The 55344-nt window shown below is 38.3% G+C and carries 54 protein-coding genes and 1 pseudogene; 31 read left to right on the forward strand and 24 right to left on the reverse strand.

What is annotated here, in order from left to right:
- Window positions 1–36 precede the first annotated feature (36 nt).
- A complete protein-coding gene (gene tcdA, locus DS885_RS16310) occupies window positions 37–819 on the reverse strand; it encodes a tRNA cyclic N6-threonylcarbamoyladenosine(37) synthase TcdA (RefSeq protein ID WP_113820461.1) in 783 nt (260 codons plus the stop codon).
- 269 nt (window positions 820–1088) lie between these two features.
- On the opposite strand from tcdA, the gene DS885_RS16315 reads away from it, so the two are divergent.
- The 4 genes from DS885_RS16315 to DS885_RS16330 all read left to right on the forward strand — a co-directional run bounded on the left by DS885_RS16315 (window position 1089) and on the right by DS885_RS16330 (window position 4765).
- The gene (locus DS885_RS16315; protein ID WP_113820462.1) at window positions 1089–1763 is read left to right on the forward strand and encodes a spondin domain-containing protein; all 675 of its coding nucleotides are present in this window, start codon (window positions 1089–1091) and stop codon (window positions 1761–1763) included.
- Window positions 1764–1771: 8 nt separating this feature from the next.
- Window positions 1772–2485, forward strand: coding sequence for a spondin domain-containing protein (locus tag DS885_RS16320; RefSeq protein WP_113820463.1), 714 nt, complete (start codon window positions 1772–1774; stop codon window positions 2483–2485).
- A 67-nt stretch (window positions 2486–2552) separates the two neighbouring features.
- A complete protein-coding gene (locus tag DS885_RS16325) occupies window positions 2553–3290 on the forward strand; it encodes a response regulator transcription factor (RefSeq protein WP_113820464.1) in 738 nt (245 codons plus the stop codon).
- Complete coding sequence (locus DS885_RS16330; RefSeq protein WP_113820465.1) at window positions 3290–4765, forward strand: sensor histidine kinase; 1476 nt, start codon at window positions 3290–3292, stop codon at window positions 4763–4765. The genes DS885_RS16325 and DS885_RS16330 overlap by 1 nt, the downstream gene beginning before the upstream one ends.
- Window positions 4766–4845: 80 nt before the next feature.
- Here the strand turns inward: DS885_RS16330 and DS885_RS17950 are convergent, their stop codons facing one another.
- From DS885_RS17950 to ilvC, 3 genes and pseudogenes are all read right to left on the reverse strand, one after another.
- A complete protein-coding gene (locus DS885_RS17950) occupies window positions 4846–5280 on the reverse strand; it encodes a methyl-accepting chemotaxis protein (RefSeq protein WP_413694355.1) in 435 nt (144 codons plus the stop codon).
- Between the two features lie 108 nt (window positions 5281–5388).
- Window positions 5389–6168: pseudogene (locus tag DS885_RS17955) on the reverse strand (PAS domain-containing protein); the annotation flags it as partial.
- A 661-nt stretch (window positions 6169–6829) separates the two neighbouring features.
- Window positions 6830–8314 (reverse strand): ketol-acid reductoisomerase, encoded by a 1485-nt coding sequence (ilvC, locus tag DS885_RS16340; protein ID WP_113820467.1) that lies wholly within the window; start codon window positions 8312–8314, stop codon window positions 6830–6832.
- Window positions 8315–8616: 302 nt separating this feature from the next.
- On the opposite strand from ilvC, the gene DS885_RS16345 reads away from it, so the two are divergent.
- The 4 genes from DS885_RS16345 (at window position 8617) to DS885_RS16360 (ending at window position 11124) form a co-directional block, all read left to right on the forward strand.
- Window positions 8617–9498: a sulfurtransferase gene (locus DS885_RS16345; RefSeq protein WP_113820468.1), complete on the forward strand. Its 882-nt coding sequence runs from the start codon at window positions 8617–8619 to the stop codon at window positions 9496–9498.
- A complete protein-coding gene (gene ilvY / locus DS885_RS16350; RefSeq protein ID WP_113820469.1) occupies window positions 9488–10369 on the forward strand; it encodes an HTH-type transcriptional activator IlvY in 882 nt (293 codons plus the stop codon). The genes DS885_RS16345 and ilvY overlap by 11 nt, the downstream gene beginning before the upstream one ends.
- Window positions 10370–10462: 93 nt before the next feature.
- Window positions 10463–10726, forward strand: a complete 264-nt coding sequence (gene ubiK, locus DS885_RS16355; protein ID WP_113820470.1) for a ubiquinone biosynthesis accessory factor UbiK — start codon at window positions 10463–10465, stop codon at window positions 10724–10726.
- A gap of 8 nt (window positions 10727–10734) precedes the next feature.
- Window positions 10735–11124: a DUF2750 domain-containing protein gene (locus tag DS885_RS16360; RefSeq protein ID WP_113820471.1), complete on the forward strand. Its 390-nt coding sequence runs from the start codon at window positions 10735–10737 to the stop codon at window positions 11122–11124.
- 239 nt (window positions 11125–11363) lie between these two features.
- Here DS885_RS16360 and rraB read toward each other — a convergent pair whose 3' ends face one another.
- From rraB to hemL, 4 genes are all read right to left on the reverse strand, one after another.
- Window positions 11364–11729, reverse strand: coding sequence for a ribonuclease E inhibitor RraB (gene rraB / locus DS885_RS16365; protein ID WP_113820472.1), 366 nt, complete (start codon window positions 11727–11729; stop codon window positions 11364–11366).
- 75 nt (window positions 11730–11804) lie between these two features.
- Window positions 11805–12548 carry a 1-acylglycerol-3-phosphate O-acyltransferase gene (locus tag DS885_RS16370; RefSeq protein ID WP_113820473.1) on the reverse strand — a complete coding sequence of 248 codons (744 nt, stop codon included), beginning with the start codon at window positions 12546–12548 and terminating at the stop codon, window positions 11805–11807.
- A 3-nt stretch (window positions 12549–12551) separates the two neighbouring features.
- The gene (parC, locus tag DS885_RS16375; RefSeq protein WP_113820474.1) at window positions 12552–14831 is read right to left on the reverse strand and encodes a DNA topoisomerase IV subunit A; all 2280 of its coding nucleotides are present in this window, start codon (window positions 14829–14831) and stop codon (window positions 12552–12554) included.
- Window positions 14832–15051: 220 nt separating this feature from the next.
- A complete protein-coding gene (gene hemL / locus DS885_RS16380) occupies window positions 15052–16329 on the reverse strand; it encodes a glutamate-1-semialdehyde 2,1-aminomutase (protein WP_113820475.1) in 1278 nt (425 codons plus the stop codon).
- A gap of 210 nt (window positions 16330–16539) precedes the next feature.
- Here hemL and clcA point away from each other — a divergent pair, with 210 nt between their 5' ends.
- The 6 genes from clcA to DS885_RS16410 all read left to right on the forward strand — a co-directional run bounded on the left by clcA (window position 16540) and on the right by DS885_RS16410 (window position 22534).
- Window positions 16540–17964 (forward strand): H(+)/Cl(-) exchange transporter ClcA, encoded by a 1425-nt coding sequence (gene clcA, locus DS885_RS16385; protein ID WP_113820476.1) that lies wholly within the window; start codon window positions 16540–16542, stop codon window positions 17962–17964.
- Between the two features lie 10 nt (window positions 17965–17974).
- The gene (locus DS885_RS16390; protein WP_113820477.1) at window positions 17975–18685 is read left to right on the forward strand and encodes a DUF6776 family protein; all 711 of its coding nucleotides are present in this window, start codon (window positions 17975–17977) and stop codon (window positions 18683–18685) included.
- A gap of 90 nt (window positions 18686–18775) precedes the next feature.
- Window positions 18776–19126, forward strand: a complete 351-nt coding sequence (gene erpA / locus DS885_RS16395) for an iron-sulfur cluster insertion protein ErpA (RefSeq protein ID WP_113820478.1) — start codon at window positions 18776–18778, stop codon at window positions 19124–19126.
- 277 nt (window positions 19127–19403) lie between these two features.
- Complete coding sequence (locus tag DS885_RS16400; protein WP_113820479.1) at window positions 19404–20030, forward strand: trimeric intracellular cation channel family protein; 627 nt, start codon at window positions 19404–19406, stop codon at window positions 20028–20030.
- Between the two features lie 129 nt (window positions 20031–20159).
- Window positions 20160–21494, forward strand: a complete 1335-nt coding sequence (argA, locus tag DS885_RS16405) for an amino-acid N-acetyltransferase (protein ID WP_113820480.1) — start codon at window positions 20160–20162, stop codon at window positions 21492–21494.
- Window positions 21495–21571: 77 nt separating this feature from the next.
- On the forward strand, window positions 21572–22534 hold the full coding sequence (locus tag DS885_RS16410) for a TAXI family TRAP transporter solute-binding subunit (RefSeq protein WP_258546940.1): 963 nt from the start codon (window positions 21572–21574) through the stop codon (window positions 22532–22534).
- Between the two features lie 119 nt (window positions 22535–22653).
- On the opposite strand, the gene fur is transcribed toward DS885_RS16410, so the two are convergent.
- The 4 genes from fur to DS885_RS16430 form a co-directional block, all read right to left on the reverse strand.
- Window positions 22654–23079, reverse strand: coding sequence for a ferric iron uptake transcriptional regulator (gene fur, locus DS885_RS16415; RefSeq protein WP_113820482.1), 426 nt, complete (start codon window positions 23077–23079; stop codon window positions 22654–22656).
- A 29-nt stretch (window positions 23080–23108) separates the two neighbouring features.
- A complete protein-coding gene (gene fldA, locus DS885_RS16420) occupies window positions 23109–23636 on the reverse strand; it encodes a flavodoxin FldA (RefSeq protein ID WP_113820483.1) in 528 nt (175 codons plus the stop codon).
- A gap of 10 nt (window positions 23637–23646) precedes the next feature.
- Window positions 23647–23925 carry a LexA regulated protein gene (ybfE, locus tag DS885_RS16425; protein WP_113820484.1) on the reverse strand — a complete coding sequence of 93 codons (279 nt, stop codon included), beginning with the start codon at window positions 23923–23925 and terminating at the stop codon, window positions 23647–23649.
- Window positions 23926–24543: 618 nt separating this feature from the next.
- Entirely contained in the window at window positions 24544–25329 is a 786-nt protein-coding gene (locus DS885_RS16430) for an alpha/beta fold hydrolase (protein ID WP_113820485.1), read from the reverse strand.
- A 139-nt stretch (window positions 25330–25468) separates the two neighbouring features.
- Between DS885_RS16430 and DS885_RS16435 the strand changes: the two genes are divergently transcribed.
- The 8 genes from DS885_RS16435 to hemH all read left to right on the forward strand — a co-directional run bounded on the left by DS885_RS16435 (window position 25469) and on the right by hemH (window position 34858).
- Window positions 25469–26080 (forward strand): replication initiation regulator SeqA, encoded by a 612-nt coding sequence (locus DS885_RS16435; RefSeq protein ID WP_113820486.1) that lies wholly within the window; start codon window positions 25469–25471, stop codon window positions 26078–26080.
- A 29-nt stretch (window positions 26081–26109) separates the two neighbouring features.
- Window positions 26110–27762, forward strand: coding sequence for a phosphoglucomutase (alpha-D-glucose-1,6-bisphosphate-dependent) (gene pgm / locus DS885_RS16440; RefSeq protein WP_113820487.1), 1653 nt, complete (start codon window positions 26110–26112; stop codon window positions 27760–27762).
- 287 nt (window positions 27763–28049) lie between these two features.
- A complete protein-coding gene (locus DS885_RS16445; RefSeq protein ID WP_113820511.1) occupies window positions 28050–30527 on the forward strand; it encodes a glycogen/starch/alpha-glucan phosphorylase in 2478 nt (825 codons plus the stop codon).
- A gap of 105 nt (window positions 30528–30632) precedes the next feature.
- Entirely contained in the window at window positions 30633–30950 is a 318-nt protein-coding gene (locus tag DS885_RS16450) for a DUF406 family protein (protein WP_113820488.1), read from the forward strand.
- Between the two features lie 196 nt (window positions 30951–31146).
- A complete protein-coding gene (locus DS885_RS16455) occupies window positions 31147–32481 on the forward strand; it encodes a DEAD/DEAH box helicase (RefSeq protein ID WP_113820489.1) in 1335 nt (444 codons plus the stop codon).
- A gap of 103 nt (window positions 32482–32584) precedes the next feature.
- Window positions 32585–32842, forward strand: coding sequence for a DUF3081 family protein (locus DS885_RS16460; protein WP_113820490.1), 258 nt, complete (start codon window positions 32585–32587; stop codon window positions 32840–32842).
- A gap of 33 nt (window positions 32843–32875) precedes the next feature.
- Window positions 32876–33649, forward strand: a complete 774-nt coding sequence (gene ubiG, locus DS885_RS16465) for a bifunctional 2-polyprenyl-6-hydroxyphenol methylase/3-demethylubiquinol 3-O-methyltransferase UbiG (protein ID WP_113820491.1) — start codon at window positions 32876–32878, stop codon at window positions 33647–33649.
- A gap of 189 nt (window positions 33650–33838) precedes the next feature.
- Window positions 33839–34858: a ferrochelatase gene (gene hemH, locus DS885_RS16470; protein ID WP_113820492.1), complete on the forward strand. Its 1020-nt coding sequence runs from the start codon at window positions 33839–33841 to the stop codon at window positions 34856–34858.
- 65 nt (window positions 34859–34923) lie between these two features.
- Here the strand turns inward: hemH and DS885_RS16475 are convergent, their stop codons facing one another.
- The 10 genes from DS885_RS16475 to DS885_RS16520 all read right to left on the reverse strand — a co-directional run bounded on the left by DS885_RS16475 (window position 34924) and on the right by DS885_RS16520 (window position 44639).
- Entirely contained in the window at window positions 34924–35415 is a 492-nt protein-coding gene (locus DS885_RS16475; protein ID WP_113820512.1) for a CreA family protein, read from the reverse strand.
- A 36-nt stretch (window positions 35416–35451) separates the two neighbouring features.
- On the reverse strand, window positions 35452–36228 hold the full coding sequence (locus DS885_RS16480) for a Zn-ribbon-containing protein (RefSeq protein WP_113820493.1): 777 nt from the start codon (window positions 36226–36228) through the stop codon (window positions 35452–35454).
- 2 nt (window positions 36229–36230) lie between these two features.
- Window positions 36231–36569, reverse strand: a complete 339-nt coding sequence (locus DS885_RS16485) for a hypothetical protein (RefSeq protein ID WP_113820494.1) — start codon at window positions 36567–36569, stop codon at window positions 36231–36233.
- A 10-nt stretch (window positions 36570–36579) separates the two neighbouring features.
- On the reverse strand, window positions 36580–36900 hold the full coding sequence (locus tag DS885_RS16490; protein WP_258546941.1) for a DUF3301 domain-containing protein: 321 nt from the start codon (window positions 36898–36900) through the stop codon (window positions 36580–36582).
- Window positions 36901–36911: 11 nt separating this feature from the next.
- Window positions 36912–37958 (reverse strand): DUF3549 family protein, encoded by a 1047-nt coding sequence (locus DS885_RS16495; RefSeq protein ID WP_113820495.1) that lies wholly within the window; start codon window positions 37956–37958, stop codon window positions 36912–36914.
- Window positions 37959–38062: 104 nt separating this feature from the next.
- Window positions 38063–38380: a DUF6693 family protein gene (locus tag DS885_RS16500; RefSeq protein WP_113820496.1), complete on the reverse strand. Its 318-nt coding sequence runs from the start codon at window positions 38378–38380 to the stop codon at window positions 38063–38065.
- A 165-nt stretch (window positions 38381–38545) separates the two neighbouring features.
- Window positions 38546–40699, reverse strand: coding sequence for a catalase/peroxidase HPI (katG, locus tag DS885_RS16505; RefSeq protein WP_113820497.1), 2154 nt, complete (start codon window positions 40697–40699; stop codon window positions 38546–38548).
- Between the two features lie 461 nt (window positions 40700–41160).
- Window positions 41161–42042 (reverse strand): NAD(P)-dependent oxidoreductase, encoded by an 882-nt coding sequence (locus tag DS885_RS16510; RefSeq protein WP_113820498.1) that lies wholly within the window; start codon window positions 42040–42042, stop codon window positions 41161–41163.
- 611 nt (window positions 42043–42653) lie between these two features.
- Window positions 42654–43295: a PEP-CTERM sorting domain-containing protein gene (locus DS885_RS16515; RefSeq protein WP_113820499.1), complete on the reverse strand. Its 642-nt coding sequence runs from the start codon at window positions 43293–43295 to the stop codon at window positions 42654–42656.
- 174 nt (window positions 43296–43469) lie between these two features.
- Window positions 43470–44639, reverse strand: a complete 1170-nt coding sequence (locus DS885_RS16520) for a glycoside hydrolase family 88 protein (protein WP_181817782.1) — start codon at window positions 44637–44639, stop codon at window positions 43470–43472.
- 313 nt (window positions 44640–44952) lie between these two features.
- Between DS885_RS16520 and truC the strand changes: the two genes are divergently transcribed.
- The gene (gene truC, locus DS885_RS16525; RefSeq protein WP_113820514.1) at window positions 44953–45726 is read left to right on the forward strand and encodes a tRNA pseudouridine(65) synthase TruC; all 774 of its coding nucleotides are present in this window, start codon (window positions 44953–44955) and stop codon (window positions 45724–45726) included.
- A gap of 1 nt (window position 45727) precedes the next feature.
- The gene (locus DS885_RS16530; RefSeq protein WP_113820501.1) at window positions 45728–46459 is read left to right on the forward strand and encodes a hypothetical protein; all 732 of its coding nucleotides are present in this window, start codon (window positions 45728–45730) and stop codon (window positions 46457–46459) included.
- A gap of 75 nt (window positions 46460–46534) precedes the next feature.
- On the opposite strand, the gene DS885_RS16535 is transcribed toward DS885_RS16530, so the two are convergent.
- On the reverse strand, window positions 46535–47020 hold the full coding sequence (locus tag DS885_RS16535) for a YcxB family protein (RefSeq protein ID WP_113820502.1): 486 nt from the start codon (window positions 47018–47020) through the stop codon (window positions 46535–46537).
- Window positions 47021–47209: 189 nt separating this feature from the next.
- Between DS885_RS16535 and DS885_RS16540 the strand changes: the two genes are divergently transcribed.
- The 7 genes from DS885_RS16540 (at window position 47210) to DS885_RS16570 (ending at window position 54196) form a co-directional block, all read left to right on the forward strand.
- Entirely contained in the window at window positions 47210–48385 is a 1176-nt protein-coding gene (locus DS885_RS16540; RefSeq protein ID WP_113820503.1) for a cystathionine beta-lyase, read from the forward strand.
- A 100-nt stretch (window positions 48386–48485) separates the two neighbouring features.
- Window positions 48486–49364, forward strand: a complete 879-nt coding sequence (locus DS885_RS16545) for a CPBP family intramembrane glutamic endopeptidase (protein ID WP_113820504.1) — start codon at window positions 48486–48488, stop codon at window positions 49362–49364.
- Between the two features lie 103 nt (window positions 49365–49467).
- Window positions 49468–50502 (forward strand): glycosyl hydrolase family 8, encoded by a 1035-nt coding sequence (locus DS885_RS16550; RefSeq protein WP_113820505.1) that lies wholly within the window; start codon window positions 49468–49470, stop codon window positions 50500–50502.
- A 15-nt stretch (window positions 50503–50517) separates the two neighbouring features.
- Window positions 50518–50949 (forward strand): thioredoxin TrxC, encoded by a 432-nt coding sequence (gene trxC, locus DS885_RS16555; RefSeq protein WP_113820506.1) that lies wholly within the window; start codon window positions 50518–50520, stop codon window positions 50947–50949.
- A 461-nt stretch (window positions 50950–51410) separates the two neighbouring features.
- Window positions 51411–53012 (forward strand): FG-GAP repeat domain-containing protein, encoded by a 1602-nt coding sequence (locus DS885_RS16560; RefSeq protein ID WP_113820507.1) that lies wholly within the window; start codon window positions 51411–51413, stop codon window positions 53010–53012.
- Between the two features lie 59 nt (window positions 53013–53071).
- A complete protein-coding gene (locus DS885_RS16565) occupies window positions 53072–53764 on the forward strand; it encodes a DUF6796 family protein (protein ID WP_113820508.1) in 693 nt (230 codons plus the stop codon).
- Window positions 53765–53767: 3 nt separating this feature from the next.
- Window positions 53768–54196 (forward strand): hypothetical protein, encoded by a 429-nt coding sequence (locus DS885_RS16570; RefSeq protein WP_147232368.1) that lies wholly within the window; start codon window positions 53768–53770, stop codon window positions 54194–54196.
- A 63-nt stretch (window positions 54197–54259) separates the two neighbouring features.
- Here the strand turns inward: DS885_RS16570 and DS885_RS16575 are convergent, their stop codons facing one another.
- Window positions 54260–54724, reverse strand: coding sequence for a hypothetical protein (locus DS885_RS16575; RefSeq protein ID WP_113820510.1), 465 nt, complete (start codon window positions 54722–54724; stop codon window positions 54260–54262).
- Window positions 54725–55344 lie beyond the last annotated feature (620 nt).

Here is a 55344-nt window from a genome sequence, read left to right on the forward strand (position 1 = left end):
TAATACAATTGGTATTAACTGTGAAAATTAAAAGCGCTAGGCTTTCTCAGCAATTTTCTTCAGCATAAATGATGTACCAACAAAAGCAAAGCTAGCAGTAACCATGGTTGATGCACCAAAACCACTGGCACAATCCATCTTCATATTACCGTCTGATTCAGCTTTCTCTTTACACACTTCCCCGTTTAAATCTGGGTAACTTAACTGCTCAGTAGAAAACACGCAGTTAATTCTGAATTTACGTTTAGGGTTTGTTGTAAAGTTAAAGTGGCGGCGTAATTCTGAACGCACTTTAGCAGCTAAAGGGTCTTGAATCGTACGTGCTAAGTCAGTGACTTGAATTTGTGTTGGGTCTAACTGTCCACCTGCGCCACCACAGGTTAATAATGGGTATTTATTACGCTTACAATGCGCCACTAACGCGACTTTTGCATGGATACTATCAATGGCATCAAAGATGTAATCCATATTGCTATTTAAATAATCAAAGCAGTTTTGTTTATCAATAAAATCATCAATACAGTTAACGATAATATCTGGGTTGATCTGTTTACAGCGAGCAGCCATCACATCAATTTTTTGTTGGCCAACGGTGTCCGCTAACGCATGGACTTGACGGTTAGTATTAGTCACACATAAATCGTCCATATCGATTAAGGTAATTTGACCAATACCTGAGCGTGCTAATGATTCTACTACCCACGATCCGACACCACCAATCCCAACCACACAGACATGGCTGTCTTTAAATTTGTTTAATGCACGTGTGCCATATAAGCGTTTAATGCCACCAAAGCGGTTTTCATATTGTTCGTTCATGGGTAACTCATGTTGATTTTGGAAGCAGGATTATACTGCCTGTTATTGAATATGCAAAAAACAGTATTGATTTTCCAGCTAAGAAAGGAAGCATTTCACCTACTTATTATAAATAACTACCTGTTTATCAATTAGTTTGATCAAAGTATAAGAATGCGAATATTTCACAACAAAATAGTGAATATTGCGTGATAAGTTCGTGATATCTACTCGCCATACTCTCTTCATCAACTAAGCACACTTAACTTAAGATAAAAGGGAGTTTCAACATGACAAACAAGCATTTTATTACGGCTGGACTTTTGGGGCTATTTTCGGCAACCACTCAAGCACAAGATTTAACGGTTACTGTCACTAACTTAACGCATAATATCTATTTCACTCCAATTGTTGCGGGCGCACATGATTCAGCGACTGAAATCTTTGAAACCACCACAGCGGCAACAGCCGAGTTAGAGGAGTTAGCAGAAGGTGGTGATATCTCTGGTGTAAGTAGTATCTTAGGTAATGCGGGTGCAGATGTTATTGAAAATCCTGCTGATGGTTTATTAGCATCAGGTGAATCCACTAGTTTTGTATTAAGTAATTCAAGTGGTAACGATTACCTATCTGTTGCCGCTATGATGCTTCCAACCAATGATGCCTTTATTGGTTTAGATAGCTGGGAGATCCCAAGTGAAGCCGGTACTTACACTGTTTTCTTGAATGCTTATGATGCAGGAACAGAAGCCAATGATGAATTAGCGGCAAGTATCCCAGCCTTTCCTGGTGGTGATGCAGGTTCAGGCGGTTCAGGTGTGACAACAGAAATCAGCAATGCAACTGTGCATATTCACCCTGGTGTTGTGGGGGATGATGATGCGGAAGGTGGCATTAGTGATTTAGACAATAGTTCACATCGTTGGTTAAACCCTGTTGCTAAATTGACTGTCGTTGTTGAATAGGAGGCTTTATGAGTAAATTTGCTAAAGTCACTATAGCAACCCTTGGCGGGTTAGCGTTAGCAGCATGTAATGATGACTCTGATACAGTGACTATAATTGAAACACCCGTAGAGTATGAAGTGGTATTAAAGAACCTAACCAATGGTCAGCCTATTTCACCACCATCATTACTCTTACACAATACTGGCGCGCTGTTTACCGTTGGTGAATCTGCTTCTGAGGCACTAGAGCTATTAGCAGAATCAGGGGATGCGAGTGAAATATTAAGTGACACTAGCTTTATTCTCAGTTCAGCGAGTGCTAGTGGCGGTATTACCTATGGTACATCTACCTCAATTACAGTGAGTTACACCGATAATGTAAAATATTTATCATTTGTTAGCATGTTAGGAAATAGTAATGATGCTTTCACCGGTCTTAACCAAGTGGACTTAACAGATTTAGCGCTGAATGATTCAGTCACCTACCAAACAGTGGCTTATGATGCAGGTACTGAAGCAAATACAGAAACGGCTGATACTGTACCAGGTCCAGCTTCTAACGCAGCCTCTTCGGATGGGACTGCTGGCGAAGCCTTTAATGCTGAACGAGATGATATAGATATAGTGACAATGCACCCAGGGATTGTGAGTAGTGATGATGGTTTAACTACATCGGCGTTAACTTACCAACAGAAATTCGATAACCCTGTTATGTCAGTTACCATCACTCGTACCAGGTAAACTAGTGTGACTTATTGATTGTTAACCGCTTTAACCTTCAATAAGTCTCTTTCTTAGAGAGTTGAAAATGGCAGATAGTATTTTAATCGTAGAAGATGACCAAGACATTGCAGAGTTAATTAAGGTGAATATGGAGGATCTTGGTTTAGCAGTAACACATTGTGATAATGGCGAAGATGCGATTAAACAAGCTTTAGAAAATGATTACTCATTATTAATGTTAGACCTGAATTTACCTGGCTGTAGTGGTTTAGATGTTTGTCGTAAAGTCAGAGAGAGTAAACCTGCTCAAGCAATCTTAATGCTTACCGCAAGAACCTCAGAATTAGATCGTGTCCTAGGCTTAGAGTTAGGGGCCGATGATTATATGGCGAAACCCTTCAGCGTAAGAGAGTTACAAGCACGTGTACATGCCTTACTACGCCGTGTTCATCTTTTACAAAATAACCAAACTCAAGAGCCGGTAGCCGATAACAGCGTTATTTGTCATGGCCAATTAATGATTAACCAGCGCACCCATGAAGTGGTGTTGCGTGAACAGAGTTTAGAGTTAACCTCCACTGAATTTGACCTATTGAGCTTTATGGCTCAACACCCTGGGCAAGTATTCTCACGTACACAACTATTGGATAAAGTGTGGGGTTATCAGCATAGTGGTTATGAGCACACTGTAAATTCACATATTAATCGTCTTCGTAACAAGTTAGTGGCTGGTCAACCTAATTCAAATAACAAAGTATTCCCACATATCATCCAAACCGTTTTTGGTGTGGGTTATAAGTTTAGTCCGGAAGGTGTCGCTTAATGAAGGTGTCCCTTTATCAACGCATGACTCTAGCTTTAGTACTGCTGTTTATTGCCATCACCTGTGTAGTTTCTTGGTGGACTAAGACTTTAGAAAAAAGCTCTCATCACGAAGCGGAGCAGCGTCTTCATCTAGAACTTGCTGAACATTTAGGTCACGATAACCCATTATTAAAAGAGGGGGTTTATGACAAAGGTGCGCTTAAAAACCTGTTTCATAGCTTAATGATTTTAGGGCCTAGTTTTGAATTTTATTTTATTTCTCCAAGTGGCCAATTAGTTAGCTACTCTGCTGAAAAGAGTGCAATAAAGCGCCAACAGATTAATGTGGCACCCTTAGTGGATTTTATCAATCGTAAAAAATCATTGCCTATTTATGGTGATGATCCTCGTGATAGTAATCAGCAGAAAATATTCTCTGCGGCACCTATTTATAACGATGAAAACCTACAAGGGTATTTATATGTGATCATTGGAGGTCAAGCCTATGACTCCGCTTTTGCTGATGTAGAGTCTGATTTACTGCGCTCGCAATCGGTTATTTTTATATTAGCTGTGGTGGTCGCTTTCTTTTTAGTATCGATCATCTTATTACGTATTTTAACTAATCCTTTAAAACAGTTGACCAATAATATCCGTGCTTTTAAAAAAGCCGGATTTGAAAAGAACAAAGTAGAGTTGCAACAGTGGCCTGCTGCAAAACATAACGAGATCCATGAACTCGGTGATGCTTTTAATGAGATGGCTGAACAAATTAATTATCAATTTGTACAACTGCAATCCATTGATAAAACCAGAAGAGAGATGTTAACGGATCTTTCTCACGACTTACGTACACCCTTGGCGGCTTTACAAGGTTACTTAGAAACCATTAAGTTACGTGGTGATGCTTTAGATAAAGAGCAACATCTGCGCTTTATTGACATAGCGTTTAAAAATGCCAATCAATTAAAAAAGCTGGTGGATCAAATTTTTGAATTAGCACATCTAGATGGTGGGCAGGTTACCTTACAATTGGAAACCTTCCCGTTACCTGAGTTGTTGCATGACATTGTGGCTAAGTTTCAACATCGTTTGCAAGATAAACAATTGAAGCTAAACATTGCCCCTGAGCATTGTGATTATATGGTGTACACGGATATTGGTAAATTGGAGCGAGTGTTAAGTAACTTGATTGATAATGCCATTCGTCATAGTCATCAGGGCGGTTGTATCAGTATTGCAGTGAACGAAGAGGATAACAACAAGTTACATCTTACGCTCAGCGATAATGGAACTGGGATTCATGAGCATGAATTAGCTTATATCTTTGATGCACGTTACCGTGCAAGTAATGCCATCTTCGATAAAAAAGAACATGGTGGTTTAGGGTTAGCAATCACCCAAAAGTTATTACGTTTATTACACTCTGAGATTCGTGTAGAAAGCCAAATCGGCAAAGGTACTTCTTTTCATTTTTGCCTAAACAGAAGCTAACTCCCCCTTTAAGCATGCCACTTTCCTACCAGTGCTTACGTTTATATTTGCCGTAAGCACTGTTTTTTTATTGATGATTTTTACTTAACACGAACATTTTCATTGAAGTGCTCAATGGCTTCAACCACTCGTGTTGCACCATTTTGTATATCTTCCATAGTGATACCAGCTTCTGTTGAAAACTCTAAAGCATTGCTTACTTCTCTTTTACATTGGTCTATTAAACTCACAGCCTCTGCCATTTGTTGCACGTTATCGTTGACCACTTTACTGATCTCTTCAGTGGTGGTGTTGGTGCGTGAGGCTAGGCTTCTTACTTCATCTGCAACCACTGCAAAACCACGGCCTTGTTCACCAGCTCGAGCCGCTTCAATCGCAGCATTAAGTGCTAATAAATTAGTTTGTTCTGCAATGCCTTTTACACTGCCTGCTAGGTTACTAATATGTTCTGAATGCACATTTAAAAACTTAATGTTTTCACTGACTTTTTCCATTTGCTCCGTTAACTGCTGCATACCATTGATGGTATCTTGAATAATGCCTTTACACTTCTCCGATTGATCCTGTGTTTCACCTGAGACTTGGTGAGCTATTTGTGAGGCTTCAATGGCGGCTTGTTCCTGCTCTATTTGTGAGGTAATTAAGGTCGCAAATTTAATGATTTTATAGAGTTCACCACGGTCATTATGAATTGGATTATAGGACGCTTCTAACCAGATTTCTCGACCACCACTATCAATGCGTTTAAAGCGGTTAGAGACCGCTTCACCACTGCCTAGTTTTTCCCAGAATAGACGGTACTCATCAGTGCTTGTTTCTGCAGGGTCACAGAACATACGGTGATGCTGCCCTTGAATCTCATCTAGGCGATAACCCATGCCTTGTAAAAAGTTACTGTTGGCTGTGATCACTTCGCCGGTAGGTGTAAACTCAATAGTAGACATAGAGCGATTTATAGCCGCTAATGTGTCTTGTTGTTGACGTGAGTGTTCGATAGTACGTGTTAATTCAGTACAGAAAACCACAAATGAAGCTAAATTATTTTGCTCATCTACAATCGGTTCAATTATGGATCTAAGCCAAGTCAATTCCCCATTGCTTTTATCTGCTTGCACGGCGCCGTGCCAACTATTACCTGAGAGTAATGCTGCTTTTAAAGCCTTAAAATGGGCTGTATCTCGGTAGTGTTCTGGTACCATTTCTGTGAAATGTTTGCCTTCAATGTCATTGATCTTGAAACCTAACTCCGTTTCTGTCATATCGTTGATAGCTGTTATCTTCCCGCTTTTATCCAACTCAAAATGAATCATATCTTCTTTAAGGCTTTGGCCAACCTGTTTAAGAATAAATAGTTCGTCCTGAAGTTTTTTATTTTCTTCCTTTAATGCTTTGCTCTTAAACATGTACTTGCTCTCTAAAAAGTTGTTTATAAAAAATACATTATGGATAAGAGTGTAGTTAATTTAAGTAAAAAGTGGTAATTAAATGATGATTAATTAGTGTTTTAGAGGGGGAATAAATGAATTTATTTAAAAGATAGCTTCCATCTCTTTTGTGTTTTCATCGCGTACGTAATTTCTTTACTTTATAACAGACACAAAAAAGCCAAGCTAAATGTTTGGCTTAAAATCTTTAAGTTTATCTAAAAATATTAGTTAGATGCTTCAACGATAGTTTTCATCTCTTTCGTGTTTTCATCACGTACGTAATTTCTTTACTTTTATAACAGATATAAAAAAGCCAAGCTAAATGCTTGGCTTATAATATCTTAAAGCTAATTAACTAAAAATTAGTTAGATGCTTCAACGGTAGTTTTCATATCTTTCGTGTTTTCATCACGTACGTAATTTCTTTACTTTATAACAGATATAAAAAAAGCCAAGCTAAATGCTTGGCTTATAATATCTTAAAGCTAATTAACTAAAAATTAGTTAGATGCTTCAACGATAGCTTCCATCTCTTTTGTATTTTCATCGCGTACGTAATTTCTTTACTTTATAACAGATATAAAAAAGCCAAGCTAAATGCTTGGCTTATAATATCTTAAAGCTAATTAACTAAAAATTAGTTAGATGCTTCAACGATTGTTTTCATATCTTTCATGTAACCGCGTAGTTTCTTACCTACGATTTCTACTGGGTGGTTACGAATCTCTTCGTTGATTTCGATTAAGCGAGCGTTATCAACAGAGTTAGATTTAACTGTTAATGCTTTACCTAGGAACTCAGGGTTCATTGCTTTAACGAAGTCTGCAAGTAGTGGTTTTGCAGCGTGGTCAAATAGGTAACAACCGTACTCAGCTGTATCAGAGATAACAACGTTCATTTCGTAAAGTTTCTTACGAGCGATGGTGTTAGCGATTAGTGGCGTTTCATGAAGAGACTCGTAGTATGCAGACTCTTCGATGATACCTGATGCAGTCATTGCTTCAAATGCAAGTTCAACACCTGCTTTGATCATTGCTACTAGGAAGATACCGTGGTCGTAGAACTCTTGCTCATCGATTTCCATGTCACCAGCTGGTTGTTTTTCAAAACCAGTTTCAGCTGTTGCTGCACGCCATTTAAGTAGGTTAACGTCATCGTTAGCCCAGTCAGCCATCATAGTTGCAGAGAATTCACCTTCAATGATGTCATCCATGTGCTTGTTGAATAGCGGACGTAGGATATCTTTAAGTTCTAAAGACATATCGAATGCTTTGATTTTAGCAGGGTTAGATAGACGATCCATCATGTTAGTGATACCGCCGTATTTAAGACCTTCAGTTACAGTTTCCCAACCGTATTGAATTAGTTTTGAAGCGTATGCTGGCTCAAGGCCGTCAGCAACCATTTTTTCAAAACCTAAGATTGCGCCAGTTTGTAACATACCACATAAGATAGTTTGCTCACCCATTAGGTCAGATTTAACTTCAGCAACAAAAGAAGACATAAGAACACCAGCACGGTCACCACCAGTAGCAGATGCGTATGCTTTAGCCCATGCTAAACCGTGGTTTTGTGGGTCATTTGCAGGGTGAACAGCGATTAGTGTTGGTACACCGAAACCACGTTTGTATTCTTCACGTACTTCAGAACCAGGACATTTAGGTGCACACATGATAACAGTGATATCTTCACGTACTTGCATACCTTCTTCAACGATGTTGAAACCGTGAGAGTAAGCTAGTGTAGAACCTTCTTTCATTAATGGCATTACTGCACCAACAACCGCTGTGTGTTGTTTGTCAGGAGTTAGGTTACATAGTAAGTCAGCTTGTGGAATTAGCTCTTCGTAAGTACCAACTGTGAAACCATTTTCAGTTGCATTTTTCCAAGATTGACGTTTTTCAGCGATTGCTTCAGCACGTAATGTGTAAGAAACGTCAAGACCTGAGTCACGCATGTTAAGACCTTGGTTAAGACCTTGCGCACCACAACCGATGATAACTACTTTTTTGCCTTTTAATGCTTCACAACCGTCAGCAAATTCGCTGCGATCCATAAAACGACATTGACCTAGTTGATGTAACTTCTCACGTAGAGGAAGAGTATTAAAGTAGTTAGCCATGTTAGCTGCACTCCGAAATAAATTAATAGGGGAAATGACATTTTAATAAGGGGTCATTTGAATTCGGGAGTCACTATAACGCATATCGAGTATTGCGCAAAATGATATATTAGCAATGTTACGTTGCGTTAAATGAAATGATACAATGGCAGTATTGCATTTAGTGAAGTGAATCTTACTTTTATCATACAAATGTGAGCATCACGATATCATGAAGGTTATTTTGCGATTATGATGTATTTTTTAATGGTCCACTTACTATTGTCTTTATTTGTTAACTTATTGTATAAAAAGGAGTTTATATGCCTTCACTGGTGTTGCCAGGAGAGTTAGTCTCTAGCCAATGGTTAGCAGAACATAGAGACCACCCCGATTTAATCTTGCTAGATGCCAGTTGGCACATGCCATTAACGCAACGTAACGGTTATCAAGAATGGTTAAATGAACGTATCGATAACGCGCAATTTTTTGATTTTGATCGTGAAGTTTGTGATCAAGAGTCAGCTTTTCCACATATGATGCCTACCCCACAACATTTTGAATTATCTGCTCAGCTACTAGGTATCAACAATAATAGCGTGATTGTGGTTTATGATAGTTTAGGGATTTTCTCTAGTCCGCGTGTTTGGTGGATGTTTAAAACCATGGGCTTCAACCATGTGGCAGTATTAGATGGTGGTTTACCTGCATGGAAAGAGGCGGGGTTACCTTTGAATATTCAACCACCACAAAAAGTAGCTCATCAAGGAGATTTTAAAGCGGTTTATCATGCCGACTTAATCAGTGATACCGAGCAAGTTGTTGATGCTATAAAAGATAAACAAGTAGCAATCATTGATGCGAGAGCAAGAAATCGCTTTTTAGGGGAAGTACCTGAGGCACGTAAAGGGTTGCGATCTGGTCATATGCCAACGGCAATTAATTTACCGATCAGCGAAGTGTTACATAACCAAACCATGAAAAATGCCTATCAACTAGCACAAATATTTGAAGCATTAATGCCACAAAAACAGCGCATGGTATTTAGTTGTGGTTCAGGTGTAACTGCCTGCATTCTTGCCTTAGCGGCTAAGTTAGCGGGGTACGATGCATTAAGTGTTTATGATGGATCCTGGAGCGAGTGGGGCGCGAATCAAACCCTGCCTGTAGTACAATCAAAACAAAGTACTAGTCATGGACACTAAATCACTACAAATTTTTGTGCATTTAAGTCAAAGCCTGCATTTCTCTAAAACCGCATTGGCGATGCACGTTAGCCCCTCTACGTTAAGTCGTTTAATTCAGCGTTTAGAGGATGAGTTAGGGGCGAGTTTATTAATTCGTGATAATCGCTCTGTTGTATTAACCGATGCGGGTGTGGCGTTTAAGCAATTTGCACTACAGCAAATTGAGCAATGGGAATTATTAAAGCACTCTATTTTAAAAGACACCAATGAATTAGAAGGTGAGATTAATCTATATTGCTCAGTAACTGCTGCTTACAGTCATTTACCACCAATATTAGAACGTTTTAGACGTAACCATCCACATGTCGATATTAAGCTGACTACCGGTGACAGCGCGGTGGCTATTGAACAAGTGATGCAACATCAGGTGGACTTTGCAATCACCGCTTACCCTGATAATTTTCCTAACCGAATGCATTTTATTCCTTTGGCTGAAATTCCTTTGTCATTAATTGCCCCAACAATTCCTTGTGCAGTGACTAAATTAATTACTCATTCACCGATTGATTGGAAACATATCCCTTTTATCTTGCCTGAGCACGGTGCTATCAGACGCCGTTTTGATACCTGGTTTCGCTCTAATAAAGTAGGTAAACCACATATTTATGCCAAAGTGGCCGGGCATGAAGCGTTAATTAGCATGGTTGCACTTGGTTGCGGGGTTGGTGTTGCACCGGATGTGGTAGTGGAAAATAGTCCCGTGCGAGACCGTGTACAAAGTTTGTCTTATGACGGAGAGTTAGCTTCTTTTAATCTAGGTGTATGTTGTTATAAAAATCGATTAAATGAACCTTTAATCGAAGCCTTTTTAAATTGCGTAGAAGCTTAATCATTTCCTAACTAAAACCAAGTTTGTTTATATTCCCATAGAATTTATTCGGGGTGAGGTTTACAATGCGTTAATAATTGAAGGAGCTTTTTTATGTTAAATCCACAGAAGTTAGAAGAAATCGCAAAGCAAGTAAGTGACGCAATGCCTGAAGGTGTAAAAAGCTTTGGTAATGAAATTGATCGTAAAATCAAACAAGTGTTACAAGCACAGTTAGGCAAACTAGATATGGTAAGCCGTGAAGAGTTTGATGTACAAACACAAGTATTACTTCGCACTCGTGAAAAACTTAATGCAATGGAAGCAAAATTTGCTGAGTTAGAAAAGAAATTAGATGCATCGAGCGAAGACAAGTAGAGAGTAGAATGAAAGAACAATATTTAAAGAATGCTGAGCTATTTGTTGAGCAAGTTGCCGAGCAAGGTGAGTTATTTGGTTTATTTGATGAAAACCAAGGTTGGGCAAACTGCCATGCACATGATAATAAAGACGCGACTGCCGTTTATCTTTTTTGGTCTGATGCAAAACAAGCGGCTAAATTACAAAATGAAGAGTGGGCTGACTACCAAGTACAAAGCATCGCATTGGACGTTTTTTTTGAATCTTGGTTAGATGGCATGCAAAAACAACAAGTGTTTGCAGGCGTTAACTGGGACCAAGAGTTGTGTGGTTTAGAAATTGAAGCAATGGTACTTAAAAATGCGTTAGTGGAAAACTTTCAACAAAAAGAGGTTGAAACTGCTGAAGCAGAATAACTCTATTTAGTATTATATATAAAAAAACCAAGCTATTAGCTTGGTTTTTTTATATCAGCGATAGTAATAATCGATATTATACCAATTGTATTAAATAACTGATCTAAATTTTGCGCCGGAAAAATGGCTTAGTTTGAGGCGTAAGTTGATGTAAATGGTTGTTCCCTATACGAAACTTACAACGAAAAAATAAGTTGTTTTAACAAGTAAAATAGATCAGTTACTTACTATGATTGGTATTACTCTTCTGGGTAAGTGCCCCAGCCGTCGTAATCGATACCAAAAGATTGTGCTAATGTCAGTAGTCTTTCCACATCTTCATAAATCGCTTCTTCATCAAGATTCATTTCAACTACCACGTCAAAACTTAAAATGATTGAACCATCTTCTAACTCTAATTCTTCTGGGTCGGTTACTTCATAACCCTTTTTAAAACACGCAACAGCGGCTTTCTCTAGGACATCAAAGTTGTCGCAAGAAAGGTGGTGTTCGATCATATAAATTGCATCTGGGTTACTACCATCTTCCAACACGGCTTCTACAATATCGGCAGTCTCTTCAGCAAACTCGGCTAATAGCTCTTCAAATGTAAGTTCTTCTGACATGTTTATCTCTTCTATATCAAGGTTTACGGTTGTGGCGTAGACCTGTTGCCAGCCACTCGTATCTGTACGTTTTAGTTAATCGCAACAACCTGGGTTGTTATCTGGGCGGTTAACTTCTTTATTAAGTTGTTTGTATTTCGCTAGCATTATCTCATGAGAGTCATTCATTAAACGGCGAATTTCACGTTTTTTGTATTGAGTAATATCAATCGGCTCTAACATCTCAACAATTACTTCACCGTTGTCCCAACGATTTAGTTTAACTTGATCATGTGTGTTTGAAATAACGGTAGGTACTACGTTAACACCCGCTTGCAGTGCCGTATGGAAAGCCCCCATTTTAAATGGCATTAAACCACGGCCTCGGCTACGGGTTCCCTCTGGGAAAATCCATACCGCTAGGTCTTTTGCACGCATCTGATTAACCACGTCAGTAATGGTGTTTTTTGATTTATCTTTATTATCTCGGTCAATTAAGATGTTACCGGTTAACCAGTAGATAATGCCAAAGAAAGGCACTAACACTAAGCTCTTTTTGCCAATAGTAACTGAGCCAGGTTGAACAGCACCCGTAGTGGTTACCATATCGTAGTTATTTTGGTGATTTGCAATATACACCACTGAGCCATTATTTTTAGCACTTTCAGGTATTCTAATGGTGACTTTTAAGCCCACTAAACGTGACATTTTGCTAAATAGCATAGCAAAGTGGTAAGTATTTTTAGGGTTACGTGGACTCAAAATGCAGTAAAACAGTGAGTACACGCTCATTAAAATAACGACAGCAATAATTAAAATTGCTCTGATAATAAATAACATAGTTTATGAATTCTCTTCTTGTTCAGGTTCAGAGGTGATGATTTCAATATTATCAACGCGCTGCAATCCACGTGGTAATTTATTACCGCGACGACCACGCTCACCTTGATAATGGGCTAAATCATTTGGTTTAAGGGTGAGCTTGCGTTTCCCTGCATGAAGGGTGACTGCACTCTCTGGTGATATAATTTTCAGCATAGTAACAAACTCTTCTCGTTTAGTCGCTTTTGCTGTCATGATGTTAATCATCTTGTTACCTTTACCTTTACTTAAACTTGGCAGGCTAGCAACAGGGAAGATCAACATACGGCCTTCATTACTAATAGTTAAACACAAATCATCTTTATTATTAGACAGTTTCTGTGGTGCGATAAGCTGTGCGTTAGTGGTTAAGTTGATTAACGCTTTACCATTTTTGTTACGGCTATTAATGTCGCTTAGATTAGCAATAAAACCATAACCGTGGTCACTGCTGATAATATAACGATCTGTTTCATCACCCATTAATACACAGGCAAAAGGCACGTTTTCATTTTGATTAAAGCGACCAGTAAGTGGTTCACCTTGAGTACGTGCTGAAGGTAATGAATGCGCATCAAGCGAATATACTCGCCCAGAGGTATCAATGAATAAACAGCTTTGATTACTCTTACCTTGGCAGCTGGTTAAATACTCGTCACCCGCTTTAAAGCTTAATGCTTGTGGGTCAACATCATGACCTTTTGCACTTCGCACCCAACCTTGGGTTGATAATACGACAGTTACTGATTCACTTGGCATTAATTCTTTTTCAGTTAAAGCTTTAGCTTCTTCTCTTTCCACCATAGGCGAGCGACGATCATCGCCATACTTTTCAGCGTCAGCTTTGATCTCTTTTTTCACTAAGGTATTAAGACGACGGTCTGAACCAAGTAATAACTCTAATTTCTTCTGCTCTTCCGATAGTTCAGCCATTTCACCACGGATTTGAATCTCTTCAAGCTTAGCTAATTGACGTAATTTGATTTCTAAAATAGCGTGTGCTTGTGTTTCAGATAAGTCATAGCGTGATATCAATTCTGCTTTTGCATCATCGTAAGTACGGATGATTTCAATCACTTCATCAATATTTAAGTAAGCAACTAATAAGCCTTCTAAAATATGTACACGGGCTAATATTTTATCTAAGCGGTATTGTAAGCGGCGACGTACAGTATTACGACGATACACTAGCCATTCACTCAAAATAGTTACTAGCCCTTTTACACTAGGACGTTGGTTGAGCCCTAGCATGTTTAAGTTAACTTTATGGCTAACTTCTAAATCAGTAGAAGCAAATAGATGATTCATTAAGGCTTCGATATCAATACGATTTGAGCGAGGAATGATAACTAAGCGAGTTGGGTTTTCATGGTCAGATTCATCACGTAAATCTGCCACCATCGGCAGTTTTTTATCCTGCATCTGTTTCGCGATATCTTTTAATATTTTACCGCCAGACACTCGATGAGGTAATGCTGTTACCACTATCTCGCCATTTTCTACGGCAAATACGGCGCGGCTTTTAAAGCTACCACGACCGGTTTTGTAGATATTGATAATCTCTTTACGTGGAGTAATGATCTCGGCCTCAGTAGGGTAATCTGGGCCTTGCACAAATTCCATCAAGTCTTCAAGTTGTGCTTTTGGATTGTCGATTAAGTGTAAACAAGCAGCAGCCACTTCACGGGCATTATGTGGCGGAATATCCGTAGCCATACCAACGGCAATACCTGAGATCCCATTTAATAGGATATGCGGTAAACGAGCAGGTAATAATTCAGGCTCTTTTAAGGTACCATCGAAGTTAGGTTTCCAATCTGTGGTGCCTTGTCCAATCTCTGATAGTAGTAGCTCAGAAAATGCAGATAAACGTGACTCTGTATAACGCATCGCGGCAAATGATTTTGGATCGTCGGGAGCACCCCAGTTGCCTTGACCATCAATCAATGGGTAACGGTATGAGAAAGGTTGAGCCATTAATACCATGGCTTCATAACAGGCACTGTCACCATGTGGGTGGTATTTACCTAATACGTCACCTACGGTACGTGCTGATTTTTTATATTTGGCTAAAGCAGATAACCCCAATTCAGACATCGCATACACGATACGTCGTTGAACAGGTTTTAAACCGTCACTGATATGCGGTAAGGCACGATCCATGATCACATACATGGAGTAGTTAAGGTAGGCATCTTCAGTAAATTTAGCGAGCGATAGTTGCTCAATGCCTTCTAAACTCATGTCTATGACTTCACTCATATTTTACAACCCTGTAATTAAAAATAACTAGTTAAAGGTAGAGTATACAGTAGTTGTATTGCAAGACAGAAATAGAAATGAATTTGTGTGGATGAAATATGGTGTTTTTTGCTTAAAAACAACGGTGAAGGTAAGAAAGAGGTGACTTTTTAGTGGTTAAAAGCAGATTAATCACTGTACTTGTATGAGTGAATAATCTGCTTTGGTATTTCTTTAAAATTTATAGTTGTGCAAAAGCTTTTTTAGCAGCGGCAATGGTATTGCTAATATCTTGGTCTGTATGTGCTAACGATAAGAAGCCCGCTTCAAAAGCTGAAGGTGCTAGGTAAACACCTTCTTCTAACATTAGGTGGAAGAATTTTTTAAATCGTTCTACATCACAAGCACACACTTGTTGGAAGTTAGTCACTTCAGCTTCTTCAGTAAAGAAGAAACCAAACATACCACCCGTGTAGTTAATGCTTAATGGAATACCTTCCTCTTTAGCAGCTTGTTTAAGGCCTTCGGCTAGTTGTTTCGTTTTGATTGCTAGTTGTTTATATTCAGGTGAATCAAGTGCGGTTAGTGACGCTAAGCCAGCATGCATGGCAATCGGGTTACCCGACAAAGTACCCGCTTGATAAACAGGGCCAGTTGGTGCGATAAATTGCATCACTTTATGACTACCGCCAAAAGCACCCACAGGCATACCGCCACCAATCACTTTACCAAGTGTGGTTAGGTCTGGTTTGATACTGTAATGGGCTTGTGCGCCACCTAATGCAACACGAAAACCTGTCATTACTTCATCAAAGATTAACAGTGCTTGGTATTGGTCACAAATGTCACGTAAGCCTTCCAGGAAACCTTCCACTGGCGGAATACAGTTCATGTTACCTGCTACTGGTTCAACGATGATACAAGCAATCTGCTCTGGGTATTCTTCAAATAAAGCTCTAACCGAAGCAAGGTCATTAAAGTTCGCGGTTAATGTGTGTTTTGCAAAATCAGCTGGGATTCCTGGCGAGCTTGGTTGGCCTAAAGTTAGTGCGCCTGAGCCTGCTTTTACTAACAAAGAATCAGCGTGACCATGGTAACAACCTTCAAACTTTAAGATTTTATCGCGATTAGTGTAACCACGGGCAAGACGAATTGCACTCATGGTTGCTTCTGTACCTGAGCTCACCATACGCACTTGTTGCATAGAAGGGACTAGTTGCTGCACTTTTTCAGCCATGGTGATTTCAATTTCAGTGGGTGCGCCGAAACTTAACCCATTTTCTGCTGCCTCAATCACAGCTTGTTTAATCGCAGGGTGGTTATGCCCTAAGATCATTGGGCCCCATGAGCCAACATAGTCAATATATTGTTTATCATCAACATCATAGATATAAGCATCTTGTGCTTTTTGTATAAATAATGGGCCGCCACCAACGCCATTAAATGCGCGAACCGGCGAGTTTACGCCACCGGGAATAATAGATTGTGCTCGATTAAATAACTCTGATGATTTGCTCATAATTTCCTATTAATGATTTTTAAAATGATTAAAACAGCAATATACCCATGAAAAAACAAGATGCAACTGAGAAAGTAGTTAGATCAGTGCTTTTTAACAGGGTTTCTTTGTAAAATCTTTGCTAACATGGCAGGAATAAGTCTACGAGTGACTATTCTTTTTATAATACTGGTTTTTTACCGCTTTTTTGCTTTAGGTTGTATCGCAATTATGAAAATAGCAGTGCCCATTGTGTTTGTTAATGGAATTAAAAGTTTCATTGATCGTTTCTTTACCCGTAAAAGTAGTGCGTTATTAATTTGGTTATCTGTTTTTATCGGGTTACTTGCTGGTAGTGTCTCTGCTTTATTTGACCATGGTATTATTTTAGTCTCTGAAATGCGCTTAGATTTTATTCACCGTTATGGTGAAGGTGATATTCCCCTTTGGTTAATTGCTATTCCTGTTTCCTCGATCATGGCCGCCACGGCTTTCTACATTACTCATCGTTTTGCCCCTGAAGCGGGCGGTAGTGGTATTCCAGAAATTGAAGGTGCCATGGAAGGAATGCGTCCAGTACGTTGGAGACGCGTTATCCCAGTCAAATTTATGGGTGGTTTGTTAGCCTTAGGCAGTGGTATGGCGCTGGGGCGAGAAGGACCGTCGGTGCAACTGGGCGCCAATGTCGGGCGTATGATTTCAGATATATTTAAAGTGAATAAAGTGGATGCACAAGCGTTACTAGCGGCAGGTGCTGCGGGTGGTTTAGCGGCTGCTTTTAATGCACCACTGGCTGGTATTATGTTTGTTATCGAAGAGATGCGTTCGCAGTTTAATTATAGTTTAACCTCTACTAAAAGTGTCTTCTTAAGTGCGGTGATGGCGACCATAGTGATGCGTCTATTTACAGATCAAGACGCGGTGGTAACCGTTACTCAATACTCTCATCCCGATTTACATACACTGGGTTTTTACCTTATTTTAGGTTTCTGCTTTGGTGTTATTGGCATCTATTTTAATAAAATGATTCTAGCTACGCAGGATATTTATCTTTCTATCCATAAAGGTCGTCGCTGGTATTTTGTTGGCATTGGTGCATTCCTTGGCGCTATCTTTGGGGCGTTATCGATTGTTGCGCCAGATGTTGCCTTTAGTGGTATTGAGTTGATACCACATGTTGAAGGTGGGCACTTCTTAGCCGGTGGATTATTACTTCTATTCTTAGTACGTACTTTTACCACTTTAATCAGTTTTGGTTCAGGCGCACCGGGTGGTGTATTTGCTCCAACACTGGCTTTAGGCACATTATTTGGTATGTTGTTTGGGGTTATTGCTCAAGCTTTATTCCCTGATTTAATCACTGAGCCTGGTGCATTTGCGATTGCTGGTATGGGCGGGCTATTTGCTGCAACAGTACGTGCTCCTATTACGGGAATATTATTGGTTATTGAGATGACCAGTAACTATGAAATGATTCTGCCATTAATTGTGACCTGTTTAGGGGCTACCATGGTGGCTCAAACATTAGGTGGACGACCTATCTATACGCAATTATTAGAAAGAACCTTAAAACTAGCTATGCGTGCTAAACGTCAAGAAGCAACAGATAAAGCGATGGGACGTGTTTCTGGTAAATACGCCAAGCAGGATAAGTAAGAAGAAAGTGATGAAGCAATTTAAAATAAGCTTTTTAAAATGGTTGGTGATCAGCCTGATCTGTATCTATTTTGGCTTTATGGTCGGTAAGTTTAAGCAGGATATTCTACAACATAAGGTGCAATCATTAGCCTTAGATGTAGAAAGCCTGACCTTAGAGAATACTCAACTCACTGAGCGTCTTAACCTAATACAAGCAGATTATAACTCTGAAAAACAAGTGCATAGCGTATTAGAAAAAGAAAACCTTACGTTGAATAATGCCTTAGATGCAAGCAACAACAAGCTGTATTTTTATGAGCAAGTGGTGGCGCCTGAACTGTCAAAAGCAGGGCTTAATATCTACTCCTTTGATGTTACTGCTGGTGAAGAGCAGGGGACCTGGTTATTTGAAGTGGTATTAATGCAAGGCCAAAAAGGGCGACATGAATTAAATGGCAAAGTTGAAATCACCTTTGCTAGTGCCGATGGCGATCAGAAAATCAGCTTAAAAGATCTTAATACCAATTTTGATTCTGCTTTTAAGTTTAAATACTTCCAGCACCTCAAAGGCAGTTTTACCTTGCCTGAACAAGCAACAGTTGAGCAAATTTTTGTGGTCGCTGAAGCTAAAGCGTCAAAATGGAGTCGTTCACAACGTATTGAAAAAGTATACGATTGGAAGAACTTTATTGAAGATGGGGCGACTTCTTTAGAAGAATTAGCGACTCAATCGGAATAACTAGCATAGATAAACTACTGCTAATACTTGAACAAACTAGTCAAGCATTAGATAATAGCCTTGGGCACATTAATAGGATTACAAAGTTAAATGACAAGTGAAGTAGAAATGGCATTACCGATTTATTTCAGTGATAGCGCAGCAAATCGAGTAAAAACATTGATTGCAGAAGATAATAATCCTGATCTTAAGTTACGAGTGTATGTAACTGGTGGTGGCTGTTCTGGTTTTTCATATGGCTTTACTTTCGATGAAAAAATTAATGACGATGACACCTTAATTGAAAACTGTGGAGTGACTTTAGCGGTTGATCCAATGAGTTTACAATACTTAGTAGGCGGTACCGTTGACTTTGTAGATGGGTTAGAAGGCTCTCGTTTCCTAGTAAATAATCCTAATGCAACATCAACCTGTGGGTGTGGTTCATCATTCTCTATTTAAAATAATGGCTATTATTAGCGATTATTAAATTGGTACTTATTTTATCTCCCCCCTATAAAGTAAGTACCAATTCCCCACTCAACCAGCTTTATTATAACCTCTTAATGCTAATCAGTATTTATCAATCAAATGCCATTGTTTCTGTCTTCTGCTGGGGCTATTTTTATGAGCCAAACAGCGTAATATAATCACCACAAGTTATTTAGTGTGATTGGTATTCTATTTGTTATAACATGCGTGAAAATTAACTTATATTTACCTAGGAATTAACAATCATATGTTAGAAAACTTCATCTATATTTCAGATTTAATCGGGGTTATAACCTGTGCTATTTCTGGTGTATTAGTGGCGACCAGATTACGAATGGACCCTTTTGGTATTACCGTATTAGCCGGGGTTACTGGTATTGGTGGTGGTACGCTACGTGATATGATGATGGGCGCAACACCAGTATTTTGGATTGTTGATAACACTTATATTTACGTGATTCTCCTAAGTGCTTTAGTGAGTGTGTTATGGTTGCATCGAATCCATCGTTTTCCAGCGTATCTGTTACCTATTTTTGATGCCTTTGGTCTCGCTATATTCACCATTGTTGGTGCGCAAAAAGCCTTGATGTTAGGTTTTAGTGGGCCGGTTGCTATCGTCATGGGCTGTATTACAGGTGTTGTAGGGGGCATGATTCGAGATATTTTAAGTGGACAAATCCCCTTTGTATTGCAAAAGGAGATTTACGCAACCGCCTCTATTTTAGGGGCGACGTTATATGTGTTATGTGACTATATTGCACTAGGGCCTATTTTCTCCATGGCGATTGCTATGCTAGGTACTTTATCCTTAAGACTGTGTGCTATTTATTACCATTTATCATTGCCTGTGTTCAGTAATGATAGGGAAGCATAAAAGGCATTATTGGTATTTTCTCGTTTATTTAACATTCTTTAAACAATTGTTTTGCAAACATAAACTTCTAATTGATAAACTCTATCGTCTAGTATGAATTGTCAATTGTTGTGATTAATAGGTAGGGAAATGGAAGCAGTAACAAATTCAACACAACTGATTAATTGGTTTCGTAATTCAGCGCCATATATTAATGCGCATCGTCATAAAACCTTTGTGTTAATGATTGGTGGTGAAGCATTAGAAACAGATAACTTTCAATATATTATCAATGATATTGCACTACTTAATAGCTTAGGCGTTAAGTTGGTGTTAGTGCACGGTGTCCGTCCGCAAATTCAAAAACAGCTAGAGATGAATGGTCACAGCAGTGAGTTCTATCAAGATGTTCGAATCACCGATGATCGCAGCTTAGAATTAATCAAACAAGCAATCGGGCGAGTACAGATAGAGTTACAGGCTGGTTTATCAATGGGGCTGGTGAACTCTCCTATGCAAGGTGCCGCGATTCGCACTGTGATCAGCAATGTTGTCACAGCACAACCTATTGGTGTTAAAGATGGCATCGACTTGTGTCATGCAGGCAAGGTTAGACGTATTGATGTTGAAGGCTTACGTACTCAGCTATCTTCTGGTGCAATTCCGATTATTTCTCCTATTGGTTATTCGGTAACTGGCGAGGTATTTAACCTGTTAGCGGAGGAGGTTGCGACACAAGTTGCCATTGATTTAAAAGCCGACAAACTCATTGGCTTCTGCTCTAACCAAGGTGTGTTAGATGAACAGGGCAATGTTATTTCAGAGCTATTGCCTGAACAAGCACAAGAACATATTGATAGAAACGAACTATTATCAGGACAAGCATCGGGGACTTTACGTTTTTTACGTGCCGCTGTTGCTGCTTGCCAAGCAGATGTAACACGTTGTCATCTTCTCAGCTACCATCAAGATGGGGCTTTATTAAAAGAACTATTTACTCGTGATGGTACCGGCTCGCAAATAGTGAAAGAGAGTTATGAGCAAATTCGTCCAGCGACCATTGATGATATTGGTGGTTTGTTGCAATTAATTGAACCTCTTGAAAAGCAGGGGATATTGGTTAAACGCTCTCGTGAACTATTGGAAAATGAGATTGAATCTTTCTTTATCGTAGAGCGAGACGGCATGGTGATCGGCTGTGCTGCTTTATATCCATTCCCAGATGATAAAACCGGGGAGTTAGCTTGTTTAGTGAGCCACCCTAAATACCGTAGAGCGGCGCGTGCCGATAACTTAGTCGCGCATGTAGAACGAAGAGGTCGACAGTTAGGCTTAGAATCTATTTTTGTTTTAACCACACAAAGTATTCATTGGTTTAGAGAGCGTGGTTTTGTGTTTGCTGAGATAAGTCATTTACCGAACGCTAAAAAAGAGATGTATAACCTGAAGCGTAACTCTAAGGTGCTTGTTAAAAAAATAATATGATTAAAACCAGTGCCACACTAAAAGGGGTTTTATTTAATAAGCTGAATAAACATAACGGCTTATTGAAAGGTTCCTCCTTGTTAATTCATACTCTAGCGGTAGGCTTGATACTTATCGCCTCATCCTCTGTTGCGCTTGCTAAAGATAAATATGTATCAATAGGCACGGGTGGCATTAGTGGTGTGTATTATCCAACCGGTGGGGCTATCTGCTTTTTACTGAATCAAGTCAGAGGTATTGATAATATCCATTGCGATATTAAAAGCACACCGGGCTCTATTTATAATTTAGAAGCGTTAAAGAATAAAAAAATTGATGTTGTAGTGGTGCAGTCTGATTGGCAATTTCATGTCTATAATGGCAGCTCTTTATTTAAAGATGAGGGGAAGTTTACTGAGCTTCGCTCTCTCTTCTCAGTGCATTCCGAACCTTTTACGGTATTAGCCAGAGAAGATGCGGATATTCATAACTTTGAAGACTTAAAGGGAAAGCGCGTTAATATTGGATCTGCTAATTCAGGGCAACGAGCCACCATGAAAATGTTATTGGACCTTTATCATTGGCAAGCATCAGACTTTGCTGAGCTGACCTCTTTAACACCTAGTGAACAAGCCCAAGCGATTTGTGATAATAAAATAGATGCTATCGTGTATGTTGTTGGTCACCCTAATAGCTCTATAAAAGAAGCCACTAGTGCCTGTAAGACGCAGCTAGTTAATGTCACTGGTGAAAAAATATCGACGCTTATTAAAAACCATGCTTACTATGAGAGTGCCAATATAGCGGCTGGTATGTACCGCGGTAGCCCAGAGCAAACTAACACCTTTGGTGTTGGGGCGACGATTGTAACGACTGCGAGTTTACCTGATCATATTGCCTATGAAATGGTCAAAGCAGTATTTGAACACCACCAAGAATTCATTCAATTACATCCCTCTTTTAAAGGTTTAACAAAGCAGGAAATGGTATCGCAATATCTTACGGCGCCGATTCATCCTGGGGCACTTCGTTATTATAAAGAGGTTGGCTTATTACCATAAAAGCAGAAAGCAATAGGTATAAAAAAACCTGTTATAAAACAGGCTTTTTACGGGGGTAATATCAAGTCATTAACTAGTTGAACTGTTTACCAATGAAAACAACTCAACTGAAGTGACCACTATTTATGTTTACACTCACCATCTACTGGCTCACCGTAAAGATATAAACTGTGGTTGGTTAGTTTGATACCAAATTTCTCAGCGATTAGCATTTGACGCTCTTCAATGATTGGATCATTAAACTCAATCACCTCACCACATTTTAGACAAACTAAATGGTCGTGATGCTCTTTATGCGTTAATTCAAATACTGATTTTCCGCCTTCAAAATGGTGACGAGTAACTATCCCTGCATCATCAAATTGGTTTAATACACGGTAAACAGTGGCTACACCCACTTCATCACCTTGATCTAGTAATTTTTTATACAGATCTTCTGCGCTTAAATGTTGATTTTCTGGTAGTTGTAATAAACTTAAAATCTTTAAACGTGGTGATGTTACTTTTAAACCTGCTTCTTTAAGGGCTAAATTTTCATTACTCATGTTATGTCCTAAATACTTGTATGGTGAATTTAGTCAGCTAGTTCTGCTAAGCACATTTCATTATAAATTTGTTCTGACCATGCTTTCACACGTGATGCTGTTAGTTCAGGTTGACGATCTTCATCAATCCCTAAACCAATAAAGTGATTATCATCAACCATCGCTTTTGATGCTTCAAAGTCATAACCTTCAGATGACCAGTTACCAACAATAATAGCACCTTTACTTTCAACTATATCGCCTAATTGTCCCATTGCGTCTAAAAAGTACTCAGCATAGTCTTCTTGATCACCACAACCAAAGATAGCAACTAACTTATCAGTAAAGTCGATATCCTCTAAATCTGGGAAAAAATCATCCCAATCACATTGTGCTTCACCATAGTACCAAGTAGGAATTCCAAATAAAATAAGGCTGAATTCAGCGATATCTTCTTTGCTACTTTTGGCAATATCTTTTACTTCGACTAATTTGTTACCTAATTCTTTTTGTATCATTTTTGCAACAGCTTCAGTGTTACCTGTATCGCTACCAAAGAAAATACCTACGCTAGACATACTTTATACCTTAATTTATTTGATTTAACTGTGCGTGAAGTAGTTGATTAATTAACTCTGCACGGCTTATTGATTGTGTATCTGATAACGCATTGAGTTTATCAAATAATGCACTATCTACTTTTAATTCGATTCTTTTTAAACCGTTTTGTTTATCTCTTAACGTCTGTTTCTGCTTGTTTATTTTCAGCTGAACTTGACGCGAATGAGGATTACTTTTAGGTCTGCCTCGGCGTACCTCGTTTGCAAATAGATCGCTAGTAATGCGATCAAATGATTCCTTTGCCATTTTGTTACCTAACAATTCTTACTTAACTACACTTACCTAACAATACAATCATTGAATTTAATTTTTTAACCAATGCCTGAATTCACCCACACAATTTCAATCATTGCTTTTGCAATAAAGCCAATACAACTCAAAATCACTACTTAACTGATTATAGCTAATGCTGTTAAGTCAGTGCCGAATATCCCAATTTAATTGATTACTGGGATTATTCTTACAACCTTATTTTAACTGTTTTAAAAATGTATACACGCTCGTTTCTACTCACCCATAAACACTGCCGGAACTGTGTTCAACATATAATACAACCTAAGGTGATAACACCTTTACGTTAATTATAGTAGTAAGTTGGTTTTTGAACTAACGACTTGCATAGCAAGTGTTGAGGCAAACATTTTAGTTGTTTTTGAGCGATTAATTTTAGTTAATCCTCTAGTTAACCCTGACCCGACCTTATGGTCAGTATCAAGATTAGAAAGTCCATTTCGGTTTCTAGGTCACACATTGTCACCTAGAAAACTGAGTTTTTGACTTGCTTGAATTTTGCACCCCGAATGATAACGGGTATCGACATCAGATGCCATCTAAAATAGATAAATATGTTCTTGAAATGGTGATTTATTGAGCAAAAAAGTTAATCGCCAAGCGGTTGAAGGTTTTTGGTTTTTCTGCATGTAACCAATGTCCTGTTGCGTTAATCACTTTTAATTTCGCATTTGGAAAGAGAGCAACTATTGCCGGCTGGCTGGCTTCTTCAATGTAATCAGACAATTCACCTTTAATGAACAAGGTTGGGCTTGTATAGGTGTTGCTTTGCTCTGGCCAATCAATGATCGAGGCGTAATTGTTGTATAAATTTTCCAAGTCATAAACAAACTGGAAACCCTCAGCTGTGCGTTGATAAGACTTTAACAGGAACTGTCTGACTTCTGGTGTTTCAACATAATCAGCTAATACTTTATCAGCAGCTGTTCTGCTTTGTACATTAGAGGCTTTCACTGCTTTTAATCCGGCAAACACATCACTGTGTTTATCTGCATGTGAAGTGGGAGCAATATCTGCCACAATTAAACGTTGGATACGTTGTGGCTGTGCTAATGCACAACTCATGGCTATTTTCCCGCCCATTGAATGCCCTAAAATCGAGAACTGCTCAATTTGCAAATGGTCGGCTAATTCAAAAATATCATTGGCCATTTGTGGGTAACTCATGGAACTATTGCGTTCGCTTTGCCCATGATTTCTTACATCAACTAGGATAACGTCGTAATCGCTTTGTAGCTCTTTTCCTAACCCTGAGAGATTAGACAAACTACCAAATAAGCCATGAATTAAAAAAATAACCTGTTTTTTATCTGGTGATTGGTCACGAGTAGATGGTTTTAATTGGTAATTTAGTAGCATAACGGCTCATTTTAAGTAAAAATAAATAAAGTGTTAAAGAATAACAAATTATGCATTAAAGCTGAACCTAATGACAGCGTACTTATTACGCAGATTAATGGTGTTTTGATGGATAAATAAGTCATGTCATGGGGATATAATGAAGACGATTGAAATAGAAGATGACCTATATAAGCATATTTTAAACAATATTGAAGCTTTCGGCGAAACTCCCTCGCAAATTCTTCGTCGTTTATTGGCGCTACCGAAAGAAAGCACTTCTGTTGAAGCAGAAGTGAAGCCTGTTCAACCTGAAGTTGCAGAAGTTGTGGAAATCACTGCAACATCTAGTGAAAAAGAGAAGCCAGCAGAAACACTAAACAATCAACCAGAAGCCTTGTATGTCCATAAAGGTGTCAAAGAGTTATTTAGTGATCCTGCTTTTAAAGCGGAAACCGTGATCACTAATAAATTTATGATGATGCTAACCACCATGTACTTTGAGAAAAAAGCAGAGTTTATTGAGGCTGCTGAAACCACCAAAGGACGTACCCGCGCTTACTTAGGGACACAACTTGAAGAGTTATTAAACTCAGATAATGAAGAGGAGTTAGCCCAGTTTAAAGCAAGTAAACCAAGAACCATTCCTAATACACCGTACTGGGTGATCACCAATGCGAATACAGGACGTAAACGTATTATTCTGACGCAAATGATGGCATCAATGGGTTATCCACATCACTTGATCGGACGGATAAAAGAAGAAATTTAATTTATTCCAATAACAAATCTGAGGCACTTATGGCAATTCATCCACGCGCTGGTAAACCAGCACAAGCAAATGATTTAGTTGATATTCCAAAATTAGTTTCTGCATATTATGTAAACTTACCAGACGTTGAAGTTGCTGAGCAACAAGTTGCTTTTGGCACATCGGGTCACCGTGGTAGTTCTTTTAATTATGCATTCACCGAATTACATATTCTGGCGATTACTCAGGCATTAGCAGAGTACCGAAAAGAGCAAGGTTACACTGGCCCAATGTTTATTGGGAAAGATACACATGCGCTGTCTGAACCTGCATTTATATCTGCAGTACAAGTGTTAGTTGAAAATGGTATTAAAGTCGTGGTGCAAGCGGGTGGCGGTTACACTCCAACACCTGTTATCTCTCATGCTATTTTACAATATAACAAAGCTAATCCAGATTCATTGGCTGATGGTATTGTTATTACACCTTCACATAACCCACCGGAAGATGGTGGTTTTAAATATAATCCACCAAACGGCGGCCCAGCTGACAGCGATGTTACTAAGATTATTCAAGATCGTGCCAATGAAATACTCAACGATAATTTCGACGATATTTTACAAACTGATTTTGACGAAGCGATGCAGTCTGATTTAGTGGAAGAGTACGATTATATTCAACCTTATGTTGATGACTTGAAGAATGTATTAGACGTTGAAGCTATTGCGAAATCAGGCATCAAGATTGGTGTTGATACTTTAGGTGGTTCTGGCGTGGCTTACTGGCCAGTTATTGCCGAAACTTACGGCATTAATATCGAAGTGGTTAACGGTCGTGTTGATCCAACATTCTCATTCATGACATTAGATAAAGATGGCAAAATCCGTATGGATTGTTCATCTCCTTATGCGATGGCTGGATTAATTGAGTTAAAAGATAAGTTTGATGTAGCCGTTGCCAATGATCCTGATTATGACCGTCATGGTATTGTGACTAAATCATCTGGTTTATTGAATCCAAACCACTACCTTGCCGTTGCTATTAACTATCTATTTACCCACCGTAGTGAATGGTCTGACAAAGCAATTGTTGGTAAGACCTTAGTATCAAGCTCAATGATTGACCGTGTGGTAAATGAGTTAGGCCGTGATATGTCAGAAGTGCCAGTGGGCTTTAAATGGTTTGTTGATGGCTTATTTGATGGCAGTTTTGGTTTTGGTGGTGAAGAGAGTGCTGGTGCTTCTTTCCTTCGTAAAGATGGCACAGTGTGGAGTACAGATAAAGATGGGATCATCCTTGCTTTATTAGCCGCAGAGATTATTGCTGTTACTAACAAAGATCCTGGTGAACATTATGCTGAATTTGTTGAAAAATTTGGTGCACCTGTTTACCAACGCTTTGATGCACCAGCATCGCCTGAACAGAAAAAAGTATTAGCAAACCTAAGCCCTGATATGGTGGAAGCGGAAACATTAGCCGGTGAGAAAATTACCGCTAAATTAACCCACGCGCCTGGCAATGGTGCCGCTATTGGTGGTTTAAAAGTGACCACTGAAAATGGTTGGTTTGCAGCTCGCCCGTCGGGTACAGAAAATATTTATAAAATTTATTCTGAATCTTTCATTGGCGAAGAGCATATCGCATTAATTCAAACAGAAGCACAAGAGATCGTTGCACAAGCCTTTGCTAAGGCTGGTTTATAATATTTCACGCATATCTGATGTGTGAAAGTTAAACGACTGTATTTAGGCGAGGTTTTTACCTCGCCTTTTTTATATCCTTTTTCCAACCTAATGGCTTCCGTAGCTCTTTTCAATTTAATTTTTATTAAAGTTGTTTTTTGATGGTTTTTTTAGTATTACTTTATGTGTGCGAGGAATAATCTGTTTTATTTGACTGTATTGCTCTTTTGGACTCATTATTTATACAAAAAGGTTTTACACGCGATAGAGCTTCTTTTTAACAACTTATGAAATTAATGGGTGTATCAATGGCGACTAAAAAAACGACAAAAGTTGCAGTGCCTGCAGTAGGCTGTGCGGAAATGCAACAAGCGATTATCGACCGTCTTCATAAAGGATTAGGTACCGATAAAGATAAAGCCAATAACAAAGCCTGGTGGAATGCCACTTGCCAAGCAGTGAATGAACTGGTTTTTGAAAAGCTAACACAAACACATCAAAACCATGCGGAAAAAGATACCCGCGCGGTTAACTACCTTTCTCTTGAGTTTTTAATGGGACGACTCCTGTCCAATAATCTACAAAATTTAGAAGTTTTCGATGTCACTCAAGAAGCCTTAAAAGGGCTAGGTAAAGATCTCTACGAAATATGCGATGAAGAGCCTGATATGGCATTAGGTAATGGTGGTTTAGGAAGACTAGCTGCCTGCTTTATCGACTCCTTAGCCACGTTAGGTTACCCAGCTATCGGCTATGGTATTCATTACGAACATGGTCTATTTAAACAAGAATTTCAAGATGGGCGTCAAATAGAGCGCCCTGATACATGGCGAGAATACGGTAACCCGTGGGAAATTTGTCGCCCTGAATCTATTCAATTTGTGCCACTTTACGGTTATGTTGAAACGGTTTACGAACAGGGTAAAGGTTCTCGCAAAGTATGGCATGCGGGTCAAAAACTAAAAGGTGTGCCATGGGATATTCCAATCGTGGGTTATGGAGCAAAAACCGTTAACATTTTACGATTATGGGAAAGCCGTGCCCATGAAGCATTTGATTGGGACGTTTTTAATGCCGGTGGTTATGTGGATGCACAAACTGAAAAATCTAAAGCAGAAACCATTTCTAAGGTGTTATATCCAAATGATTCAACAGACGCAGGTAAAGAATTGCGTTTAATCCAGCAATACTTCTTCTGCGCTTGTTCTGTAAAAGATATTCTGCGTCGCTTTAAACGAGCGAATAAAGAAGAGTGGTCATTATTACCCGAAAAAGTCGCTATTCAGTTAAACGATACTCACCCAACGATCGCCATACCTGAATTGATGCGTATTTTAATAGATGAAGAAGGCTTAGAGTGGCCTGAAGCATGGGAAATTTGTCAAAATACCTTCGCGTATACCAACCATACTCTATTACCAGAGGCCTTAGAAAAATGGTCTGTGGCATTATTTGAGAAAGTATTACCACGTCATTTAGAAATCATCTATGAGATTAACTCTCAGTTCCTGACTAAAGTAGTTGAGAAAAAATGGCCTGGAGATGATGCGAAAAAATCTAAATTGTCGGTTATTGAAGAGTCGCAACCACGTATGGTACGCATGGCGAACCTTTGTGTGATCACCGCTTACAAGGTTAATGGTGTGGCGGCCGTCCATTCTGAATTAGTGAAAACGGATCTGTTTCCAGAGTTCCATGAGTTATTCCCAACCAAGTTAGTAAATGTGACTAATGGGGTAACCCCACGTCGCTGGTTAAAAGCCTGTAATCCTGGGTTAGCTACCTTGTTAGATGAAACCATTGGTGATGACTGGGTGCTGAATTTAGATAAACTTAAGGAGATTCTACCTAAAGCAACCGATACTGCTTTCCAGAAACGCTTTATGGACATTAAAAAAGAAAATAAAGTGGCGATGGCTAAAATTATTAAAGAGGAAACGGGCGTTGATGTTTCTGTGGATGCGATTTTTGATGTGCAAATTAAACGTTTACATGAATACAAGCGTCAGCAGTTAAATTTGATCCATATTCTTACCTTGTATAAACGTTTATTAGAAGATCCTGATTACGATATGGTGCCGCGAGTTTTCTTGTTCGGCGCAAAAGCCGCACCGGGTTATCATATGGCAAAAGAGATCATCTTCGCTTTGAATAAAATAGCTGACAAGGTGAATAACGATACACGTATTAACGATAAACTGAAGGTTGTGTTCTTACCAAATTACCGTGTTTCTTTGGCTGAGCATATGTTTCCTGCGGCAGATGTCTCTGAACAAATATCAACGGCAGGGCTGGAAGCATCTGGGACTGGTAACATGAAGTTCTCTCTAAACGGTGCATTAACCATAGGGACTATGGATGGTGCAAATATTGAGATGGCTGAAGAGATTGGTGCTGAGCACATGTTTATTTTCGGGTTAAGTGTTGAAGAAGTGAAAGCGTTAAAAGCCGATGGCTATAATCCATACGATTATTATTACAAGAACCCTGAGTTAAAATCGGTATTAGATTGGTTAGACAGTGATTTCTTCACGCCTAGTCACCCAGGATTACTATCAGATATTAAACGTAGTTTATTAGAGTGGGGCGATGAGTATCTGTGTCTCGCTGATTACGAGTCCTATGTGAATGCGCATCAAGCCATTGATACATTATATCGTGATCAGTCTGCATGGGCTGAAAAAGCGATCCTTAATGCAGGGGCTATGGGTAAATTTAATTCAGATAGATCAATTGAAGATTATGCAACTAAAATCTGGAATTTGAAAAAATTTCCCATCGCTTAATGATGTAAATCATTAAAAGGTGAAAGGCGACTCCGTAGGTGTCGCCTTTTTTATTTAAACAGAGTTACAATCTAAACATGATGTATAACCAGCGACGAGGGCATTATGTTGACACAACAAACAGCACCACAAAAAAACAATCAAGAGAATGATATCTGCGAAGCCTGCGGCACTTTTGTTGAACTCGGTTCAGTGATCACTGAGGATGATACTTTACTTGTCCTGCCATTCAACGGCCCTGACAAAGCAAGTGTTGAGCAATTAGCTGATAAGTATATTCAATCTGCACAAACTCGCTTTCCGGAAGTACAAGTTTCAGTAGACTATAAAGAAATGGAATATGTTGTTGAAAGCAAAGTGAGCCTGAAATTTGAATGTACTGCAGAAAAGTTAATTTTTGAAATGGGCTTGAGTAGTATCTAGTCAGCTTAAATTAAACAATTGAACAAGCTCCCACCCTATTTGTGATGGTATCGGGAGCTTAATACAACTCTCTGTTAATATACTTGCCCTTAAAACCAACTTTTTTCTTCGCAATGGCAAACTTCATTTCTTAATTTTCTGCTTAATCGTTATACTTAACCTTTAACTCATTATTTTGACTGTTTTGGAGCATACATTGCTAATTAAAGATTTACCCATTGATCAGCGTTTGATCACTTCTGTTTCACATTTAGGTTTTAAAGAAACAACACAAATTCAAGCTGATTCCATTCCGGTGGCAATTGCAGGGAAAGATCTTTTAGCATCCTCTAAAACAGGCTCAGGCAAAACGCTGGCTTATTTATTACCTGCTATGCAGCGTGTTTTGAAAAGTCGTGCACTTACACGACGTGACCCTCGTGTGTTGATCCTTACGCCTACTCGTGAGTTAGCTAAACAGGTTTATGCTCAATTGCGTTTATTAGTGTCTAACACCAGCGTGAAGTCGATTTTAGTATTAGGTGGTGAAAACTTTAATGACCAAGTAAAAGCCATTGATAAAGACCCGCATTTCATCGTCGGTACACCAGGACGTATTGTGGACCATGTTAAAAAAGGGCTTTTACACTTACCAGGTTTAGAGCTACTTATTTTAGATGAAGCTGACCGTATGTTGGATTTAGGTTTTGCTGAGCAATTAACAGCAATCAATGAAGCGGCTAACCATCGTTTGCGTCAGACATTAATGTTCTCAGCAACATTAGGTCACGCAGAAGTGAATGAATTTGCAGGACACCTATTAAAAGCACCTATTCGTATTGCAGTAGGTGAAGAGAATCAGCAACACAGTGAAATAACACAACGTTTTTACTTGGCTGATAATCTTAACCAAAAAGAGAAATTACTGTTTCACTTTTTAAAAGAGGAACAGATTAATCAAGCGATCATCTTTACTGCAACACGCGCCGATACTGAGCGTTTAAGTGCTATTTTAATTGAGAAAGGCATGTCAGCGGCAGCCTTGCATGGTGATTTGTCTCAAGCAAACCGTAATAAAATTATGGACTCATTCTCTCGTGGCAAACAAAAAATATTAGTAACAACGGATATCGCTTCACGCGGTTTAGATCTTGTTCATGTTAGTCACGTTTTAAATTTCGATATTCCAAAGCATACCGAAGAGTATATTCATCGTATTGGCCGAACTGGTCGTGCTGGTGAGTTGGGTGATGCTATCTCTATCATTGGACCAAAAGATTGGGATAACTTTAAAAAAGTAGAAAGCTTTGTTGCTCAAAAAATTAGCTTTGATAAGGTGGAAGGCATTAATCCTAAATTTAAAGGATTGAAACCAGCACCTAAGAAGGTCTTTAAAGCGAAAAAAGTGACAGCTGTTAAGAAAAAACCAGCGGTGAAAAAAGCCAGAGTAACCAATAAAAAACAAGAGAATGTATTTCACGAGTCTATTGATGTTGGCGCGGCGCCAATGCGTCGTAAAAAACGCACAATTATTGATGATTCAGAAGATTAATCATTAGCTTAGGTTTTATTATTATTCTGCCCCGCTGAGCAATCAGCGGGGCTTTTTTTTGATCTTTTTATCTGCCATTACGTACTAATTAAAGAGGTGAATGATGGATATTAATAAAATGAAAAAGCGCCACTTACTGCAAGTGTTTGAGCTGATCACTCGTAAGGGTGTTAAAACTGAAGGTGTATATGAATACCATGATATTAAGGCGTCGCAAGACTTTGATGGATATACCTGTTGGTTGTCCTTTAAAGATCTCACCGTGACATTACTGTTCCATGGTGCCTATGATCTAGATTATAAAAGTGAAGAAACCTTAAAAATCTTCTTTAAGAAAATTGCTAACCTATTAGATGACTAAACATCTCAAAACTATGCAAAACTATGTGAAATAATGAATACACTAAACCCCAAAGAAATTGAAAAATTCCAAGCAATGGCAAATGAGTGGTGGGATCCGCAAGGTAAATTCAAACCATTACACCAACTCAATCCAACGCGTCTTGATTATATTAAACAACAAATCGCCACTCACTATGATAGAGACCTAACACACAAACAACCCTTTAAAGGACTACGTTTATTAGATATTGGCTGCGGTGGTGGTTTATTAAGTGAGCCGATGTCCGCTTTAGGGGCAGATGTATTAGGGGCTGATGCTGCACCTAACAATATACCCGTGGCGCAACTGCATGCTAAACAAGCTGGTTTAACTATTGATTACAGAAATACATTGGCAGAGCACTTGTTGGAAGAGGGCGAGCAGTTTGATGTGATACTAAATATGGAAGTGATTGAACACGTTGCAGACCCTAATGCTTTCATAGACGCTTGTGGGGGCTTACTAAAACCAAATGGGCTTATGTTATGTTCCACTATCAACCGTAATATTAAAAGTTATATTGTGGCAATTTTTGGTGCTGAAAGGGTGATGCGCTGGTTACCAGTTGGAACCCATCAGTGGGGACAATTTATTAAACCTACTGAATTAAAAGAAATGGTCCAGCAGGCAACATTAACCTGTATTCAGCAACATGGTTTTGTATTTAATCCATTACGTTGGCGTTGGTCTATTTCAACTAAGGATCTCTCAGTTAATTACGTTATGAGCATTGTAAAACCGATGGACTCAATAGATAAAAAAGATTATTCCTTGAGGTCTGAATAAGTTATATTTCAATCAGTTATTTAGGTTGTTGCAGTGAGCCTAACCGATTAACACAGCATTTAAAGAAGTAAGTTAAATTGTTGCATCAGTGGTTAAATCATCCGTTAATTTAATATTGATCTAAACTAATGCAGGCGAGGATAGATACCCTCATACTATCAATTTTAATGCTCAACAAAGGAGCTTAATGTGTCACGATTCTCTGGCATCACAGATAACCCTCACGAAGAGCGGTTTCATCAAAAAACAGGTATTTTACTCACAAATTTAGGTAGTCCAGATCAACCGACTACAAAAGCGGTACGCACTTATTTGCGAGAGTTTTTATCGGATAGACGTATTGTCGAAATCCCACGTCTTATTTGGATGATTATTTTACATGGTATCGTGCTACGCCTTAGACCTAAAAAATCAGCGAAATTATATGAGAGTGTTTGGACTGAAAATGGCTCTCCTTTAACGCATATTACTGAACTGCAACGCGATAAATTAAGTGCGTTACTAAAAGAAAAAGGTTACCAAGATACAGAAGTAGTGATGAGTATGCGTTATGGTAACCCATCGATTGAGTCTGGTTTGAAAGCGTTACGAGAGAAAGGTTTTACCCGTATTGTGGTGCTGCCTTTATATCCTCAATATTCCAGCCCAACCACAGGTTCAACTTTTGATGCTGTTTCGAGAGTATTACAAACATGGCGTTGGGTACCCGAGTTACATTTTATTAATGGCTACCATAAAAACACTAGTTACATTGAATCTCTAGCGAATAGTATCGAAGAAGATTTACAAAAAAATGGTACACCTCAAAAAATCGTTTTCTCATACCACGGTATGCCAAAGCTATTTTTGAAAAATGGTGACCCTTATTATTGTTTATGTTTACAAACAACCCGTTTGGTGGTAGAAAAATTAAACCTTGATAAAAATTTAGTGATCAGTACGTTCCAGAGTCGTTTTGGTAAAGCGGAATGGTTAAAGCCTTATACCGACGCAACGTTAGAAAGCTTTCCGGCACAAGGTATCAAAGATATTGCAATTATTAGTCCTGCCTTTAGTGCTGACTGTTTAGAAACATTAGAAGAGCTAGAGTCAGAGAATAGGGAAATATTTGAAGAGGCGGGCGGTGAAAAATACCGTTATATCGCTGCATTAAATGACCGTGATGATCATATTGAAGCTATGTTTGAGGTGTTAAAGCCTAATTTATAATGGTTGAAAGTGAATCAAAAATGCCCCGTTAAGCGATGCTTATACGGGGCATTTTTTAATTACGATTATAAAGTTTCGTTTACTTCTTGTACCGGTGTCACTTGTTCTTTCTCTTCGTAAGCATCAGTTCCCCATAACGGTACGGTTGAAAGACTATGTTTAAAGCTACCTGATGTCTCTTTGGTAGAGTATGAAACATACATTAAGGTTTGGTTATCAGCATCAAATATGCGGCGAATCTTCATGTTCTTAAAGAAGATACTTTTAGACTTTTTGAATACCACTTCACCTGATTTACTTTTATCGATATTAGCAATCATGGCAGGTGTTATTTCACCTGTTTGACGGCATGAAATTGCGCTATCACTCGGGTCAGAAAAGCTTAAGTCCGCTTCGATAGACGCGATATGACAGGTAACACCAGACACTAACGGATCTTTTAACATATTAAGTTTAATATCCTGCGTGGTAAACAAGCCTAAGCTGACATCTCCCACTTCATCTTGAGAGCAGCCTCGTAAAATAAAGAAGCCGATAACCAGTAATACTATGACCATGATGATTAGTTTTATCTTCTTTAACATATTAAATTCCTATTTTTTAAAGTCCCACGAAAGGTTCGAGACAAGTTGGCATTGGTCGCACTTAAAATCGAAAATATCGAATAAAGGCTCATTTAATTTCCATTCACCACCGCAGCTTGGGCAAGGTCTATTTTGCTCTTCCTGTAATGAGGTTCCTGCTACACGATACAAATAATAATAAGTTGGCACTTTAGTTATATATTGAATGCGTTTACACAGATTAGTTCCACGATAAAAGAATTTACTATCTACTTCTCCTAACTCTTTTAAAGCGGCACTGGATACTGCAGAGCCATTCATTTGCAATTCATCTAGGTTGACCCATTCCTCTTGCCACTTTATCGCACTTTTACGGTCACCATTGCTTATCTCCTCTGGCGTGCGGTAAAGGGGAATAGGCGCTAAGGTTTCACCGCAACGGATCGGCGAGCAAGTGTCGAGAAAGGTAGTATATAAAATCTGCCAGCTTGGAGTAAAATTAGTGGCGCATTGTTGTGAGTTAAGATCTTCCGCGATGGTTTTGATTTTAGGTGCTAATAAACCTGCGTTAGTTAATCCCTGTAATGCGTGGGTTACTTGTGGGCTATTAAAGCGTGCGAGTAAACTGTGCTCTTCTGGGCACACTAAGCGAGTTGTAAAAATAGCACCTTGCATGGCCACTGGGAACTCTCTACCAAGTATTTGACCGTTATAGCGCAACATATCTAAGTAATTGTTAATAGCGCGTTCTACTGCAGCGTATTGTGTATCTTGGTAACACTCAAAGCTTAATTCTTTAATATACACAGTTAGTCTTCCTGCGATTGCGCTGCAGCAATCTTGGTTTGTAGGGTTTTTACTTGCATTTTTAGGGTGTTAATCTCTTCTTTTAATGGGGCGATAGCTTGTGCTATGCGACTATCAATCTGTTCATCAATACTACCCGAAACCGATTGTGAGGCTGAGCTTGTTAACGCCGGTTCTGTGGGAGCTTCAATTATTTTATTAGGATTGTCTTGCCACATTTTTAAGCCTTGAATAATGGCTGGCAGTGGGGGGTTTTTGGGTAAACGCGCTTTGATTAAGCTAGTGGTTGGCGTTTTACCTTCTTTAATTAATTGTTGAGCAATTAAGATTATACGATCCATAGAATCACCTTTAGTGAAAAGACTGCTGTTCGTCAACAACACGATAAGCAGGTAATTGAAAACGAGGTTTAACTAAACCGTTTAAGGTGAGGGTTCCTTGATAATTATTGTCACCGTCACTGCTAAATTCAAATACAAAATTAGCCTGCAAAAAATCACTGCCTAATTTAAAGTTAAAACGAGATCGGGAGAAAGACAGTAGTTGTAAATCTAACTTCTGACAGTGCATCTCAGTTAATTTTTTAGCTAACTCTGATTGCTGGCGTAACTTCCAAATGGTGGTACCCGCTAACACCATCAATAAAATAAATAACAGATCCCAAATAATCATATGGGTGGTCCTTATGTGTTTGGCTTTAATCCTGAAAATAACAGGCCAATAGCCTGTGATAACGCCGGAGATCGAGCCGTTAAACGTAACTGTTTTAACACTTTGTCACGTAATGCAGGGATAGCAACAAGATCCGAAAATAATTGTGGGAATAGCGCTTGTTGATGTGTTGCTAAGGCTTCAAAGTAACGGTTTAACAAGGTCTCATCTTGTAATTGTGTCCAACAGCGCCCAGCAATAGTGATATACCAATCAGCTTCATGTAAGAGCGTTGTGGAAAATTGAGCGTCTAGTAATTGTTTGGTGAAGCCTTGCCCTTTTGCACTGGCGAGCGCTCTTAATAATAAAATAGCGCTGGTGGTTTGCCCCTGTTGTAATCGTTGCTTAGCTTGTTCTATTATTTTTTCAGCTAATGGGCTACCGATATTGCGTTGGTTTTCCAGACACAAACATAAGGTTTGTAAAGGTTGTTCTGGCAGTGTTGATAAAGCAGATATTATTTTTTGTTGGTTATCATCATGATCTAAACGTGCTGCTAGGTCGGCAAAACCTTGAAAGCCTAATGTTTGCCAATCTTGGTTATTCACTGAACCTGAAAAATAGGCTTGTACTGCAGGGTAGAATGATGAAGCAGGGCGCACAAAAATACTGTTCATATTTGCATTAAAAATCGCTAGTTTTTCAGTACTTGGTTTAAATACAAAAGGGTTACTGGCAAGGCGTTCCTGGGTTTTATCGCTAACATCGGCGGTTAAGTTTTCTCCCATGGCTTCGACTACCATACGGATAAAGCTAGTTTGCGCAGTGATTTTCATTAAACCTTGTTCATCCAAAGGCATTTTTAGAAACCATACAAAATGCTCTTTTTGAGCTGCAACTTGCCAAAAGGTCAGCGCGACAAAAGCATGTTGTTGAATAGGGTATGGGTAGGGCTGTTTGTTGTTAGCCACTTTTTGAAATTCGCTATTCTCTATTTTTTGTACAATACGCCCTAGATCATATACACGAAATTGGCATTGGGCTTGTTCTAAAAAATCGGTCAGGGTGTTCATGCTCATGAAAACTGTCTTTATTTATTAATGGTATGGCGATTATATACAGGTATCAGCAAGACCTCTATATTGTGCTTCAAACTCTCTTGTATTTATCGCCTTAGCCATGGTTAATTAGCGACAGTGGTGTTATTCAACGAGTAATTCCAGACTTTATAAAAGTAAAAGGCATAACCTAACCCTAGCGTTAAAATAGAAATGATCATCCATAAAATAACATGGCCAATATTGCCAAAAATATCGGTATTACATGACATCTTTCTTGAGCGACCTTGGTCATCAATGAATTCAGAACGATTGATAATAAACTTAGAAAATGAGTAAGGGTAAAAGAAAGCGGCAATACCAAAGGTCACCATGATTAATAAAAACCACAGTATGATATGGCCTAAGATATCGATTGTTGCTACATCTGCTTGAATCTTCATATATTTCCTCAGTAAATTTGGTTAAGTCAAAGTTAACGTATTTAGTGCAGGAAGACCATTATTTGATGTCTAGGTTGTTAATTCAGGCAGTATAGATACAAAAAAGCCCTGAAATATCAGGGCTTAGCGATTATTTTATTAGGCCATGACAGCCTAATGGTTGGTTTATACTAAATCAAAGCGGTCTGCATTCATTACTTTAACCCAAGCTGCAACGAAGTCTTTAACAAATTTCTCTTTGTTGTCGTCTTGTGCGTAAACTTCAGCGTATGAACGAAGGATTGAGTTTGAACCAAATACTAAATCCGCTCGTGTTGCTGTCCATTTAACTGCTTTAGTTGCTGTATCCTGAATCTCATAAGAGTTACGGCCAGTCGCTATCCATGAGTAACTCATATCAGTTAAGTTAACAAAGAAGTCATTAGTTAATGCGCCTTCGTTATCAGTAAATACACCATGCTTAGTGCCACCGTAGTTAGTACCGATTACACGTAGACCACCGATTAGTACTGTCATTTCTGGCGCAGTTAAGTTTAATAGTTGCGCTTTATCAAGTAGCATCTCTTCAGGTGTTACAGTGTAATGTGCTTTCTGCCAGTTACGGAATCCATCATGGATAGGTTCAAGTACTTCAAAAGCTTCATCATCAGTCATCTCTTGTGAAGCATCACCACGACCAGGTGCAAATGGTACTGTAATGTCAAAGCCAGCTTCTTTTGCTGATTTTTCAATACCTACGCTACCTGCTAGTACGATAACATCAGCTAGGCTTGCACCGCTTTCAGCTGCGATTACTTCAAGTACGCTTAATACTTTAGCTAAACGCTCTGGTTCGTTACCTTCCCAGTTTCTTTGTTGCTCAAGACGAATACGAGCACCGTTAGCGCCGCCACGTTTATCTGAGTTACGGTAAGTTCTTGCACTATCCCATGCCGTTGCAACTAGTTCACTTACTGTTAAGTCAGATGCTGCGATTTTAGCTTTAACTGCATCAACATCGTAGTTAGTGTTACCAGCTGGAACAGGGTCTTGCCAGATTAACTCTTCTTGCGGTACATCTGGACCAATGTAACGTGCTTTAGGACCTAAATCACGATGCGTTAGTTTGAACCAAGCTCTTGCAAATACTTCTGAGAAGTACTCTTGATCGTTAGCAAATTTCTCAGAAATCTTACGGTAAATAGGGTCAACTTTCATTGCCATATCCGCATCAGTCATAATTGGGTTGTAACGTGTTGTTAGGTCTTCAACATCAACTGGTTTCTTCTCGTCTGCAAGACCGATTGGCTCCCATTGTGTTGCACCTGCTGGGCTATGTTTTAGTTCCCAATCATATTTAAGTAGTAGATCAAAGTAACCGTTATCCCATTTTGTTGGGTTAGTAGTCCAAGCACCTTCGATACCACTAGACACTGTGTTGCGACCAATACCACGATTAGTTTTGTTTAACCAACCGAAACCTTGATCTTCAAGTGCTGCGCCTTCTGGATCTTCTTCTAATTCAGCTGCATCACCATTACCGTGACATTTACCAACTGTATGACCACCCGCCGCTAGTGCAACCGTTTCTTCGTCATTCATTGCCATACGTTCGAAAGTAACGCGAATATCATCAGCTGTTTTTTGTGGATCAGATTTACCATCTACACCTTCTGGGTTCACGTAGATAAGACCCATCATTACTGATGCTAGTGGATTTTCAAGATCACGCTCACCTGAATAACGAGAACCTTCACTGCCGCTTGGTGCTAACCATTCTCTTTCAGAACCCCAGTAGATATCTTTTTCTGGATGCCAGATATCTTCACGACCAAAAGCAAAACCAAACGTTTTAAGTCCCATTGATTCATAAGCGATAGTACCAGCGTAAGCGATTAAATCTGCCCAGCTTAGTTTGTTACCGTATTTTTTCTTAATTGGCCAAAGAAGACGACGGGCTTTGTCTAAGTTAACGTTATCAGGCCATGAGTTTAGAGGAGCAAAACGTTGGCTACCTGTTGCTGCACCACCACGACCATCTGCAATACGATAAGTACCTGCTGAGTGCCAAGTCATACGAATCATTAATGGACCATAATGTCCCCAGTCTGCTGGCCACCAAGGTTGGCTATCAGTCATTAGCGCGTGCATATCTTTTTTAAGTGATTCTACATCAAGTGTTTTTACCGCTTCACGGTAATCAAAATCTGCTTCGAGAGGGTTAGATTTGGTATCATATTGATGGAGAATATCTAGGTTAAGCGCTTTAGGCCACCATACTTTATTTGCTGTTGGTGTTGTCGCGCCACCATGCATTACTGGACATTTGCTTTCAGACATATGTAAATCCTCTTAAATTAAAATGGTAAACTTTACTGCACAATTCTATTGTTTCTTGAGTGTTACTATTGCTTATAAAATTTTAAATGTGAAGTTGTTTGTATCAATGAGATTGATAGCCTAGGGCAATTAAACTTGGTTTTTTGATTGGCGTCACATTTTTAAATTACTACTAACGATGTAGAATATAGCCAAGATGTGGTGATAAATAAAGCGGTTAGTGTGAAGGAGAACAATAAATAAAACATCAAATATAAGTGTTTATAATGGCAGGTGATCACTTTACTAGCAGATGTTATCTCTATGAATTTTTTATGAACATAAACAAAAAGACACTGATATTATAACTTCATTAAGAATTAACTTAAGAAATACAATATCAGTGTCGAAGTTGTGTTTCAAGCCCACATAGTTTTATTAGAAATAAGCGAGCTTTATTTATTTTTAAAGGTACTTTTTAATTATTTTTCTAATTTAGTAAAGTAATCAAAAATAACGGGTACATCGTGTTGACCAAGACCAGCATCAACAGCTGCTTGTAAGTTTGCTGAAGTACCTTGAGCAATTAAAGATTCAGAACCTAGGTCTGCAACCATTTGGTTAAAGTAACCAAGATCTTTGTTCGCATTAGCAACTGAGAAACCTAGTTTTTCTTCGCCATCTACAGCATAGAATTTAGTGAATTGCATAAATGGTGAGTTAGAAGGACCCGCAGACATAATATCAAACAGTTGTTGGCCATCAACCCCCGCTGCTTTTGCTACAGCAAAGGCTTGTGACATTGCAGTTACCGTGGTCATACCAATAAAGTTGTTAATTAGTTTAGTTGTATGGCCTGCACCTAATGCACCAAGGTGGAATACATTTTCACCTTGCTCGTCTAGTACTGGTTTAACTTTGTTAAATGTTTCAATATCACCAGCTGCCATGATGTTTAATAAACCATCTTTAGCGTGTGCAGGCGTACGACCTAGTGGTGCGTCGATCATACCACAACCTTTTTCTGCTAATGCAGCACCGATTTTACGCGTAGAATCTGGAATAGATGTACCGAAATCGATCAACACTTTACCTTCAGACATACCCGCTAAAATACCATCTTCAGCATAAACAACTAGCTCAACTACTTTTGAAGTCGTTAATGCTAGCATTACAATGTCACTTTTCTCAGCTAACTCTTTACCAGAAGCAACTTCTGTCGCGTTACCACGTGCAATTACTTTAGCAACAGCATCTTTATTGAGATCCATTACATTTACTTGAAAACCACGTGTTTGTAAGTTTTCAACCATGTTGCCGCCCATAAGGCCAAGGCCGATGAAACCGATTACTGGTTTTGTCATAACTAACTCCTAAATGTCTTATTATATGTTTACGTTTCGGTAAGGATAACTGGCTCGTTATATTTAATCAATCTTTGATGCAGTGAAATCCTTTTGAGGTCACGATTACTGCGATTCACGCAGGTAAATTCACTAATATCGAATGTTTTTTGTGACCTGTATAAAGTATTTGTTATCTTAGGCTTGTTTCGTTTGATTATGAAAATTAAAAGTCAAATTAACTTTAATATCAGGTGTTTATGTGTTTTCTCTGTTTGTTTTATATATTCTAATAAAGGTTTCGGGGGAGCATTCATTATAAGAATAGGTATTAAAGTATTTTAAGAAAAGTGGTGGTGTAGTGATTAGAAAATGATTAATAATCTACTTAACACAATGAAAAGTACTCCCTATCAAGTATATTTTCATTAATCATTATTTGTATGATGTTAAAGGAAAGAAGGGAATAGTCATACTAATTATTAGTATTGCAGTGGTTATAGAGATTATTGCTTTCAAATATATTTTTTAAGCGGAAATAAAAAAGCCTCTGATATAGAGGCTAGTTTTAATTTGTTTGTTTTTGGGAAGCATCTTTAAATAGAGGATGACACTTTTATAAAGTGCATTTCCTAAGCCACTTTCTTTTTGCGTGACAAACTCAAACCCATTAATGCCAAACCAAATAAACCAAATAAAGCTGGCTCAGGTACAGTGCCGATAATTTTTACAGCAGCAGTACCATTTACTTCATATTCACGATCTACATAATCCGTATGGTAATACTCTGAATAATAACTTGATTCCAATACTAGATATTCAGATTCATCAGAAAAATCATGATGTTGAGCCAAATAATAAGTACCACTTGCTAATAAAATCTCTAAATCAGACAATAAGAATGAAGTAACATTAAGGTTGTTAAGATCATAAGTACTTTTTGTTGCAACAGTTGTACCACTTAACAACGCTTCTCCAAAGGGGTCATCGGCGGATATAATCTTCCAACTTGTAGATATATAATTTTCAATACCCGCTCCGTCTCCGTTACCATTATTGCCGTTGTTATCTTTTGCAAAGAATTCAAAACCAGTAATATCCCAATCTTGGTCAGCTGTAAACTCAGAAATGACCCACCACTCCGTTGAACCTAAACAACCCTCTGCAACACAACGTAAACTTGTGCCACTTGGTTCACCTGAATCATATAGAAGTGTTGAATTAGCAGTTGTACTGAGGATGAGGGAAAAGAAGATACCCATTAATTTTATCATGTTAACTCCAACGCTTAAGTCTTTTAAATACGAGTGTTAAATAGCGTGCTGTATAGTACAGATTAAGCAAGAAAAATGCCATTTAACTATGTTGCTGTAATCAGTGAAGTTTTTGTTATGATAATGTGAGCGAATCTGAATGTTGTAAAATATTCTGACACCCTGTTTAATGGGTTAATGGTTATGTATATGCTTTTGTTGGTAGCGGTTTAGCGCTTCTAGGAAGTAATAGTCAGTAAAAATAGCAGGTACATCAATGGCATTGGGTTTTGTATAATAATGTACTGATTTATTAATAATAGGGGCTTTGGTGATGTCTTTAATAAAATAAGGAGTTGAAATTAAAGAGTTCAATATTCGTTTATAGGTTTGTATATAGGCAGCTTGCTTGGTTTGCTGTTGAATATACCCTGATAATTCGATTAACGCAGAAGCAAAGATAGCAGACGCTGATGTGTCAGGTTGTAAAACCTTACTATCGAGATCCCACATTGCAATGCCATCGTCGGGCAGTTGTTTAATAAAATAGTCAGTTAAGGTTTGTGCATATTGAAGGTAAATATCATCATGTGTGTAACGATACATAACGACCATGCCATAAATTATCCATGTATGACCTCGAGACCAAGTCGTTTCGTCTCCATCGCCTTGTAATGTGCCCTTATTAATCACTTCGCCTGTTGTTTTGTTGTAGCGAACAATATGATAACTACTGCCATCTTCTCGTATAAAGTCTTGGTAAGTTTTTAATGCATGATCTTTTGCTATTTCTGCCCATTGTGTATCACCACCGTTTTCCGCAGCCCATAACAAGAGTTCTAAGTTCATCATGATATCGATAACCACGGGGATCGAGTTTTCAAAATACTTATCATCCCAATCTGAGCTGAGTAGTTGGATATTTTTATGATAGCGATCTGCGAGGGTATTAGCTGCAAAGAGCATGATCTGTTGATAAGCGCCAACATCAATGTCATGACTGATTGCTAATGCCTGACCGTAAGTGGCCATAAATTTAAACCCTAAGTCATGACTACCCGTATCATGTGTTTGATCTGCTAAGGACTCTGTCCATTGTTTGGCCCACTCTTGAAAACGAGTATCACCACTTAACTGGTAACCTTGCCATAATGCTCCAGGGTAAAAGCCAGCAGTCCATTTATGGGATTTATTTAATTGCCAAGTCAGATCATGGTTGCCATAAGTAGGGAAAAGGTTAGGGTCTTTAATCAATGCAACACTTGTTTCTAGATGAGAAAGAGACGCCTGGATAGCTTGAGAAATACGTTTATTAAACGCTGCATCGTCTTCATTTGAAGCTGCCAATGTAATCGTGCTGCTCATTAGCAACACGCTTAATATTACCCCTTTTATTATGTGCATTTATCTATCCTTAGGCATTTAGTATGGTTAAAGCACTCGTTGTGAAGCAGTCTATTCGTATTGTTGGCTTTAACCAATACAGAGATGAAGTTTTTAGCGTTTATTGTTATATTAGTCGCTTATTTTTACCGTTTATCGAATAAACATTATTAGCCACTATGACGTTATTGAGTCATGTCTTAGGGGTGAGCAGTAAGCGAGAGTTATGACGTCAAAACAACACACCTTCGAAGCAGTACAAGTAGCAGATAATGAGCTAGACAACCTAGAAACAATGCTAGCGACAGTGGCTGAGCAACAAGACATTGTGGTTGAAAGTAATACACCTGAATTAGATATCTTGTACCAAGATGATTATTTAGTGGCGATCAATAAACCTTCGGGATTATTAGTTCACCGTAGTTGGTTAGATACGCATGCTACAGAATTTGCAGTACAAAAGTTACGAGATCAAATTGGCCAACATGTCTACCCTGTACATCGCCTAGATAGACCTACTTCTGGGGTGTTATTGTTTGTATTAGATAAAGACAGCGCACGTCATCTGATGCAGCAGTTTATCGATCATAGCACTGAAAAAAGTTACTTAGCAGTAGTAAGAGGGCATATCGGGCAAGGTGTTTTAGATTACCCTTTGAAATACCAATATGACAAAATTGCCGATAAAAAAGCTGATATGACTAAACCCGCTCAAGATGCAGTCACCGAATATCGTTGTATTTCTCAAACGGAAGTACCGATTGCAGTTGGACCTTACGCGGCTTCTCGATATTCATTAGTAGAGTTACAGCCTAAAACAGGCCGTAAACATCAATTACGCCGCCATATGAAACATTTACGTCACCCTATTGTCGGAGATACTTCACATGGTGATGGTAAGCATAATACGATGTTTAGAGAGCATTTTGATATTCATCGCTTATTGTTACATGCCGCTTACTTGAGCTTTACACACCCGCATACGGAGCAAAAGGTGGAAATTCATGCGCCTTTAACCAGTGAGTTTGCACGTGTGTTAACTGACATTAATTTATCAATAGAGAAATAAGATGAATAAATCCCTTAACAAAGTGCTATTAATTGTTTTGATAATAATGGGCGTTTTCTACTACTTTCAACAAGGTAGTAATACCCAACAAGCCTGCATTACTGAAAAAGGGTTTTGGAATGAATCGCAAAAAGTCTGTGAAAAAAGCAGTAAAAAGATTATTTTTGAATCACTGGCTAATGCTCATCCAACCTCGATTATTTATCCAGAAAATGAGCGACCTGTTTTATTAGATACTCTAGAAAAAGTGCAAGGTAATGACTTTCTACATGGGCAATTTGATGTGTTAGTTGCGCCTGCACAAGCAGAAACTGGCCCAGTATATGACCGTGGGACTGCATATTTAAATATGTCTAAAATGGCTTTATTAAGTGATAACAGAAGTGGGCTAACCTATTTTTCAGCGCCTTTTATTATTAATACGATGGGCAGTGGTGTTTTTACCTATGTTGGACTTTTTTCATATGACTTTAACACCGAGCAAGCGCGTCACCTCAGCTCTGAGTTATTAGGTAACCGAGTGCGTGAAGCAAAGATTGTGATTGAAGAAAAAAGTGTGGTGAAAGACAAGGTATTTGTGCAAGAAGGTTTTATTAAAGTGTATTTTAAAACTCATGGTCCTGATCAAGCGGCTTCTGAGTATCCAACACAAGATAACCACATGGATTTACAACTTGTTGCGTTAGATCCAAGTAATGATGAGAACGCTACTTTTAGAAAAATTGCGGAGTAGCTTTCTCTAATAAAAGGAGCCTATCGTTTTGAGTTTTTTATCACTGTAGGTTCTTAATCTACTGCTTATTTTATTTTATGCTGTTTTCTTACCTTCAAGCTGCATCAATAAGTAATCTTGTATCTCTTTGTTTAAACAGCTTTTACTGAGGTACTGTTGACCACCTTGTTGTAAATTCAACATAAACCCAGCATCCGTTTCTTGATAGCTTTTAATCGACTCCCAAGCCAATTGACTATTGATGTAAACGCTTTTATTTTCAATGCCATTTTCATCAAAGATCAAAGTGATTTTATTGCCTGCATTTTTACTGATCATTTGTCGTGTCAGCCACCATGCTTTGCGATATTTAAAGCTCAGATATTCAAGGACTGCAATAGCGAAGAAGAACCAGGCTAATAAACCTTGAACTTCAGTTAAAAACAGAAAAAATAAACCAGTAATAATCGCACCTATAATAAATCCCCAACGTGGCTTTTGTGGTGCTTTTAATGACATAGATTGATCAAAGCATTCTGCGTAATGGGAGCGGTCAAGTGTGAAAACTGTTTCTAACTGCATGGTAAACCTATCAATGTTAAGCAATATAAATAAAGATTATACCCACTTCTTCAATCACTAAGCCATTTAATCCAGACTATCTTATGACAATTTTCTCGCTGTTTATCTATTTTTGAAGTGGTAGTATGTGATTATTAGAGACTAAATAGATTTTTCAATGCTTTATTAATGATGGGGTGGATGAGTTAAATGAAAAAAGAGACACAGATAGTAACACTAGGTCGCGATAAAAAATGGACTAAAGGGGTGATCAACCCACCTGTGGTACGAGCTTCAACTATGGTATTTGAAACCATGGAAGAGATGCGTTTTGCTTCAAAGAATAAAGCTAATGGAGAGATGTTTTACGGTCGTCGTGGCGGCCCAACACACTTTGCTTTTCAAGCTGCGATTGCAGAATTAGAAGGTGGTGTAGGCACTGCACTTTATCCATCGGGCTCTGCGGCTATTAGCAATTCACTAATGTCATTTTTAAAAGCCGGCGATCACCTGTTAATGGTAGATAGTGCTTATGAGCCTACACGTGCATTATGCGATAGCTTATTAGCAGGGTTTGGTATTGAGACCACTTACTACGACCCAATGATTGGCGCGGGTATTAAAGACCTGATTCAAGACAATACAAAAGTATTATTTTTAGAATCGCCTGGTTCAATTACCATGGAGATTCAAGATGTACCCACATTAAGCAAAATTGCACATGAGCATGGTTTAGTGGTGATGTTAGATAACACGTGGGCTTCACCTATTAATTCACGTCCATTTGAAATGGGCGTTGATATCTCGATTCAAGCTGCGACTAAATATATTGTTGGTCACTCTGATGTGATGATGGGAACAGCAACATCTAATGAAGCACATTGGGAGCAATTACGTGAAAATAGTTACCTAATGGGGCAATGTACATCGCCTGATGATGTGTATCTAGCAAGCCGAGGTTTACGTACTCTAAGCGTACGTATGGCACAGCATGAAAAGAATGCATTACAAGTAGCAAACTGGTTAGCAACTCGTCCAGAAGTGGATCATATTCGCCATCCTGCATTTGAATCTTGCCCTGGACATGAATTCTTCAAACGAGATTTCAGCGCGGCAAATGGTTTATTTTCATTTGTATTAAAGGAAGGGAACAGCAAATCATTAACTGCCTTAGTTGAGAATATGGATCATTTTAAAATGGGCTTCTCATGGGGTGGTTTTGAAAGCTTAATTTTAAGTGTATCGGGTATTGATAAAATCAGAACCGTGACCGAATGGGATAGCAGCAAGCCATTGATTCGTTTACATATCGGTTTAGAAAACCCAGAAGATTTGATTGCCGATTTAGAAGCGGGTTTTGAACGCTTTCATGCAGCACTTAAATAACTTAAATTGTTGTAATTGATAGAAGGGGCCAAGCTGGCTCCTTTTTTGTTTTTAACTATACCTATTTTTTAGGTTGTGAAGCACATATGATCAATGGAATATGACTTTCTACTTTTTAGGCTTAGCGATATTAGCTGCTTTTCCTTTTTGTAAAATTACACTAGCCAGGCAGCCACTTTGGCCATTTTTATTGTTAATCTGTCTTTGCTTTGCTTTTAAAGAGAAGCATATAAACGTAATGGGATTAGCAAATCTCACTTGCTATTTTGCTTTGTATTATGCCGCGTTAAATATAAAACAGGTTCGGTTATCTCGATTATTTAGCTGTGTATTTATTGCTGCTAGTGTAGCGCTCGCCTTGCATCTTGTACCTGGGTTTAATAATTTACCCATTATCATTAATGAGCAAATCAGCCAGAATGCGATAACTTATAACTTGTATGCAAATATTGATAAAGGGATTGCTGGTTTGTTGTTAGCCGCTTATTGCTTTAGAAAACTAAATAGCAGTACTACCACTGAAAAAAGTATTAATGTCTCACATGCCCACTGGCAAAGTGCAAAACAACCTCTCTTGGTTATTGGCTGTACTATCTCTGCGACATTGATTGGTGCTCTGTTATTAGGGCTGGTGGCGTTTAAGCCTAAGGTGCCAGACTTTTGGTTTGAGTTTATCGCTATTAATCTGTTATTTACCTGCGTAGCGGAAGAAGCATTATTTAGAGGCGTTTTACAAAGTACACTTTCGAAACTATTAAGTTCTACACGGATTCCTATTTTGGCACCTACTATCGTTGCTTCTATTTTTGCAGTGGCGCACTTTATCGGAGGGCTCAACTATGTATTGGTGTCTGCCATAGCTGGTTTAGGTTACGGGTATATCTTTTATAAAACACAACGCTTAGAGTGGGCTATTTTATGTCACTGGTTAGTAAATCTTTGCCACTTTTTTCTATTTACCTACCCCATGCTTAAATAGTATTTGAGGTTAATTTTTGGTGATCTTTATAGTGTTCACCTTTATCATAGAGGCCTATTTATCAATACATCTGCCTGTTAAAAAGTTAAGGAATACTGGAAACATGAAGAAAATTATATTCGCCTTAATAATATTGTTTTTCATTGTCATATCACTTCTACCACAATTTCTTTCTTTTGAACGAACACCCTATCAAAAAAATTGGATTGCCTACAAAGAGCAATTTATTAAAAATGGGCAAGTTATTGACCAAGAAAATAACAACCTATCCACTAGCGAAGGGCAAGGCTTTGCATTGTTATTTGCTGTTTTCTCAAATGATAGGAAGCAATTTGAGAAAGTCTGGGCATGGACTCAGCAACATATGCAGCGTAAAGATTACCTGTTTCGTGGCGAAGTTGATTCATCAGAGCAGACTTGTGATAAAACCTGTATTTCAGCTAAACCTAATACAAGTAATGGCGATCTCATTATTGCATGGGCATTATTTGCGGCTGAGAATAAATGGGACCGTCAAATATATTTAGTGGAAGGTTTCCGTGTATTAGAAGCCATTAAAGCTAAACTAATACGTAAAAAGTTTGATTACCAAGTCGTTTTACCAAGTGAAACAGGTTTTGAATTAGCCGATGGTAGTGTGCAAATTAATTTATCTTATTGGGTGTTCCCTGCATTTAAATTATTCTCTGACATCACTGCAGACCCTATCTGGGGTGAAGTCTACCAATCGGGTACCTCATTAATGGAATGGGCTCGTTTTGGTGATTGGAGTTTACCTGCGGATTGGATGATACTTTCAGAAGATAAAGTCACTTTAACTGGGGCTAACTCAACTGAATATGGTGAGAATGCAAATAGGTTACCTCTTTACTTGATGTTAGCTAAAGATTACCAAACTGAGTTAGTTGCGCCATTTATCGACTGGTGGAGCCAACAACCAGTGCCTGCATCAGTGGATTTATTAACGGGTGAAGTTTCAACATTATCTGCTAATAGTGGAATGCAAGCTATTGAAAAGGCTACTGAGGCTAACATGCAGGGCAATACTGAAATCACCTTCCCTGAAGTAAATGCAGAAACTGATTATTATTCAGCCACCTTTATTTTATTATCGCAATTAGCCATGATTAAGCAGTAAAAAGAGAGATTATAAATGACAACAATTACTTCTAGATGCCCGCATTGCCAATCCCTGAATCGCTTACCTGTTGAGCGAATTGAAGCAGACCCAAGCTGCGGACGTTGTAAAAAGGAGTTATTACAAGGTGCTCCTATTGAAGGCACTCAAGCGAATTTATCCGTATTAATCAATGGTGATAAACCTGTAGTTATTGATTTTTGGGCGCCATGGTGTGGCCCCTGTGTGAATTTCGCACCGATATTTACAGAGGTCGCGACACAAAATACAACCGCAAGGTTTTTAAAAGTAAATACTGAAGATCAACAACAATTAGGCGCGCAATATAATATTCGCAGTATTCCAACCTTGATGGTATTTAAACAGGGAAAAGTCGTAGATACCCTGAATGGTGCCTTACCAGCTGGGCAGTTCAAAACTTGGTTAGCACAGGCATTATTAAAGTAGCTGCGATTTAATATAAAGATATTTCGACATGGATAACATCCCCATGTCGATTAATTTAATGCCTGTCATTTGTTTAAATAAACTTGCTGAATAATAATACAGTCCTTTTTGCATTGTTTATTTTATTTGTATCTTTGTCGTTATTTACACTCTCAGCCAGAAAGTAGTTACCACTATTTTATCCATATAATGGGTTTAACAATTTTATAAATTACATACTACTTTGGGCATTATTTCTCCGTTTAAAATCGCTTCTGATTTCAATATGTACTACGTGCAATAAAGAAAAGTTAGCATGATTCTTTCCTTTAATCTAAACAACTCTATTTTTCTTCTATATTTATATTTTAATTTTTATAGCCATTTTATATAAAAATTGAATGTTTTAAGTGCTTTATTAGGTCTTATTAATATATCCCTTATCAAGGACGAATAAATTGGTCACTCAACCGGAGAAAACTATGAGTAGATGGAAGAAAGTATCGTTAATTGTTATCGGTATATTAATATGTATTTCATTCTTTTTTACTAGAATTGTAACTTATGTTGTACAAGGAGCAGAACAAGCACAAGGGGAAACTGATTTGCGTTTTACTGAAATTAGTACTGCTTTTACACATCAATCAGACTTTGTTGCTGGTTTACCCTTTATGGCGTTATCTACCATTGATATAGATAATGACAATATTGATGAGATCTTTGTTGGTGGGGGTATTGGTCAACAAGATAGCTTACAAAAGTATGTTAATAATAGCTTGGTGAGTTTGCCTACAGAGGGCTGGTTTGATAAAGCTAATGATGACCCAACTTATGGAGCTGCTTCCATTGATGCTAATAATGATGGGCGGGTAGATCTATTTGTTGCTCGAAGTAGCGGAGTTTACCTTTATGAAAATACAGGTGAAGGTTTTATTGGGAAAAAAGTAGAATTTCCTTTAGATAAAAAATCGTTGCCTTTATCAATTTCATTCGGCGATATTAATAATGATGGTGCCGTTGATTTATATGTTTCTAACTATATTCGTCCAGAATATGTTGAAGGTGAAACTATTTTTAATCAAGTTTATGGTGGTATTAGCAATTTACTATTAAATAATGGTGATAATACTTTTACCGATATTACTAAGTCATCAGGTGTATTTGAGCAACACAATACCTTCACAGCTGTTTTTGTTGATTTAAATAATAATGGGTTAAGTGATTTAGTAGTGGCTCAAGATACAGGGTTTGTTCGTGTATTTAAAAATAACGGTGATTTAACATTTGATAGTATTGAACTACCGGTTACCTATAGTTATCCAATGGGCATTGCTGTTAGTGACTATAACAATGATGGGTTGTTAGATTTATACTTCAGTAACGTAGGAAAAACCTTACCTGATTTTTTAGTTGTTGGTGATTTAACTGACGATCAAACCTTAAATAAAGACTATATCTTGCTAGAAAATCAAGGTGACTTTAAATTCAAGGATACTGCATTAGCAAATAATGCCGCAAAATATGGATTTGGTTGGGGTCTTGTCTCTTATGACTTTAATAACGACTCTTTAGCTGATTATCTTATTACTCAAAACTATATCCGCTTTCCTGCTGTTGAACATTTGGATCTCTACCCTGGAAACCTATTACAACAATATCAAGATAATACATTTAAGCCTGTCGAAGAAGTGGCTGGTATTCTCAATAAGCACTTTGGTGTGACTACCGTTGTTTCAGATTTTAATCAGGACGGTTGGCCTGATGCCGTTATTGGTAATTTAAACGGTAAGTTGCGCGCATTTATTAACAATGGTGGTAAACGCCATTGGTTAAAAGTGCGATTTAAAGACCAAACACGCTCATTAGGGGCAATTGTGACACTTACTATGGAAAATGGTCAAACCTATACAAACCAGTTTTATAGCAGTGAAGGCTTAGGCTCTGATCAAACGAGTGACCTATTTTTTGGTTTAGATAATCAAACTGACATTAAGTCTATACAAGTGAGCTACCAAAATGGCAAAACAGTGAGTATTGATTCACCTCAAGTGGATTCCACGATTAACCTTGCTGATTATCAATAATCAACAGTGATATTAAATAAAAACCTAGCGCTTTAAATTATTAATAAGAGAGCATTTTTGTGGATAAAAAAACATATAACATCTTGCTATTAACAGGTATCGCCGGATTTTTTGCTGCTTTATTAGTGGGAATAGGGGAGTTTACTTTACAGTTTTCTCCTCTTGGCGGTTATGAAGCTGAAGGCTATGGTTACTTTGCTAATGTAAGTAAAGACAGGTTAACAATAGGACACTTTTTTAGTACCTTAGCTGCCCCATTATATATTTTAGGGTATTGGCACTTAGGACAAATGTTTATTAAAGGCGGAAGTAAAGTACATGGTTGGATCATTACTCTACTCGGTGGTTATGCTTTTATGGTCGGTAATGCATGGTTAGGAGGGCGTATTTATTTAGCGCTAACAGCCCATGAAATAGCCGACATAACGGACTCTAATTTTGTTTTGCAATTACAAAGTTTATTAAGTGAGTTTGGCGCACATAATGAACCTTTGGTTAATGCGTTACGTTTAGCAATGGTTGTTGTTTCTATACTCTGGATATGGCGTATTGCACTAGGTAAAACCTTATATCCGCGTTGGGTTGCTTTATTTAGCCCTGCAGTTATTTTAGGGGCAATATTTGCTACTTACTTTACTGGTTTAAGTATTGGTGTGTGGTTGTTACCTGCGGCAATGAACGTTGTGCATTTAATTATATTTTCTATTTCGATTTATGCCGTGCATAGACAATACAAAAAGTTAAATTTATAAACGATGAACAATATACCTGAGAATGAAAATAAGAGACTAAATATACCAATCGCCATAGCTATTAAGGCTATTCTATTAGTGTCGCTAAGTGCAGGATTATATGGGGGGATTTCTGTATCTTATTTAACAGTTACAGGTATTGTCCCTTGTCCATCGGTTATTAATATACCGGCTTGTTATATTGTTAGTATTGGTTATTTGTTAATGCTAATCGCTGCTTTATTTGATCGCAAAAAATATTCCAAATGGCTATTTATCATAGGTTGGACACCAGTAATCTTACTTGCGGTTGTAGGTAGTGCACTGGAGTTCTCTCAGGGAGATATTTGTCCAAGAAGTGAAATGGGTACGCCACTTTGTTATATCTCATTGAGCTTTGGTGTGTTTGTTGCTTTTTTATATTGGCTAAAAACTACCAAGCTAAGTAGTTAAATAGTTAAAAAACCAGCGTAAAGCTGGTTTTTTTGAAAGCCAAATAAGTGGGCTATCAAATACTTATGGTTGGTAAGGTAGAGAAGATTGATGCAAGATAATACGTACTTTATTATCTTCGCATAGTTTAAATACAAAGCTCTTATTTACAAAAATATGGCTGTCATCTTCCCCAATGAAATGCACATTACATTGCACTATCGCTAAATCACCATGCAGAATAAAGTCTTCCTTGCTGTACCAAACTTTAACCCAAGGCTTAAGTTTAAAGCCATTATCATTTGGAAATTCGCTGTTGCTACCAACAAAGTAAGAAAGTGCACCCTCTTTAGTAGGGCGGAATGTTTGTTGACCAAATGTTAAAGTTGGCTTGAACAATACATGGCCGTTGTCGTAGTCGTAACTTTCAGATAACACTTGAAGAGAAAATGCTTGTGCATCGCCACCTTCAGAGTGAACTTTCCCTACTTTAACAACGTTATCACACCAAGTTTGTAGTGCTGTATGTACCATCTCTTTAGTAAACATAATCTATCCATCTCTCTTTTATGGGGTTTATCATTAACATATAAGTCGTTGTAACCAGTTAAATAGTTCAACCAAGAGTAACTTAACATAATAGTATTTTGTTGAGTAGAGTATTGCATGTGCTGTTTCAGTTTATCTATAGAGGGGAGGCGAAAAGCTTTCGCTGATGGAGTTAATTGTGTGAAAGGGGTTAGGAATATATAAACTCAAATTTCAGGCATAAAAAACCAGCAGTTAGCTGGTTTTATTATTTCTTAACACTTAGTTAAGAATGGTGCGGAAGGAGAGACTTGAACTGTTACAGCTTGCGCCTTCTTTGGGAATAGCTGAATCTAACTCTAGCGCGTCTACCAATTTCGCCACTTCCAAGAACGTGGCTGGGATAAAAAGATTTGAAGTTATACCAATCATAGTAAGTAACTGATCTATTTTACTTGTTAAAACAACTTATTTTTCGTTGTAAGTTTCGCATAGGGAACAACCATTTACATCAACTTACGCCTCAAACTAAGCCATTTTTCCGGCGCAAAATTTAGATCAGTTATTTAATACAATTGGTATTAATTTGTATAAACTCAAATTTCAGGCATAAAAAAACCAGCAGTTAGCCGGTTTGATTA

The organism is Psychromonas sp. B3M02 (assembly GCF_003318165.1).
In the GTDB taxonomy this organism is placed as follows: domain Bacteria; phylum Pseudomonadota; class Gammaproteobacteria; order Enterobacterales; family Psychromonadaceae; genus Psychromonas.

Coding starts and splice junctions, on each gene's coding strand:
- DS885_RS16485 (WP_113820494.1), bottom strand. CDS start 36,569: ATGGATCGTATAATCTTAATTGCTCAACAATTAATTAAAGAAGGTAAA.
- katG (WP_113820497.1), bottom strand. CDS start 40,699: ATGTCTGAAAGCAAATGTCCAGTAATGCATGGTGGCGCGACAACACCA.
- hemL (WP_113820475.1), bottom strand. CDS start 16,329: ATGAGCAAATCATCAGAGTTATTTAATCGAGCACAATCTATTATTCCC.
- erpA (WP_113820478.1), top strand. CDS start 18,776: ATGACAAGTGAAGTAGAAATGGCATTACCGATTTATTTCAGTGATAGC.
- ilvC (WP_113820467.1), bottom strand. CDS start 8,314: ATGGCTAACTACTTTAATACTCTTCCTCTACGTGAGAAGTTACATCAA.
- clcA (WP_113820476.1), top strand. CDS start 16,540: ATGAAAATAGCAGTGCCCATTGTGTTTGTTAATGGAATTAAAAGTTTC.
- fur (WP_113820482.1), bottom strand. CDS start 23,079: ATGAGTAATGAAAATTTAGCCCTTAAAGAAGCAGGTTTAAAAGTAACA.
- ilvY (WP_113820469.1), top strand. CDS start 9,488: ATGGACACTAAATCACTACAAATTTTTGTGCATTTAAGTCAAAGCCTG.
- argA (WP_113820480.1), top strand. CDS start 20,160: ATGGAAGCAGTAACAAATTCAACACAACTGATTAATTGGTTTCGTAAT.
- DS885_RS16560 (WP_113820507.1), top strand. CDS start 51,411: ATGAGTAGATGGAAGAAAGTATCGTTAATTGTTATCGGTATATTAATA.
- DS885_RS16490 (WP_258546941.1), bottom strand. CDS start 36,900: ATGATTATTTGGGATCTGTTATTTATTTTATTGATGGTGTTAGCGGGT.
- DS885_RS16325 (WP_113820464.1), top strand. CDS start 2,553: ATGGCAGATAGTATTTTAATCGTAGAAGATGACCAAGACATTGCAGAG.
- ubiG (WP_113820491.1), top strand. CDS start 32,876: ATGAATACACTAAACCCCAAAGAAATTGAAAAATTCCAAGCAATGGCA.
- fldA (WP_113820483.1), bottom strand. CDS start 23,636: ATGTCTAGCGTAGGTATTTTCTTTGGTAGCGATACAGGTAACACTGAA.
- DS885_RS16510 (WP_113820498.1), bottom strand. CDS start 42,042: ATGACAAAACCAGTAATCGGTTTCATCGGCCTTGGCCTTATGGGCGGC.
- DS885_RS16445 (WP_113820511.1), top strand. CDS start 28,050: ATGGCGACTAAAAAAACGACAAAAGTTGCAGTGCCTGCAGTAGGCTGT.
- parC (WP_113820474.1), bottom strand. CDS start 14,831: ATGAGTGAAGTCATAGACATGAGTTTAGAAGGCATTGAGCAACTATCG.
- DS885_RS16495 (WP_113820495.1), bottom strand. CDS start 37,958: ATGAGCATGAACACCCTGACCGATTTTTTAGAACAAGCCCAATGCCAA.
- DS885_RS16460 (WP_113820490.1), top strand. CDS start 32,585: ATGGATATTAATAAAATGAAAAAGCGCCACTTACTGCAAGTGTTTGAG.
- ubiK (WP_113820470.1), top strand. CDS start 10,463: ATGTTAAATCCACAGAAGTTAGAAGAAATCGCAAAGCAAGTAAGTGAC.
- DS885_RS16575 (WP_113820510.1), bottom strand. CDS start 54,724: ATGTTTACTAAAGAGATGGTACATACAGCACTACAAACTTGGTGTGAT.
- DS885_RS16475 (WP_113820512.1), bottom strand. CDS start 35,415: ATGGTCATAGTATTACTGGTTATCGGCTTCTTTATTTTACGAGGCTGC.
- DS885_RS16550 (WP_113820505.1), top strand. CDS start 49,468: ATGAAGAAAATTATATTCGCCTTAATAATATTGTTTTTCATTGTCATA.
- ybfE (WP_113820484.1), bottom strand. CDS start 23,925: ATGGCAAAGGAATCATTTGATCGCATTACTAGCGATCTATTTGCAAAC.
- DS885_RS16515 (WP_113820499.1), bottom strand. CDS start 43,295: ATGATAAAATTAATGGGTATCTTCTTTTCCCTCATCCTCAGTACAACT.
- DS885_RS17950 (WP_413694355.1), bottom strand. CDS start 5,280: ATGCAGCAGTTAACGGAGCAAATGGAAAAAGTCAGTGAAAACATTAAG.
- DS885_RS16400 (WP_113820479.1), top strand. CDS start 19,404: ATGTTAGAAAACTTCATCTATATTTCAGATTTAATCGGGGTTATAACC.
- DS885_RS16530 (WP_113820501.1), top strand. CDS start 45,728: ATGAATAAATCCCTTAACAAAGTGCTATTAATTGTTTTGATAATAATG.
- DS885_RS16500 (WP_113820496.1), bottom strand. CDS start 38,380: ATGAAGATTCAAGCAGATGTAGCAACAATCGATATCTTAGGCCATATC.
- tcdA (WP_113820461.1), bottom strand. CDS start 819: ATGAACGAACAATATGAAAACCGCTTTGGTGGCATTAAACGCTTATAT.
- pgm (WP_113820487.1), top strand. CDS start 26,110: ATGGCAATTCATCCACGCGCTGGTAAACCAGCACAAGCAAATGATTTA.
- DS885_RS16370 (WP_113820473.1), bottom strand. CDS start 12,548: ATGTTATTTATTATCAGAGCAATTTTAATTATTGCTGTCGTTATTTTA.
- DS885_RS16520 (WP_181817782.1), bottom strand. CDS start 44,639: ATGAGCAGCACGATTACATTGGCAGCTTCAAATGAAGACGATGCAGCG.
- DS885_RS16570 (WP_147232368.1), top strand. CDS start 53,768: ATGAACAATATACCTGAGAATGAAAATAAGAGACTAAATATACCAATC.
- truC (WP_113820514.1), top strand. CDS start 44,953: ATGCTAGCGACAGTGGCTGAGCAACAAGACATTGTGGTTGAAAGTAAT.
- DS885_RS16430 (WP_113820485.1), bottom strand. CDS start 25,329: ATGCTACTAAATTACCAATTAAAACCATCTACTCGTGACCAATCACCA.
- DS885_RS16540 (WP_113820503.1), top strand. CDS start 47,210: ATGAAAAAAGAGACACAGATAGTAACACTAGGTCGCGATAAAAAATGG.
- DS885_RS16360 (WP_113820471.1), top strand. CDS start 10,735: ATGAAAGAACAATATTTAAAGAATGCTGAGCTATTTGTTGAGCAAGTT.
- DS885_RS16320 (WP_113820463.1), top strand. CDS start 1,772: ATGAGTAAATTTGCTAAAGTCACTATAGCAACCCTTGGCGGGTTAGCG.
- trxC (WP_113820506.1), top strand. CDS start 50,518: ATGACAACAATTACTTCTAGATGCCCGCATTGCCAATCCCTGAATCGC.
- DS885_RS16390 (WP_113820477.1), top strand. CDS start 17,975: ATGAAGCAATTTAAAATAAGCTTTTTAAAATGGTTGGTGATCAGCCTG.
- rraB (WP_113820472.1), bottom strand. CDS start 11,729: ATGTCAGAAGAACTTACATTTGAAGAGCTATTAGCCGAGTTTGCTGAA.
- DS885_RS16545 (WP_113820504.1), top strand. CDS start 48,486: ATGACTTTCTACTTTTTAGGCTTAGCGATATTAGCTGCTTTTCCTTTT.
- DS885_RS16345 (WP_113820468.1), top strand. CDS start 8,617: ATGCCTTCACTGGTGTTGCCAGGAGAGTTAGTCTCTAGCCAATGGTTA.
- DS885_RS16330 (WP_113820465.1), top strand. CDS start 3,290: ATGAAGGTGTCCCTTTATCAACGCATGACTCTAGCTTTAGTACTGCTG.
- DS885_RS16535 (WP_113820502.1), bottom strand. CDS start 47,020: ATGCAGTTAGAAACAGTTTTCACACTTGACCGCTCCCATTACGCAGAA.
- DS885_RS16435 (WP_113820486.1), top strand. CDS start 25,469: ATGAAGACGATTGAAATAGAAGATGACCTATATAAGCATATTTTAAAC.
- DS885_RS16315 (WP_113820462.1), top strand. CDS start 1,089: ATGACAAACAAGCATTTTATTACGGCTGGACTTTTGGGGCTATTTTCG.
- DS885_RS16450 (WP_113820488.1), top strand. CDS start 30,633: ATGTTGACACAACAAACAGCACCACAAAAAAACAATCAAGAGAATGAT.